At 70.3% G+C, this 54885-nt stretch carries 55 protein-coding genes and 4 tRNA genes (2 of these 59 cut by a window edge); 39 read left to right on the top strand and 20 right to left on the bottom strand.

All coding sequences use genetic code 11. The features are described 5' to 3' along the window. Window positions 1–1052, top strand: the 3' portion of a protein-coding gene (locus D9C15_RS02025) for an ROK family transcriptional regulator (protein WP_127995746.1). 178 nt of this gene lie to the left of the window's left edge; the window shows 1052 of its 1230 coding nt (coding positions 179–1230); its start codon lies off the left edge, out of view; its stop codon occupies window positions 1050–1052. Between the two features lie 19 nt (window positions 1053–1071). Here the strand turns inward: D9C15_RS02025 and D9C15_RS02020 are convergent, their stop codons facing one another. Continuing rightward, entirely contained in the window at window positions 1072–2250 is a 1179-nt protein-coding gene (locus tag D9C15_RS02020; protein WP_127995745.1) for an FAD-dependent monooxygenase, read from the bottom strand. Between the two features lie 171 nt (window positions 2251–2421). Between D9C15_RS02020 and D9C15_RS02015 the strand changes: the two genes are divergently transcribed. The 9 genes from D9C15_RS02015 to D9C15_RS01975 all read left to right on the top strand — a co-directional run bounded on the left by D9C15_RS02015 (window position 2422) and on the right by D9C15_RS01975 (window position 11880). Further along, window positions 2422–2982: an FxDxF family PEP-CTERM protein gene (locus D9C15_RS02015; RefSeq protein WP_127995744.1), complete on the top strand. Its 561-nt coding sequence runs from the start codon at window positions 2422–2424 to the stop codon at window positions 2980–2982. A 194-nt stretch (window positions 2983–3176) separates the two neighbouring features. Beyond that, window positions 3177–4064: an EpsD family peptidyl-prolyl cis-trans isomerase gene (locus tag D9C15_RS02010; protein ID WP_127995743.1), complete on the top strand. Its 888-nt coding sequence runs from the start codon at window positions 3177–3179 to the stop codon at window positions 4062–4064. Continuing rightward, window positions 4061–4963 carry an exosortase B gene (gene xrtB, locus D9C15_RS02005; RefSeq protein WP_240668252.1) on the top strand — a complete coding sequence of 301 codons (903 nt, stop codon included), beginning with the start codon at window positions 4061–4063 and terminating at the stop codon, window positions 4961–4963. The genes D9C15_RS02010 and xrtB overlap by 4 nt, the downstream gene beginning before the upstream one ends. Then, window positions 4960–5643 (top strand): exosortase C-terminal domain/associated protein EpsI, encoded by a 684-nt coding sequence (locus tag D9C15_RS02000; protein WP_127995742.1) that lies wholly within the window; start codon window positions 4960–4962, stop codon window positions 5641–5643. Before xrtB ends, D9C15_RS02000 begins: the two co-directional genes overlap by 4 nt. 113 nt (window positions 5644–5756) lie before the next feature. Further along, the gene (locus D9C15_RS01995; RefSeq protein WP_127995741.1) at window positions 5757–6803 is read left to right on the top strand and encodes an SPFH domain-containing protein; all 1047 of its coding nucleotides are present in this window, start codon (window positions 5757–5759) and stop codon (window positions 6801–6803) included. Window positions 6804–6816: 13 nt separating this feature from the next. Next, window positions 6817–8421 carry a DUF4178 domain-containing protein gene (locus tag D9C15_RS01990; RefSeq protein ID WP_127995740.1) on the top strand — a complete coding sequence of 535 codons (1605 nt, stop codon included), beginning with the start codon at window positions 6817–6819 and terminating at the stop codon, window positions 8419–8421. Between the two features lie 27 nt (window positions 8422–8448). Next, on the top strand, window positions 8449–8673 hold the full coding sequence (locus tag D9C15_RS01985) for a DUF350 domain-containing protein (RefSeq protein ID WP_127995739.1): 225 nt from the start codon (window positions 8449–8451) through the stop codon (window positions 8671–8673). Then, window positions 8666–10240 (top strand): polyamine aminopropyltransferase, encoded by a 1575-nt coding sequence (locus D9C15_RS01980; RefSeq protein ID WP_127995738.1) that lies wholly within the window; start codon window positions 8666–8668, stop codon window positions 10238–10240. The genes D9C15_RS01985 and D9C15_RS01980 overlap by 8 nt, the downstream gene beginning before the upstream one ends. Continuing rightward, the gene (locus tag D9C15_RS01975; RefSeq protein ID WP_310734454.1) at window positions 10237–11880 is read left to right on the top strand and encodes an FAD-dependent oxidoreductase; all 1644 of its coding nucleotides are present in this window, start codon (window positions 10237–10239) and stop codon (window positions 11878–11880) included. Before D9C15_RS01980 ends, D9C15_RS01975 begins: the two co-directional genes overlap by 4 nt. Here D9C15_RS01975 and D9C15_RS01970 read toward each other — a convergent pair. The 4 genes from D9C15_RS01970 to speD all read right to left on the bottom strand — a co-directional run bounded on the left by D9C15_RS01970 (window position 11858) and on the right by speD (window position 14493). Continuing rightward, complete coding sequence (locus D9C15_RS01970; RefSeq protein WP_127995737.1) at window positions 11858–12619, bottom strand: hypothetical protein; 762 nt, start codon at window positions 12617–12619, stop codon at window positions 11858–11860. The two genes, D9C15_RS01975 and D9C15_RS01970, sit on opposite strands and share 23 nt — an antisense overlap. A gap of 90 nt (window positions 12620–12709) precedes the next feature. Further along, the gene (gene murU / locus D9C15_RS01965; RefSeq protein WP_127995736.1) at window positions 12710–13417 is read right to left on the bottom strand and encodes an N-acetylmuramate alpha-1-phosphate uridylyltransferase MurU; all 708 of its coding nucleotides are present in this window, start codon (window positions 13415–13417) and stop codon (window positions 12710–12712) included. Window positions 13418–13439: 22 nt separating this feature from the next. Next, window positions 13440–14027 carry a hemerythrin domain-containing protein gene (locus tag D9C15_RS01960; protein ID WP_127995735.1) on the bottom strand — a complete coding sequence of 196 codons (588 nt, stop codon included), beginning with the start codon at window positions 14025–14027 and terminating at the stop codon, window positions 13440–13442. 76 nt (window positions 14028–14103) lie between these two features. Next, the gene (gene speD / locus D9C15_RS01955; protein ID WP_127995734.1) at window positions 14104–14493 is read right to left on the bottom strand and encodes an adenosylmethionine decarboxylase; all 390 of its coding nucleotides are present in this window, start codon (window positions 14491–14493) and stop codon (window positions 14104–14106) included. 99 nt (window positions 14494–14592) lie between these two features. Between speD and tkt the strand changes: the two genes are divergently transcribed. The 4 genes from tkt to D9C15_RS01935 all read left to right on the top strand — a co-directional run bounded on the left by tkt (window position 14593) and on the right by D9C15_RS01935 (window position 19874). Then, entirely contained in the window at window positions 14593–16653 is a 2061-nt protein-coding gene (tkt, locus tag D9C15_RS01950) for a transketolase (RefSeq protein ID WP_164886618.1), read from the top strand. Window positions 16654–16752: 99 nt separating this feature from the next. After that, the gene (gap, locus tag D9C15_RS01945; protein ID WP_127995732.1) at window positions 16753–17751 is read left to right on the top strand and encodes a type I glyceraldehyde-3-phosphate dehydrogenase; all 999 of its coding nucleotides are present in this window, start codon (window positions 16753–16755) and stop codon (window positions 17749–17751) included. Window positions 17752–17851: 100 nt separating this feature from the next. After that, a complete protein-coding gene (locus D9C15_RS01940; RefSeq protein ID WP_127995731.1) occupies window positions 17852–18187 on the top strand; it encodes a hypothetical protein in 336 nt (111 codons plus the stop codon). A 25-nt stretch (window positions 18188–18212) separates the two neighbouring features. After that, window positions 18213–19874: a S8 family peptidase gene (locus D9C15_RS01935; protein WP_164886617.1), complete on the top strand. Its 1662-nt coding sequence runs from the start codon at window positions 18213–18215 to the stop codon at window positions 19872–19874. A gap of 9 nt (window positions 19875–19883) precedes the next feature. Here the strand turns inward: D9C15_RS01935 and D9C15_RS01930 are convergent, their stop codons facing one another. Genes D9C15_RS01930 through D9C15_RS01920 form a run of 3 tightly spaced genes read right to left on the bottom strand, consistent with a single transcriptional unit; the run spans window position 19884 to window position 21994 of the window. Then, on the bottom strand, window positions 19884–20585 hold the full coding sequence (locus tag D9C15_RS01930) for a hypothetical protein (protein ID WP_127995729.1): 702 nt from the start codon (window positions 20583–20585) through the stop codon (window positions 19884–19886). 7 nt (window positions 20586–20592) lie between these two features. Beyond that, window positions 20593–21492 (bottom strand): biotin--[acetyl-CoA-carboxylase] ligase, encoded by a 900-nt coding sequence (locus tag D9C15_RS01925; protein ID WP_127995728.1) that lies wholly within the window; start codon window positions 21490–21492, stop codon window positions 20593–20595. A 10-nt stretch (window positions 21493–21502) separates the two neighbouring features. Beyond that, a complete protein-coding gene (locus D9C15_RS01920; protein ID WP_127995727.1) occupies window positions 21503–21994 on the bottom strand; it encodes an SET domain-containing protein in 492 nt (163 codons plus the stop codon). Between the two features lie 116 nt (window positions 21995–22110). Here D9C15_RS01920 and D9C15_RS01915 point away from each other — a divergent pair, with 116 nt between their 5' ends. Genes D9C15_RS01915 through D9C15_RS01905 form a run of 3 tightly spaced genes read left to right on the top strand, consistent with a single transcriptional unit; the run spans window position 22111 to window position 25849 of the window. Next, window positions 22111–24669 (top strand): DNA topoisomerase III, encoded by a 2559-nt coding sequence (locus D9C15_RS01915; RefSeq protein WP_127995726.1) that lies wholly within the window; start codon window positions 22111–22113, stop codon window positions 24667–24669. 13 nt (window positions 24670–24682) lie between these two features. Next, window positions 24683–25015 carry a DUF167 domain-containing protein gene (locus D9C15_RS01910; protein ID WP_127995725.1) on the top strand — a complete coding sequence of 111 codons (333 nt, stop codon included), beginning with the start codon at window positions 24683–24685 and terminating at the stop codon, window positions 25013–25015. Between the two features lie 42 nt (window positions 25016–25057). After that, complete coding sequence (locus D9C15_RS01905; RefSeq protein ID WP_240668251.1) at window positions 25058–25849, top strand: phosphate/phosphite/phosphonate ABC transporter substrate-binding protein; 792 nt, start codon at window positions 25058–25060, stop codon at window positions 25847–25849. 15 nt (window positions 25850–25864) lie between these two features. On the opposite strand, the gene D9C15_RS01900 is transcribed toward D9C15_RS01905, so the two are convergent. Beyond that, the gene (locus D9C15_RS01900) at window positions 25865–26290 is read right to left on the bottom strand and encodes a BLUF domain-containing protein (protein WP_127995724.1); all 426 of its coding nucleotides are present in this window, start codon (window positions 26288–26290) and stop codon (window positions 25865–25867) included. A gap of 2 nt (window positions 26291–26292) precedes the next feature. Continuing rightward, window positions 26293–26982 carry a GTP cyclohydrolase I gene (folE, locus tag D9C15_RS01895; RefSeq protein ID WP_240668278.1) on the bottom strand — a complete coding sequence of 230 codons (690 nt, stop codon included), beginning with the start codon at window positions 26980–26982 and terminating at the stop codon, window positions 26293–26295. A gap of 135 nt (window positions 26983–27117) precedes the next feature. On the opposite strand from folE, the gene rsmB reads away from it, so the two are divergent. From rsmB to D9C15_RS01860, 7 genes are all read left to right on the top strand, one after another. Then, window positions 27118–28455: a 16S rRNA (cytosine(967)-C(5))-methyltransferase RsmB gene (gene rsmB / locus D9C15_RS01890; protein ID WP_240668250.1), complete on the top strand. Its 1338-nt coding sequence runs from the start codon at window positions 27118–27120 to the stop codon at window positions 28453–28455. 13 nt (window positions 28456–28468) lie between these two features. Continuing rightward, window positions 28469–29077, top strand: coding sequence for a DUF4390 domain-containing protein (locus D9C15_RS01885; protein WP_127995722.1), 609 nt, complete (start codon window positions 28469–28471; stop codon window positions 29075–29077). 34 nt (window positions 29078–29111) lie between these two features. Continuing rightward, a complete protein-coding gene (locus D9C15_RS01880; protein ID WP_127995721.1) occupies window positions 29112–31424 on the top strand; it encodes a sensor histidine kinase in 2313 nt (770 codons plus the stop codon). 6 nt (window positions 31425–31430) lie between these two features. Next, complete coding sequence (locus D9C15_RS01875; RefSeq protein WP_127995720.1) at window positions 31431–32123, top strand: response regulator; 693 nt, start codon at window positions 31431–31433, stop codon at window positions 32121–32123. A 27-nt stretch (window positions 32124–32150) separates the two neighbouring features. Beyond that, window positions 32151–32226, top strand: a tRNA-Phe gene (locus tag D9C15_RS01870). Between the two features lie 181 nt (window positions 32227–32407). Continuing rightward, on the top strand, window positions 32408–33694 hold the full coding sequence (locus tag D9C15_RS01865; protein ID WP_127995719.1) for a tyrosine-type recombinase/integrase: 1287 nt from the start codon (window positions 32408–32410) through the stop codon (window positions 33692–33694). A gap of 79 nt (window positions 33695–33773) precedes the next feature. Further along, window positions 33774–33989: a helix-turn-helix transcriptional regulator gene (locus D9C15_RS01860; protein WP_127995718.1), complete on the top strand. Its 216-nt coding sequence runs from the start codon at window positions 33774–33776 to the stop codon at window positions 33987–33989. Here D9C15_RS01860 and D9C15_RS01855 read toward each other — a convergent pair. The 3 genes from D9C15_RS01855 to D9C15_RS01845 are packed head-to-tail and all read right to left on the bottom strand — an operon-like array spanning window position 33986 to window position 36235. Continuing rightward, window positions 33986–35308 carry a HipA domain-containing protein gene (locus tag D9C15_RS01855; protein WP_375138737.1) on the bottom strand — a complete coding sequence of 441 codons (1323 nt, stop codon included), beginning with the start codon at window positions 35306–35308 and terminating at the stop codon, window positions 33986–33988. The genes D9C15_RS01860 and D9C15_RS01855 overlap by 4 nt on opposite strands. Next, complete coding sequence (locus D9C15_RS01850) at window positions 35302–35673, bottom strand: helix-turn-helix domain-containing protein (RefSeq protein WP_127995717.1); 372 nt, start codon at window positions 35671–35673, stop codon at window positions 35302–35304. The genes D9C15_RS01855 and D9C15_RS01850 overlap by 7 nt, the downstream gene beginning before the upstream one ends. Further along, the gene (locus tag D9C15_RS01845) at window positions 35642–36235 is read right to left on the bottom strand and encodes a hypothetical protein (RefSeq protein ID WP_127995716.1); all 594 of its coding nucleotides are present in this window, start codon (window positions 36233–36235) and stop codon (window positions 35642–35644) included. Before D9C15_RS01845 ends, D9C15_RS01850 begins: the two co-directional genes overlap by 32 nt. 23 nt (window positions 36236–36258) lie before the next feature. Between D9C15_RS01845 and D9C15_RS01840 the strand changes: the two genes are divergently transcribed. Further along, complete coding sequence (locus D9C15_RS01840) at window positions 36259–37254, top strand: methyltransferase domain-containing protein (RefSeq protein ID WP_127995715.1); 996 nt, start codon at window positions 36259–36261, stop codon at window positions 37252–37254. Here the strand turns inward: D9C15_RS01840 and D9C15_RS01835 are convergent. After that, window positions 37228–37842 (bottom strand): GGDEF domain-containing protein, encoded by a 615-nt coding sequence (locus D9C15_RS01835; RefSeq protein ID WP_164886616.1) that lies wholly within the window; start codon window positions 37840–37842, stop codon window positions 37228–37230. The two genes, D9C15_RS01840 and D9C15_RS01835, sit on opposite strands and share 27 nt — an antisense overlap. 298 nt (window positions 37843–38140) lie before the next feature. On the opposite strand from D9C15_RS01835, the gene D9C15_RS01830 reads away from it, so the two are divergent. Beyond that, the gene (locus D9C15_RS01830) at window positions 38141–38419 is read left to right on the top strand and encodes a helix-turn-helix domain-containing protein (RefSeq protein WP_127995713.1); all 279 of its coding nucleotides are present in this window, start codon (window positions 38141–38143) and stop codon (window positions 38417–38419) included. 9 nt (window positions 38420–38428) lie between these two features. Beyond that, a complete protein-coding gene (locus D9C15_RS01825; protein ID WP_259372590.1) occupies window positions 38429–39784 on the top strand; it encodes a type II toxin-antitoxin system HipA family toxin in 1356 nt (451 codons plus the stop codon). Between the two features lie 434 nt (window positions 39785–40218). Here the strand turns inward: D9C15_RS01825 and D9C15_RS01820 are convergent, their stop codons facing one another. Beyond that, window positions 40219–40908, bottom strand: a complete 690-nt coding sequence (locus D9C15_RS01820; protein WP_127995712.1) for a hypothetical protein — start codon at window positions 40906–40908, stop codon at window positions 40219–40221. Window positions 40909–41022: 114 nt separating this feature from the next. Further along, a complete protein-coding gene (locus D9C15_RS33295; RefSeq protein WP_164886615.1) occupies window positions 41023–41184 on the bottom strand; it encodes a hypothetical protein in 162 nt (53 codons plus the stop codon). Between the two features lie 73 nt (window positions 41185–41257). On the opposite strand from D9C15_RS33295, the gene D9C15_RS01815 reads away from it, so the two are divergent. The 5 genes from D9C15_RS01815 (at window position 41258) to D9C15_RS01800 (ending at window position 45181) form a co-directional block, all read left to right on the top strand. Next, a complete protein-coding gene (locus tag D9C15_RS01815; RefSeq protein WP_240668249.1) occupies window positions 41258–42310 on the top strand; it encodes a HipA domain-containing protein in 1053 nt (350 codons plus the stop codon). A gap of 152 nt (window positions 42311–42462) precedes the next feature. Then, complete coding sequence (locus D9C15_RS01810; RefSeq protein ID WP_127995710.1) at window positions 42463–43119, top strand: class I SAM-dependent methyltransferase; 657 nt, start codon at window positions 42463–42465, stop codon at window positions 43117–43119. A gap of 129 nt (window positions 43120–43248) precedes the next feature. Beyond that, window positions 43249–44499 (top strand): MFS transporter, encoded by a 1251-nt coding sequence (locus D9C15_RS01805; protein ID WP_127995709.1) that lies wholly within the window; start codon window positions 43249–43251, stop codon window positions 44497–44499. Further along, window positions 44496–44627 (top strand): hypothetical protein, encoded by a 132-nt coding sequence (locus D9C15_RS34305; protein WP_259372589.1) that lies wholly within the window; start codon window positions 44496–44498, stop codon window positions 44625–44627. The genes D9C15_RS01805 and D9C15_RS34305 overlap by 4 nt, the downstream gene beginning before the upstream one ends. A 53-nt stretch (window positions 44628–44680) precedes the next feature. Further along, window positions 44681–45181 (top strand): cupin domain-containing protein, encoded by a 501-nt coding sequence (locus tag D9C15_RS01800; RefSeq protein WP_127995708.1) that lies wholly within the window; start codon window positions 44681–44683, stop codon window positions 45179–45181. On the opposite strand, the gene D9C15_RS01795 is transcribed toward D9C15_RS01800, so the two are convergent. After that, entirely contained in the window at window positions 45172–45573 is a 402-nt protein-coding gene (locus D9C15_RS01795) for a hypothetical protein (protein WP_205854699.1), read from the bottom strand. The genes D9C15_RS01800 and D9C15_RS01795 overlap by 10 nt on opposite strands. 846 nt (window positions 45574–46419) lie before the next feature. Here D9C15_RS01795 and D9C15_RS01790 point away from each other — a divergent pair. The 7 genes from D9C15_RS01790 to D9C15_RS01760 all read left to right on the top strand — a co-directional run bounded on the left by D9C15_RS01790 (window position 46420) and on the right by D9C15_RS01760 (window position 50881). Then, window positions 46420–46495: transfer RNA gene (locus D9C15_RS01790), tRNA-Asp, on the top strand. A gap of 132 nt (window positions 46496–46627) precedes the next feature. Next, window positions 46628–46703 (top strand) — tRNA-Arg (locus D9C15_RS01785). Window positions 46704–46744: 41 nt separating this feature from the next. After that, window positions 46745–46930, top strand: coding sequence for a hypothetical protein (locus D9C15_RS01780; RefSeq protein WP_127995707.1), 186 nt, complete (start codon window positions 46745–46747; stop codon window positions 46928–46930). A 143-nt stretch (window positions 46931–47073) separates the two neighbouring features. Then, window positions 47074–47144: transfer RNA gene (locus D9C15_RS01775), tRNA-OTHER, on the top strand. A 265-nt stretch (window positions 47145–47409) separates the two neighbouring features. After that, window positions 47410–48546, top strand: coding sequence for a slipin family protein (locus tag D9C15_RS01770; RefSeq protein ID WP_127995706.1), 1137 nt, complete (start codon window positions 47410–47412; stop codon window positions 48544–48546). Window positions 48547–48603: 57 nt separating this feature from the next. Then, the gene (locus D9C15_RS01765) at window positions 48604–49632 is read left to right on the top strand and encodes a hypothetical protein (protein WP_127995705.1); all 1029 of its coding nucleotides are present in this window, start codon (window positions 48604–48606) and stop codon (window positions 49630–49632) included. A gap of 31 nt (window positions 49633–49663) precedes the next feature. Then, window positions 49664–50881, top strand: a complete 1218-nt coding sequence (locus D9C15_RS01760; RefSeq protein ID WP_127995704.1) for an RtcB family protein — start codon at window positions 49664–49666, stop codon at window positions 50879–50881. Window positions 50882–51008: 127 nt separating this feature from the next. On the opposite strand, the gene D9C15_RS01755 is transcribed toward D9C15_RS01760, so the two are convergent. The 3 genes from D9C15_RS01755 to D9C15_RS01745 all read right to left on the bottom strand — a co-directional run. Further along, window positions 51009–51410 carry a TM2 domain-containing protein gene (locus D9C15_RS01755; RefSeq protein WP_127995703.1) on the bottom strand — a complete coding sequence of 134 codons (402 nt, stop codon included), beginning with the start codon at window positions 51408–51410 and terminating at the stop codon, window positions 51009–51011. A gap of 216 nt (window positions 51411–51626) precedes the next feature. Continuing rightward, entirely contained in the window at window positions 51627–52712 is a 1086-nt protein-coding gene (locus tag D9C15_RS01750) for a hypothetical protein (protein WP_127995702.1), read from the bottom strand. A gap of 413 nt (window positions 52713–53125) precedes the next feature. Further along, window positions 53126–54885, bottom strand: the 3' portion of a protein-coding gene (locus tag D9C15_RS01745) for a beta-glucosidase (RefSeq protein WP_127995701.1). 718 nt of this gene lie beyond the right edge of the window; 1760 of the gene's 2478 nt are visible here — the last part of the coding sequence; its start codon lies beyond the right edge, outside the window; it ends in the stop codon at window positions 53126–53128.

The following is a 54885-nucleotide window of genomic DNA, read 5'->3' as shown; positions in this document are numbered from 1 at the left end:
TCATCGCGCGGCTCGAGGCCGACGACCTGGTGCGCAAGCTGGCCCCGGTGCGCGGCAAGGTCGGCCAGCCGTCCGTGCCGATGGCGCTGAACCCCGACGGCGCGTTCTCGATCGGCATCAAGATCGGCCGGCGCAGCATGGACATGCTGCTGGTGGACTTCGTCGGCCAGGTGCGCGAACGGCTCGCGCTCGCCTACGACTTCCCCGACCCGGACACGCTGTTCGACGAGATCGACGCCCGGCTCGACAAGCTCGCCACCGCGTTGCCCGCCCGGCTGCGCGAGCGGCTGCACGGCGTGGGCATCGCCGCGCCGCTGTCGCTGGGTGGCTGGCACGAGGTGCTGGGCATCGCGCCGGAGAAGGCGGCCAAATGGCGCGACGTGGACATCCGCGAGCGTGTCGCGGCGATGACCGAGCTGCCGGTGGGTCTCGTCAAGGACACCGCGGCGGCCTGCGTCGCCGAGCTGGTGGCCGGGCGCGGGCGCAGCATCCGCAGCTTCCTGTACGTGTTCGTCGACACCTTCATCGGCGGCGGCCTGGTGCTGGACAGCCACCTGCGCTCGGGCCTGCACGGCAATGCCGGGGCGATCGGCTCGATGCCGCTGGGCCGCGTGACCCAGGGCATGGCGCCGGCACGCGAGCAGCTGCTCGGCGTGGCCTCGCTCTTCAACCTCGAGGCGCTGTACCGCGAGCAGGGGCTGGATGCCGGTGCGGTCGCCGACGGTCGCGCCCTGCAGGCGCCCTGGCTCGAGTTCACCGAGCGCTGGCTGGCCGAGGCCGCCTCGGCGGTGGCGCTGACCGTGAACGCCGCCGCCTGCCTGCTCGACCTGGAGGGCGTGATCGTGGACGGTTCGTTCAGCGCCGCGTTGCGCGACCGGCTGCTCGCCGCACTGGTGCCGGCGCTGGACCGGCACAGCTGGGAAGGCGTGGAGCGCCCGGCGGTGCTGGCCGGCACGATCGGTTCGGACGCCCGCGCGATCGGCGGTGCGCTGCTGCCGCTGTACGACAACTTCGCGCCCGACCGCGACCTGTTCCTGAAGCTCGACGCCTGAGCCGGGGCGGCGGCGGCGCTCAGCGCCCGCCGAACATCATCTGCCGTGCCAGCGCCGAGCGCGCGGGCGCGAACGCCTGCAGTGCCGCGAGGCCCAGCCCGCGTGCCACCCCCGCGCCCGGGATCGACCAGGTGAAGCTGCGCGCGAGGAAGTCGGTGGCCGCGATCATCGACCAGCGGTCCGGCGCGCGCTGCCACTCGAGCCGGCGCAGCGCCGCATCGACGCTCGGCCCGCGCCGCAGCGCCTCCACCAGCGACCAGGCGTCGCGCAGGCCCAGGTTGAGCCCCTGTCCGGCCACCGGGTGCAGCGTCTGCGCCGCATTGCCGATGCGCACGGTGCGGCCCTGGGTCAGGGTGCGCTCGGCATTCAGGCCGAGTGCGAAGCGCTTGAGCGGCGAGAGCGTGGCCGGCGTGCCCAGGTCGGCGGGCAGCAGGTGGCGCAGCACGGCCAGGCGCTGGGCCTCGTCCAGCGCCGGCAGGGGGTCGTCGTCGGCGTCCACGCACCACACCAGCGCCGAGCGGCGGTCGGGCAGCGGCAACAGGGCGAGCGGGCCGTGCCGGGTGAAACGCTCCACGGCCACGCCGGCGGGCGCGCCGTCGGCCCAGCCCAGCGTGCCGACCCAGGCCGCCTGGTGGTAGTCGTGCGCGACCGCCTTGCGCGCCTGCTCCGCGAACACCCCGCCTTCGGCGACGACGGCCAGGTCGAAACGCTCGGCCAGCCCGGCGTCCACCTCGACCGCGCCGTCGAGCGGCTTGAGCCCGGTGACCGGCTGCCCGAAGCGGGCCTGCAGCCGCGCCGGTTCGCCAGCCACCCGCTCCATCCAGCGCGCCTGCAGGCGGCTCACCAGCGCGCCGTACGAGAGCACCGCGCCGAGCATCGGCACGCCCTCCTCGCGCGCCAGGATGCGCAGCTCGGGCGGGTGCCGGCCCGGCCAGGGCGCGGCGGCCTGCTGCTGCGACACCCGCACCTCGAGGATGGATTGCGCCGCCGGCGCGGGCCAGGCGTCCAGGCGCCGCAGCAGCTGCACGCTGCCCAGCGCCAGCGCGAGCGTGCGCGAGTCGCCGCTGAGGTCCTTGTCGGCGGCGCGGCCGTCGAACAGCGCGATGACGGCCTGCGGCAGCAGCTCGGCTGCACGCAGCGCCAACGCCAGGCCGACCGGGCCTGCGCCGATCACGGCAATCGAATCAACACGGGTCATGAGGGACACGTCGACATTGTCACGAACGCGCCCCGGAGAGGGTTGTTCCCCACCCTGCACCGGGGGGGCCTGGGGCACCCGGTGGGCCGCACCTGATTGCAGAATAAGCCATCGAACGCGGGCTGCCGGAAGACCGGCCGGATCGCGCCAACTCAAGGCTTGGAAACCACGATGAAGACGAAACTGCTGGGTGCGCTGTGTGCCTTGTCGCTCGCCGGCCCGACCATGGCGGCCACCTGCACCAGCACCTCGAACTGGGGTCCGCTGGGGCCCCCGGGCCTGGAAGTGTTCGGCCATGCCTTCGGGTCCACCGGAAGCTACCTCGACTGCTACACCTTCACGCTGAGCGGGCCGGCCGTGTCGTTCGGCGGCGTCATCGAGCGGGATCCCAGCCTCTGGGGCTTCGACCTGAACCAGCTGGCGATCGACGTGACTTCCGTGAGCCTGTTCAACGGGGGCATCACGCTCGGCAAGACCGGATCGCTGTTCGATTCCGACAGCTCGCCCTGGGACTTCACCTTCAACGGACTGACCGCCGGCACCTACACGCTCGCGGTGGCCTCGAGCATCACGCAGGAGTGGGGCATCGTGCCGGGCCTGGTGGGTTACAAGGGCAGCATCGCCACGGCAGCACCGGTTGCCTCGCCGGCCCCGGAGCCCGAGGCGCTGGCCATGATGCTGGCCGGCCTGGCGGGTGTGGGTGCCGCAGTCAGGCGCCGGCGTCGCGCCTGAAGGCGGTGCAGGTTCGGTCAGTGCGACGGGCCTGCGGGCCCGTCATTTCTTTGCAGTCGTCCCGGCAGCGCACCCGAGGGCGACAAGTCTGCGGCGCGCATCACGCTCCCGGCCCCGGGGGTTCCCCCCGGGGTGTATACGGGGCCAGCGCCCCGGGGTAGTGTCTCCGTCCCACTCGCCAGCTCCACGCCACCATGCAACCGTCCACCTCTTTGCTGCGCGCCGCGCGCCCTGTGCTCGCCATCGCGGCCGGCCTGCTGGTCGCCGCCTGCGGGGGCTCCGGCGGCGACACCCAGATCGCCGTCAAGGTCAACAAGGGCGAGATTTCGGTGCACCAGGTGCAGGCCGTGCTGCAGCGCCAGCCGCGCCAGGTGGCCAACGACCCGGCCGAGCGCGCCACCGGGCGGGTGCTCGAGCTGCTGGTCGACCAGGAGCTCGCCGCGCAGGCCGGCGCCGACGCCGGCCTCGACAAGGATCCGCGCGTCGTGCAGCTGCTCGAGGCCGCGCGGCGCGAGCTGCTCGCGCGCAGCTACCAGGAACGCGTGGCGGACAAGGTCGTCGGCCCCAGCAGTGACGAGATCGACCGCTACTACACCGCGCGTCCCGAGCTGTTTGCCCAGCGGCGCCTGTACGTCCTGCGCGAGACGGCGGTCGAGCCGATGGCCGATGCCGCGACGGTGCAGGCCGTGGTGGCCCGTGCCGGCTCGGTGGACGACATCGAGCGTGGCCTGCGCGAGGCGCACATCCGATTCGAGGGCCGGCTGCTGGCCCAGGCCGCCGAGGATCTGCCGCAGGCGGTGCTGCGCCAGGTGGCGGGGCTCGAGCCGGGCCAGTCGGTCTTCATGGCGGTGCCTGGGGCCTCGCGTGTGTTCACGGTGGTGCAGTCGGTCAAGGCGCCGATCGACCGGCACACCGCCAGCAAGGCCATCGAGGTCTTCCTGATCAACGAACGCAAGGCGGCCGCCGTTGCCGAGGCGATGAAGAAGCTGCGCGACGAGGCGCGCATCGAGTACGTGGGCAACTTCGCCAAGGCGGCGCAGGAAGCCGCCTCGGCGGCGGCCCGTCCGGGGGCGCCGCAGTGAACCCGGCGGGCATCGCCGGCGGCCGCGCGGCGGCCGGCCCGGTGCTGCCGGTGCGCGGCGGCCTCGACCGGGTCGCCTTGGCGCTGGTGGTCGCGGGCCTGCTGGCGCTGTACGTGCCGCTGTTGTGGGACTGGTCTGCCGGCGCCTGGTCGATCGAGACCCAGGGCCATGAACTGCTCGTGATGGCCATTGCTGCCTGGCTGGTGTGGCGCCGCCGCGAGGAACTGCTGGCGCTGCCGGACCGTCCCGCGCTGCTGGCCACCACCTTGGTGTTCGCGGCCGCCCTCGGGTGCTACCTGCTCGGGCGGCTGCTCGGCGTGTTCCGCCTCGAGCTGCTGTCGATCATCCTGCTGCCGGCCGCGCTGGTGCTGTGCTTCAAGGGCTGGGCCGGGCTGCGCACGATCTGGTTCGCGCTGTTCTTCCTGCTGTTCACCGTGCCGCTGCCGTTCTCGCTCGTGCTGACGATCACCGGGCCGATGAAGACCGCTGTCTCGGCGGTGGGCGTGCAGCTGCTGCAATGGGTCGGCTACCCGGTCGGCCGCACCGGCGTGATCATCACGATCGGCCAGTACCAGCTGCTCGTCAACGAGGCCTGCGCCGGGTTGCAGACGATGTTCGTGCTGGAGGCCATGGGCCTGCTCTACACGAACCTGATGAACCACCAGTCGCTGCTGCGCAACGCGCTGCTGGCCGTGCTGGTGGTGCCGGTGGCCTTTCTCGCCAACGTGGTGCGCGTCGTGAGCCTGACGCTGATCACCTACCACTTCGGCGATGCGGCCGGGCAAGGCTTCCTGCACGGCTTCGCCGGCATGGTGCTGTTCATGGTCGCGCTGGTGCTGGTGATCGCGGTGGACGGCCTGCTCGGCCGGGTGCTGCCGACGCCGCGGGAGGCACGATGAACCCGCTGCGCCGGCGTGCGCTGGTGCTCGCGCTGGGCATGGGCTCCACCGCGGCGCTCGCGGCCTGGATGAAGCCCCGGCCGGCCGACCCCGCGGACCGGCTCGACCTCGACGCCCTGCTGCCGGAGCGTTTCGGCGACTGGCGCATCGATCCGGAAAGCGTGGCCTTCGTGCGCGCCGCCGACCGGCGCGGGGCGCAGGTGCAGATGTACGACCAGGTGCTCGAGCGCACCTTCCTGAACGACCGGGGCCAGCGCGTCATGCTGTCGATCGCCTATGGCGCCGACCAGTCGGCCGACATGCAGCTGCACCGACCGGAGGTCTGTTACCGCGCCGGTGGCTTCGAGGTCAGCACGCCGAACGCGGCTGCGCTGCCCGTGGGGGCACGCGGACTGCCGGTGACGCGGCTCGTCGCCCGCTTGCCCGGTCGCCCGGAGCCCATCACCTACTGGGCCGTGGTCGGCGGGCGGCTCGACCAGGGTCGACGCCCGTCGCTGCGCGAACGGCTCGTGCACCTCGGCCAGCGACGCCGCAGCGACGGCCTGCTGGTGCGCCTGTCCTCGATCGACCCGCACGCCGAGGGCGCCTGGCAGCTGCACTCGCAGTTCGCGGCGGACATGCTTCAGGCGCTGCAGCCTTCGTCGCGAGCGCGCCTGCTCGGCGAGGCGGCACACCCCTGAAGGGGTGAGGCGCAGCGTGCGATTTCTGTCACGCCGCGCGACGACGGCGCCACTATGATCCGCGCACCCGGCCACCCTGGCCGGGCATCGCAATCACAGGTCGGGGGTGGTCCATGGCGCTGATGGATTTCATCAAGAAACAGTTCATCGACATCATCGAGTGGGTGGAGCCGGCCGACGGCACGCTCGCCTGGCGCTTCCCGATGGCCGACCGCGAGATCCAGAACGGCGGCTCGCTGACGGTGCGCGAATCGCAGATGGCCCTGTTCGTCAACGAGGGCAAGGTGGCCGACGCATTCGGCCCTGGCCGCTACACGCTGACCACGGCGACGCTGCCCATCCTCACCTACCTGCAGAACTGGGACAAGCTCTTCAAGAGCCCGTTCAAGAGCGACGTCTACTTCTTCAGCACGCGCCAGCAGGTCGACCAGCGCTGGGGCACCACCCAGCCGGTCACGATCCGCGACAAGGATTTCGGCGCCGTGCGCCTGCGCGCCTTCGGCAACTACAGCTACCGCGTCGCCGACCCGAAGCTGTTCCACACCGAGATCTCCGGCACGCGCGACACCTACACCGTGGCCGAGCTCGACGGCCAGCTGCGCGCGCTGATGCTGCAGCACATCTCCGACGCCGTGGCGAGCAGCGGCATCGCCTTCCTCGACCTCGCTGCCAACCAGATCGAGTTCGCCAAGGCGCTGCAGGAGGCCACCGCGCCCGCGTTCGAGAAGATCGGCCTGAAGCTCGAGGGCGTGACGGTGCAGAACGTCTCGCTGCCCGAGGAACTGCAGAAGATCCTCGACCAGAAGATCGGCATGGGCATGGTCGGCGGCGACATGGGCAAGTTCATGCAGTACCAGACCGCGCAGGCGATCCCGAAATTCGCCGAAGGCGCGGCCGGTGCCGGCAGCGGCGGCGGCGTGGTCGGCGATGCGATGGGCCTGGGGGCCGGCGTCGCGCTCGGTCAGGTGATGGCGCAGCAGCTCTCGCAGGGCCTGCAGGGTGCCGGGCCGCAAGCGGCTGCCGCGGCAGCCCCGGCAGGCGTCAAGCCCGACGAGGTGATGGCCACCCTCGAGAAGCTGGCCGACCTGAAGGCCAAGGGCATCCTGACGCAGGACGAGTTCGACGCCAAGAAGGCCGAGCTGCTGAAGAAGCTGGTCTAGGCCGCCCTGCGTCTTGGCCACCGAGCCGAGCCCCCAGCGCGGCTACCGGGCCGCGTGCCCGAACTGCGGTGCGCCGGTCGAGTTCCGCTCGGCCGCGTCCGCCTTTGCGGTCTGCAGCTTCTGCCGCAGCACGATCGTGCGCGACGGCGCGGCGCTGCGCCGCATCGGCCAGTCGGCCGAGCTGTTCGACGACCATTCGCCGCTGCAGCTCGGCGTGGCCGGGCGCTTCCAGGGCGAACCCTTCACGCTGGTCGGCCGGCTGCAATACGGCTACGGCGAAGGCACCTGGAACGAGTGGCACGCCCTGTTCGACAACGGCCGCTCGGGCTGGCTGAGCGAGGACAACGGTGCCTATGTCTTCGCCTTCGATGCGCGCCTGGACGCCGCGGTGCCGCCGGCCGAGCAGCTGCGCGCGGGCCAGTCGGTGGTGGTGGCCGGCCAGCCCTGGTCGGTGGCCTCGGTCACCACGGCGAGGCTGATCGCGGCCCAGGGCGAGCTGCCCGCGGCGCCGAAGCCGGACCAGGCCTTCGTCGTGGCCGACCTGCGCAGCACGCGCGGCGAGGTCGGCACGCTGGACTACGGCGACCCGGCCGCGCCGGCCTGGTCGGTCGGTCGCTCCGTGGCGCTCTCGGAGCTCGCGCTCACCGGCCTGGCCGAGGCGAGCGAGAAGACGCTCAAGGCGCGCGGCGTCGAGTGCCCGAGCTGCGGCACCGCGCTGACGATCAAGCTCTCGACCACGCAGTCGATCGTCTGCCCCCAGTGCCACGCGGTGGTCGACGTGTCGCAGGGCGTGGGCGGCGACCTGCGGCACTACGCGCAGGAGAACGGCAGCGAGCCGCAGATCCCGCTCGGCAGCACCGGCACGCTGGCCATCCTCGGCAAAGGCCCGCTGCCCTGGCAGGTGGTGGGTTATGCCGAACGCTGCGAGGTGGCACAGGGCGGCGACGACGAGCAGACCTTCTGGCGCGAGTACCTGCTCTACCACCGGCAGGCCGGCTTCGCCTTTCTCGTGGATGCCGAAGACGGCTGGAGCTGGACCGCCCCCATCACCGGCGTGCCCGAGCGTGCCGGCGAGTCGGTCAAGTACCAGGGCGTGCTGTACCGCAAGCTGTACGACTACACCGGCAAGGCCACCTACGTGCTCGGCGAGTTCTACTGGCGGCTCGAGCGTGACGCGCTGACCTACAACACCGACTACCAGGGCACCGGCGGCGCCTCGGCGAAGCGCCTGAACCGCGAGCGCACCGGGGGAACGGGCGAATCGGGCAGCACGCAGGAGATCACCTGGTCGGCCGGCGAGACGCTCGCGGCCGAGGCGGTGCTGAAGGCCTTCCGCCTCGAGACCGACAAGCTCGCGGCGATGAAGCGCGACACGCTGCCGACCTCCGGCAACGCCGCCTCGCTGCTGGCCAAGCTGTTCTTCTGGGGCTTCGTGCTGGCCGTCATGCTGATCATGTTCAAGTGCGACGGCGACGAGTGCGACGACCTCCGGGCCACCTACGGCGAGGCGAGCGCGGAGTACCAGAACTGCGCACGCAATCGCAGCAGCGGCAGCAGCGGCTGGCGCAGCGGCGGCGGCTCGTTCGGCGGCTATTCCAGTGGCGGCAGCCACAAGTGATCATCCGGATTCACGAGGAGAGTTCCCATGCTCGGCATCGAATGGCTGAAACCCGCGGTCTTCTTCGGCTCGATCCTGTACGCGATGATCGGCGTCGCGGTGTTCTGGATCTGCTTCGTCGTCGTCGACAAGCTGACGCCCTACAAGCTGTGGGAGGAGATCGTCGAGCACAAGAACGTGGCGCTGGCGATCGTGGTCGGCGCGGTGGCGATCGCGATCGGCCAGATCGTCGCGGCCGCGATCCATGGCTGAATCGCGCGCCGGCGCCGCCGACGGCGGCGCCGCGCCCGAGGCGCACATCAGCGCCGCCGAGCTGGCGCTGCTGGCCTCGGTGTTCGTCATCGCCGCCTGCGGGCTGCTGTACGAGCTCGCTGCCGGTGCGCTCGCCAGCTACCTGCTGGGCGACTCGGTGCTGCAGTTCTCGACCGTCATCGGCACCTACCTGTTCGCGATGGGGGTGGGCTCGTACCTGTCGCGTTTCATCGACCGCCAGCTGGTCGCGCAGTTCCTGCGCATCGAGCTGCTGGTCGGGCTGATCGGCGGGCTGCTCCCGGCGGCGCTGTTCGCGCTGCACAGCGTCGCGGCCGGGTCGTTCCGCTTCGCGCTGTATGCGCTGGTGCTGGTGGTCGGCACGCTGGTCGGCCTCGAGATCCCGCTGGTAATGCGCATCCTCAAGCGCCACTTCCGCGACCGCTGGGCGCTCAAGGACCTGGTGTCGCAGGTGCTGACCTTCGACTACCTCGGCGCGCTCGCGGTGGCGCTGGCCTTCCCGCTCGTGCTGGTGCCCCAGCTCGGGTTGATCCGCACCGGGCTGTTCTTCGGCCTGCTGAATGCGGCGGTGGCGGTGTGGGCGCTGTGGCTGTTCCGCGGCGAGCTGCGCGGGCTCAAGTGGCACGCGCTGGCGTGCGCCGGCACGCTCGCGGTGCTGACCGCGGCCTTCGCCGGCGCCGACCAGGTGACACGCTGGGCCGAGGACCGCTTCTACGGCGACCACATCGTCTACAGCGAATCGAGCCCCTACCAGCGCGTGGTGGTCACCTCGAGCCAGGCCGGCGTGCGGCTCTACCTGAACGGCAACCTGCAGTTCCACTCGCGCGACGAGTACCGCTACCACGAGGCCCTGGTGCACCCGGCGATGGCCGCGATGGGCGCGCCCAAGCGCGTGCTGGTGCTCGGCGGCGGCGATGGCCTGGCGGTGCGCGAGGTGCTCAAGCACCCGGGGGTCGAGTCGATCACGCTGGTCGAGCTCGACCCGCACATGACCACGCTGTTCTCCAGCGCGCCGCTGCTGCGCGGCCTGAACCAGGATGCGCTGCATTCGCCCAAGCTCACGATCGTCAACGCCGACGCCTTCGGCTGGCTCGAGCAGGACAGCGGTCGCTACGACGTGATCGTGGTCGACTTTCCCGACCCGACCAACTTCTCGATCGGCAAGCTCTACACGACGAGCTTCTACCAGCTGGTCGACGAGCACCTGGCCGCCGGCGGCTACGCGGTGGTGCAGACCACCTCGCCGCTGATCGCGCGGCGCAGCTACTGGACCGTGGTGGCCACCATCGAGGCCACCGGTCTCACCGCCACGCCCTACCACGCGCATGTGCCGAGCTTCGGCGAATGGGGCTTCGTCATCGCGAGCCGGCGGCCCTGGCGGCAGCCGGCCGCGCTGCCCGCCGGCCTGCGCTTCCTGTCGCTGGACGGGTTGCCGGCGCTGTTCGCCTTCCCGCCCGACATGGCGCGGGTGGCCGCCGAGCCCAACCGCCTGTCCAACCAGGTGCTGGTGCATCTGTTCGAGGACGAGTGGGGCAAGGTCCACCAGTGAACCTGCACCGGCGCCGCTGGCTCGCCGGCAGCGCCGCGCTGATCGGCCTGCCCGCACTGCCGGGCTGCGGCCGCCGTGGCGCGGCCCTGCCCGAGGCACGCTGGATCGGGGCGTCGCACGAGCGCGGCCACCGGCTGCGCGACGCGCCCGCCGGTGGCGCGCCGGCGCAGGTGCACGAAGCCGACGCACTGGTGCTGGGCGCCGGCATCGCCGGCCTGGCGGCGGCGCGCGCGCTGCTGCGCGGCGGGGTCGACGACCTGCGTGTGCTGGAGCTGGAAGACATGCCCGGCGGCAACAGCCGCGGCCACCGCATGGACGGCATCGCCTGCCCGCTCGGCGCGCATTACCTGCCGGTGCCCGGCGAGCCGGCGGTCGAGGTGGCGCAGTGGCTGGAGGAGATCGGCCTGCGCCGCAGCGAGGCCGGCCGCGTGGTCTACGACGAACGCCATCTCTGCCACAGCCCGCAGGAGCGGCTGTTCCTCGACGGCCGCTGGCACGACGGCCTGCTGCCGCCGGTCGAGGCCCTGCCCGAGGCGCAGCAGGCCGCGACGCGGGCGCAGTACCGCCGCTTTGCGCAGCGGATCGGCGAGCTCGGCGCGGGCGGTGCCTTCCGCCTGCCCACCGCGCGCGCGCCGTGGGGCGCGGCGCTGGCGGCGCTGGACGCGACCAGCTTCGACGCCTGGCTCGACCGCGAGGTCTTCGACGCCCCTGCGCTGCGCTGGTACCTCGACTACTGCTGCCGCGACGACTACGGCGCCGCGAGCGCGCAGGTCTCGGCCTGGGCCGGGGTGCACTACTTCGCCAGCCGGCACGGCTTCCACGCCCCCGGCGAGGAGGACGCCGAGCGCGAGGGCGTGCTGACCTGGCCCGAGGGCAACGCCTGGCTGGCGCAGCGCCTGGCCGCGCCGCTGGGCGATCGGCTGCGCGGCGGGCTGCTGGTCACGCGCGTGGCCGAACAGCGCCAGCAGGTCGAGGTCGACACCTGGTCGGCCGCCACGCAGCGGCGCGAGCGCTGGGTCGCGCCGCAGGTGGTGCTGGCCCTGCCGCTGTTCGTCGCGGCCCGGGTGCTGGAGTCGCCGCCCGAGGCCCTGCGCGAGGCGCTGGCGCTGCAGCGCCATGCGCCCTGGCTGGTGGCCAACCTGCGCCTGGACGGCCCGCTGGCCGACCGCCCGGGTGCCGCGCCGTCGTGGGACAACGTGCTGTACGGCAGCCGCACGCTGGGGTATGTCGACGCATCGCACCAGCGCCTCGACCCGCGCCCCGGGCCGACCGTGCTGACCGTCTACCACGCGCTCGGCGGCCGCACGGCGCAGGAGACGCTGGCGGCGCGACGCAGCCTGCTCGAGCGGCCCGCCGCGGCCTGGGCCGCCGAACTGCTCACCGAGCTGGCGCCGGCCCATCCGGACCTGCCGCAGCGCGTGAAGGCCATCGACCTGATGCGCTACGGACATGCGATGAGCATCCCGGTGCCGGGCCTGCGCGGTGCGCCGGCCCTGCAGGCGCTGGCCGAGGGGGGCCGGCGCCTGCAGTACGCGCACGCCGACCTGTCGGGCTACTCGGTGTTCGAGGAGGCCTTCTTCCACGGCCACCGCGCGGGCACGCGCGCGGCCGCCGCCCTCAGGACTCGTTCTTCAGCTTGACGGCCTTGGGCGCGTCGGGCGCCAGCGCCTGCGCGCGCAGCTTGCGCAGCGCGCGGCGCAGCTCGGCATCGCCTGCGGGCGCGGCCTCGGCGGCTTCGCGCGCGGCCTCGCTGCCGCGCTGCTGCGAGCGCTTGATCGACTCGCGGTCCTCCAGGTGGCGCAGCCGCTGGCGCAGCTGGTTGGCCACCTCCTCGACGTCGGCCAGCCCGGTGTGCGCATCGGTCTTGGGCAGCGCGACGACACGCTTGTCCTTCATGCGCACCTGCAGCCGGCAGATGCGGTTGTTCAGGCCGCGCCGCAGCGTGAAGCCGCGCTCGTCGCGCTCCTCGATGGCCACGTCGCGGATGTTCTCGAAGGCGACCTGGTGCACCTTCTGCCCCCAGCCGCGCTGGAACCACAGGTTGTTCGCGCTGACCGCCACGCGCTGCCAGCTCAGCAGGTCGAAGGCCACGGCGCCTGCCCAGCCCAGCAGCGCCAGCAGCACCATCCACCACGACTGCAGCAGCCCCGCGATCCAGAACAGCGCTCCGGCACCGGCGGCGGCGGCCACCACGCGCATCGCGCCGGGTTCGGCGGTGCGCCAGACATCGCGTTCGTACACGTAGGCCTGCGGCTCGCCCACGGCCAGCGGCGAGACCGACCAGGCCACCGCCTTGATCGCACGCGAGGCCAGGACGTGCACGGCCATCGCGCCGGCCAGGGCCATCGGCAGGGTGAGCGTCGCCCGGATCAGATCCATGTGCGCACATTAGCGATTCCGGCGCGCGAATCAAAGCCTTGCGTGCGGCCGTCGTGCGAAATGCACGTCCGGCGCGGCGGGAACGGCTGGTTACGTCGCGCCGGCGTCGAGTGCGCGCAGCCGTTCGGGCGTGCCGACGTCGGCCCAGGTGCCGCGCCAGAGCTGCCCGCCGAGGCGGCCCTGCGCGATGGCCGTGTCGAGGTAGGGGCGCAGGCGGGCCCGGGTGCCGACCGGCAGCGCCGCCATCAGCTCGTGCACGAAGCCGGCGCGGAACACGCCGATGCCGCTCCAGGTGAAGCGATCAGCGTCGGTGCCGGCGCCCACCCGGCCCCCGGCGAGGCCGAAGTCGCCGCGCGGATGCTGCGGCGGGTTGGGCACCAGCCACAGGTGCGCCAGCTCGCCGGGCTGCAGGGCCGCGGCCGTGGCGGCGTCGAAGCGGAAGTCGGGCGCGAACACGTCGGCGGCCACGTACCAGAAGGGCTCGTCACCATCGAGCCGCAGCAGCGGCAGCGCCTTCTTCAGCCCGCCGGCCGTCTCGAGCGCGCCGCCGTGGTCGCGCCCCTCGAGCGACCAGCGGATCGTGAGGCCGAAGCGCGCGCCGTCGCCGAGCGCGGCGACGAGCTGTTCCTCCAGCCAGGCGGTGTTGATCACCACCTCGCGCACGCCACCGCGTGCGAGCGCCTCCAGGTGCCACTCGATCAGCGGCTTGCCGCGCAGCGGCAGCAGCGGCTTGGGGCAGGTGTCGGTCAGCGGCCGCATGCGTTCGCCGCGGCCGGCCGCGAGGATGATCGCTTTCATCCCCGCGGAGTCTAGCGACCGGTCAGTTCAGCGCCGGCCCCAGCCCGATCGGTGCGGGCGCCTGCATCACGATCTTGCTGAACAGCGGCCGGTACAGGTCCGGCGGCTCGTGGCCGGTCAGCGGGTCGCGGTTGGCGAGGAAGGCCTCGTCGAGCTCCTTCCAGTCCTCCTCGGTCAGGTGCTTGAGCGCCAGCGGCAGGATCTGCTCCTCCTCGATCGCCATGTGCGAGAGGTAGAAGTCGATGTAGCGGTCGACCGCGTTCTCGAACGCGGTGCGGCGCGCCTCGCCGAGCACCTCGAAGGCGAGCAGGTCGTGCTCCAGGTCGCGGATCGCCTTCTCGCCGCGCGCGTGGTCGCGGTCCAGCTTGTCGAGCACGGCGGCCACCTCGGGACAGCGGGCGCGGATCTTCGGGAACAGCAGCTCGGTTTCCTTCGTGTGGTGCAGCTTCTCCGGGAATTCGTCGACGTAGAACAGCATCGCGCGCAGCACGCTGAAGTCGGGGAGCGAACCGTGCCGGCGGTGTTCGGCCAGCAGCATGGACAGCGAGCGCAGCATGGCCGAGAGCGCGCCGTGCTCGTCGCGGATGATGGTCAGGCAGGGGTGGCTCATGGCGGCTCCGTGGCAGATCGATTCGATGCCGCCAAGCGTGGCACCGCTGCCGCCTGCGCGGCTTGAGGCGCATCAATCAGGCGCCGGCGCCGGGCGAGCCTCGCACCAGTTCGTGCCGTTCGACGCGCGTCGGCGCGAAGGCCTCGGCCAGCGCCGCCAGCAGTGCCCGCGCGCGGGCCGAGTTGTCTGCGCCGAAGTTGCAGACGTAGACGTCCAGCGTCACCGACCGCTGCTCGGGCCAGGTGTGCACCGCCAAGTGCGATTCGGCCAGCAGCACGACGCCGGTGACGCCCGCCGGCAGCCCGGGCGCCGCGGGGGCGAAGCGGTGGAACAGCTCGCCCACCGGGCTCAGGCCGGCGGCGGCGACACTGCTCAGGCACAGGCGCCGCAGCGCCTCGGGCTCGGTCAGCGCCGGCCGGTCGGCGGCGCAGCCGTACAGATCGGCGGTGAGGTGCAGGCCCTGCATCGCGGCGATTATCGAAGCGGTCCGGCCGGCTGGGTCAAGGTCGCGCCGAGGGTCGCTCGTAGAATTCCCGCTTCCCCCTGCTTTCCGCCGCCGCACGCCATGGATGCCCTCGACACCCGCCCCGCGACCTCCACGACGGCCCTGATGGCCAATGCGATCCGTGCCCTGGCGATGGATTCCGTGCAGCAGGCCAACTCCGGCCACCCGGGTGCGCCGATGGGCATGGCCGAGATCGCCGTGGCGCTGTGGGGGCCGTTGCGCGGGCACCTGCGCCACAACCCGGCGCACCCGCACTGGTTCGACCGCGACCGTTTCGTGCTCTCCAACGGCCACGGCTCGATGCTGATCTACGCGCTGCTGCACCTGACCGGCTACGAGCTGCCGATGAGCGAGCTGCGCAACTTCCGCCAGCTGCACAGCAAGACGCCGGGCCACCCCGAGGTCGGCGTCACGCCGGGGGTCGAGACCACCACCGGCCCGCTCGGCCAGGGCATCACCAACGCGGTGGGCATGGCGCTGGCGGAGAAGCTGCTGGCCGCCGAGTTCAACCGCGACGGCCATTCGATCGTCGACCACCACACCTACGTCTTCCTCGGCGACGGCTGCCTGATGGAAGGCATCAGCCACGAGGCCTGCGCGCTGGCCGGTGCGTGGAAGCTGAACAAGCTGATCGCCTTCTACGACGACAACGGCATCTCGATCGACGGCGCCGTGAAGCCCTGGTTCGTGGACGACACGCCGAAGCGTTTCGGGGCCTACGGCTGGAACGTGATCGCCGGCGTCGACGGCCACGACGCCGACGCGGTGGATGCCGCGATCACGCGCGCCAAGGCCTCGGAGCGGCCCACGCTGATCTGCTGCAAGACGGTGATCGGCAAGGGCGCGCCGAACCGCGGCGGCACCGCCAAGGCGCACGGCGAGGCGCTCGGCGCCGAGGAGATCAAGCTCACCCGCGAGGCGCTCGGCTGGGCGCACGAACCCTTCGTCGTGCCCGAGGAGGCCTACGCGGCCTGGGACGGCAAGGCGCGCGGCGCCGAGCTCGAGGCGGCCTGGGACGCGCGCTTCGCGGCCTACAAGGCGGCGCACCCCGAGCTGGCGGCCGAGTTCGCGCGCCGCATGCGCGGCGAGCTGCCCGCCAGCTGGGCGCAGACCGCCGCCGAGGCGCTGCAGGCGACCCACGCCAAGGCCGAGACCGTGGCCAGCCGCAAGGCCAGCCAGCTCGCGCTCGAGGTGTTCACCAAGGCACTGCCCGAACTGCTGGGCGGCAGCGCGGACCTGACCGGCTCGAACCTGACCAACACCACGTCGACGCCGGCGCTGCGCTTCGACGCCGAGGGCCGGCCCAACGGCGGGCGCCACATCAACTACGGCGTGCGCGAGTTCGGCATGGCCGCGATCCTCAACGGCGTCGCGCTGCACGGCGGCTTCATCCCCTACGGCGGCACCTTCCTGACGTTCAGCGACTACAGCCGCAACGCCATCCGCATGGCCGCGCTGATGCACCAGCGCGTCATCCACGTCTTCACGCACGACTCGATCGGCCTGGGCGAGGACGGCCCGACGCACCAGAGCGTCGAGCATGCCGCCGCGCTGCGCCTGATCCCGGGCCTGGACGTCTGGCGCCCGGCCGACACCGCCGAGACGGTGGTCGCCTGGAGCGCCGCCATCGCCAGCCGCAGCCGCCCGAGTGCGCTGCTGCTGTCGCGCCAGAATCTTCCCTACCTGCCGAAACCCACGCAAGGCACGCTCGACGACATCGCCAAAGGCGCCTATGTGCTGGCCGAGCCAGCCGAGGTCGGGCTCAGGAAGAAGGCACAGGCCGTCATCGTCGCCACCGGCTCCGAGGTGCAGCTCGCGCTGAATGCGCAGCAGCTGCTGGCGGCCGACGGCATCGCGGTGCGCGTCGTGTCCATGCCTTCGACCAGCGTGTTCGACCGCCAGGGCAGCGCGTACAAGACGTCCGTGCTGCCCGAGGGCCTGCCGCGGATTGCGGTCGAGGCCGGCGTGAGCGACTACTGGTGGAAGTACGGCTGCGCCGCCGTCGTGGGCATCGACCGCTACGGCGAGTCGGCCCCGGCCGGCGCGCTGTTCAAGCTCTTCGGCTTCACGGCGCAGAACGTGGCCGACACCGTGCGCGCCGTGCTGGCGCGCCGGCGTTGACGGCCCGCGCGAAAGTTCTCGCCATGTAACCGTCGGCGCGTCACACTTTTCGCCCGCCGCGCCGGCGCATCGCTTCCGACATCCAACCTGGAGGATTCCATGAGCATCAAGATCGGCATCAACGGCTTCGGCCGCATCGGACGCATGGTGTTCCGCGCCGCGGTCCAGAACTTCAAGGACATCGAGGTGGTCGGCATCAACGACCTGCTCGAGCCCGACTACCTCGCCTACATGCTGACGTACGACAGCGTGCATGGCCGCTTCAAGGGCGAGGTCGCGGTCGACGGCAACACGCTGGTCGTCAACGGCAAGAAGATCCGCCTGACCGCGGTGAAGGACCCGGCCGAGCTGAAGTGGGGCGAGATCGGCGCCGACATCGTGGTCGAGTCCACCGGCCTGTTCCTGACCAAGGAGACCTGCCAGAAGCACCTGGCCGCCGGCGCGAAGAAGGTGATCCAGAGCGCGCCCTCCAAGGACGACACGCCGATGTTCGTCTTCGGCGTCAACGACAAGAGCTACAAGGGCGAGGCGATCATCTCCAACGCCTCCTGCACGACCAACTGCCTGGCGCCCGTGGCCAAGGTGCTGAACGACAAGTGGGGCATCAAGCGCGGCCTGATGACCACCGTGCACGCCGCCACCGCGACGCAGAAGACCGTCGACGGCCCGAGCAACAAGGACTGGCGCGGCGGCCGCGGCATCCTCGAGAACATCATCCCGTCGAGCACCGGCGCGGCCAAGGCGGTGGGCGTGGTCATCCCCGAGCTGAACAAGAAGCTCACCGGCATGGCCTTCCGCGTGCCGACCTCGGACGTCTCGGTGGTCGACCTGACCGTCGAGCTGAACAAGGAAGCCACCTACGACGAGATCTGCGCCGAGATGAAGGCGCAGAGCCAGGGCGCGCTGAAGGGCGTGCTCGGCTACACCGAGGACAAGGTCGTCGCGACCGACTTCCGCGGCGAGCCCTGCACCTCGGTCTTCGACGCCGATGCCGGCATCGCGCTGGACAAGACCTTCGTGAAGGTCGTGGCCTGGTACGACAACGAGTGGGGCTACTCCAACAAGGTGCTGGAGATGGTGCGCGTCGTCGCGGCCTGAGCTCCGAGGGCGTGCGGCGCCACACGCCGCAACAAAGCCTTACGCGACAGCGCCTTGCCGGCCCGGCGGCGGCCGGCGGCGCACCCGTAGACTGCGCGGCATGCTGCCGCGCGTCGCGATTCCTGCCCTGCTGGCTGCGCTGGCCCTCGTGGCCTGCGCCGCCGAACCGGTGGCCGGGCCCGGCCCGCTGCGCGTCATGGTGCGCCTGGCGCAGCCGCTGCCCGACGCACCATCCATCGCGCAGGCGGCCACGTCATCCGCCGGCTGCCCGGTGCGTTACCTGTCTGCCAGCGGCACCGACTGGCACGCGCTGGTGATCGAATGCCCGGACGCGGCCGACGGCCCGGCCGCCTTCGAGCGACTGCGTGCCGACCGTTCCCGCTTCAGCGCCGCGCAGATCGATGCGCGCAAGCGCATCGTCTCCCCCACCTACTGAAGGCCCGACCCGAGAGGATTGTTCGATGAAGCCGGTCCGCCGTCTCTGCGCGCTGCTCGCGCTGCTGTCCTGCCTGCCGCTGGCGGCGCACGCGGCGGATGCCCGCGTGATCGTGAAGTACAAGCAGGGCTCGGACCTGCTGCGCAAGCAGGCCCAGTCGGCCGACCAGCTGCCCGCGCTGCGGGCTCAGGCGCTCGGGCAGCGCACCGGCCTGGCGCTGCGCAGCGGGCTGGCCGTCAGCGAGCGCGCGCAGGTGGTGTTCGCCAGCGGGCTGAGCTCCGAGGCGCTGGCGGCGCGCCTGGCCGCCGAAGGCGACGTCGAGTACGCCGTGCCGGACCGGCGCAAGCGCGCCGCGGCGGTGCCGAACGATCCGCTGTACGTGCCCAGCCCGGTGCCGGTGAACGGCCCGGCCGCCGGGCAGTGGTACCTGAAGGCGCCCACCGGCACGCTGCGCTCGGCCATCAACGCCGAGGCGGCCTGGGACCTGACCACGCCGGCGCGGCGCGCCAACGTGGTCGTGGCGGTGCTCGACACGGGCATCCGCAGCGACCACCCCGACCTGGTCGGGAACCTGCTGCCGGGCTACGACATGGTCGCCGACCTCGACATCGCCAACGACGGCAACCGGCGCGACAGCGACCCGCGTGACCCGGGCGACTGGATCACGCTGCAGGAGACGACCACCCCGGGGGGACCGTTCGAGGACTGTTCGTTCGACGAGAACGGCAACCCGGCCGCCTCCGACAGCTCCTGGCACGGCACCGAGGTCGCCGGGCTGATCTCGGCGCTGACCGACAACAACCGCGGCATGGCCAGCGTCGCGCGCAACGCGAAGGTGCTGCCGGTGCGCGTGCTCGGCAAGTGCGGCGGGTTCGACTCGGACATCATCGACGGCATGCGCTGGGCTGCCGGCCTGGCCGTGCCGGGTCTGCCGACGAACCCGAATCCGGCCTGGGTGCTCAACCTGAGCCTGGGCGGCGGCGCCGGTTGCAGCCCGGCGTATGTGGACGTGGTCGACGAACTGCGCAGCGCCGGTGTGGTGATCGTCGCCTCGGCCGGCAACGGCAGCGGCGGCGCCGTGTCCGAGCCGGCCGCCTGCGACGGCGTGATCGCGGTGTCCGGCCTGCGCCACCTCGGCACCAAGGTCGGCTTCTCCGACCTCGGGCCGGAGGTGACGGTGAGCGCGCCCGGCGGCAACTGCGTCAACACCGGCCTGACCGACCCCTGCCTGTACCCGATCCTCACGACCACCAACACCGGCACGCAGGCGCCGGTGACCGACGCCAACGGCGGCTCCACCTACAGCGACGGCCTGCTGCGTCCGACGCTGGGCACCAGCTTCTCCGCCCCGCTGGTGGCCGGCACCGTGGCCCTGATGCTCGCGGTCGAGCCCGACCTGACGCCGGCGCAGGTGCGCTCGATCCTGCGCTCGACGGCGCGCCCGTTCCCCACCAGCGGCGCCGAGCCCGGCACGCCGCAGTGCCACGCGCCCGACGGCACGGTGCAGGAGGAGTGCTACTGCACCACGTCCACCTGCGGTGCCGGCATGCTCGACGCTCGGGCCGCGGTCGCCGGGGCCGCCGCGCCGCCCGCCACGGGCGGCGGTGGTGGTGGCGGGGCGCTCGGTTTCGGCTGGCTGCTGCTGCTCGGCCTGGCGACGCTGGCGCTGCGGCGCGCGCCGCAGTAACGCGCGGAATCAGGAGCCGCAGGGCACGAAGCCGCGGCCGAGCGCATCGGAGCGGATCGCGCCGAGCTGGGCCGCCAGCGCCTTGTCGACCTTGGCCGCACGCAGCACGTGGATGGTGCTGGCCGCATGCAGCTCGGCCACCTTGGCCGGGCGGATGCCGCGCTGGCTGAGCTGTGCCAGCGCCTTGTCGGCCGCGTCGCGGTCGTCGAAGCGGCCCAGCGACAGGCTGCCGGCCAGCTCTTCCGGGGTGTTGAGCACCTCGTAGGCGATGCGTGCGCGCTTGAGCTCCTCGTCGCGGCGCGTCAGCGCCTCGCGGCTGGCGGGGCGCGGCAGCACCACGAGCCAGGCACCGGGACGATCGATCGTCACTTCCACCCAGCTGCCCGGCGGCAGCGGCGGCTGCACGGCGCGCAGCGCGGCCATGGCGGAGATCGACGCGCCGGTGGCGAACGGGCCGGCCTCGAGGCACACCGGCTTGTCGTCCCCTGCGGCCGCAGCGGCCACGCTGGCGGGCGCGGCGGCCGGCCGGGCCGAGGCCGCCGGGGCCGGCGGCAGCACGACGATGGTCTGCGGCCGCACCTGGCGCGCCAGGCGTTCGGGCTCGCGCTGCGCGTCGGGCCGCACGCCGAGCAGGTCGCCCAGCCAGCCCTTGCTCCAGGCGAAGAACAGCAGGTTGGCCGCCAGCAGCAGGAACACCAGGCGCCGCAGCATGGGCTTGTCAGCCCTGCTTGTCGCCGGCGTCCAGCCGTACGCTGACCTCGCCGCTGCCCACCGGCACCTGCTGCCCCGCGCCGGTTTCGACCAGCAGCGCCCCGCGTGGGTCGATGCCGCGTGCGATGCCTTCGGGCACCTCGGCCAGCGTGGTGCGCACCGGGCGGCCGAGCAGCAGGTCGCGCCGCGCATAACCGGCCGCGAAGGCAGCGAAGCCTTCGCGCTCGAAGCGACGCAGCGCGCGCACCAGCGGCAGCGCGACGCGGGCCAGCACGCCGGGCGGGTCGGCCGACGCGTCGAGTTCCTGCACGCAGGCGAAGCCGCTGCTGGTGTCGGTGGTCGGCATCGGCTTGACGTTCAGGCCGACGCCGATCACCGCCAGGCGGCGCGACGCGGCCGAGACCGTCTCGATCAGGATGCCGCCGAGCTTGCGGCCGCCGCCGCCGGCATCACACAGCCAGAGGTCGTTGGGCCACTTCAGGCCGATGCGCGGCGCCGCGCCCGCCTGCGGCGGGTCGAGCGCGTCGGCCAGCGCCAGGCCGACCACCAGCGACAGCCCGGACCAGTCCTGCGCCGCCAGCGGCAGTGCGAGCGAGAAGGTGAGCGAGGCGCCTGGCGCGGACTGCCAGTGGCGCCCCTGGCGACCGCGGCCGCCGGTCTGGTGCTCGGCCACCAGCAGGCAGGGCTGCACGTCGGCCGCGCGGCGCCCGAAGGCGGCGCTCTCGACGCTGTGGTGCACCAGCACCGCATCGCTGTCCGCGCCCGGCCGGCCGACGACGCGGGCGCGCTCCAGCAGCGCGGTGTTGGTCGACGAGCTGCGCTCGACCACCTCGACGCTCAGCCCGGGCAGCTCCGGCAGCAACTGCTGCCACAACTGCTCCGCGCCCCAGTGCATCGGCTCGGTCATGATGGTGTGTTCAGCGTTTGGGCGCCAGCATGGTGCCGCGGCAGGCCTTCGCGCCGCAGCGGCATTCGAACTGCTTCTTCAGCTTCGGCGTGTAGCGCTCGTCGATCACCAGGCCGTAGTCGTAGAACAGCTCCTCGCCGGGCCGGATGGCGCGCAGGGCCTTGATGAAGACGCGGCCGTCCACCTCGTCGGCCTCGCAGTTGGGCTGGCAGGCGTGGTTGATCCAGCGCGCCGCATTGCCGCCGACCTTGGCATCGATGACATGCTTGTCGTCGATGTGGAAGTAGAAGGTGTGGTTCGGGTCGCTCGGGTCGTGCGGATGGCGGCGCAGTGCCTCGGGCCAGGAGATGACCTCGCCCTTGTACTCGATGACGACGTCGCCGCGCGCGATGGGCTGCAGCGCGAACACGCCCTTGCCGTGCACGCCGGAGCGGCGCACCTGGATGCGCCGGCCGCCGGCCTCGGCCGCGGGATGCTGCTTGCCGTTGCTTGCTTGCGCCATCGTTCGGTTTGGGTACATTGAAATCATGGGCGCGCGCGCGTATGCGTGCGCGCGAGAGCCCGGATTGTATTGATGACGCGGAACACGCCCCGGCGGGTGCCGCGCAACCCCTGTCCATGAGCAAGTCACTGATCATCGCCGAGAAGCCTTCCGTCGCGCAGGACATCGTGCGCGCACTCACGCCGTCGGTGGGCAAGTTCGAGAAGCACGACGAGTACTTCGAGAACGAGCGCTACATCGTCACCTCGGCCGTCGGCCACCTCCTGGAGATCAAGGCGCCGGAGGAGTACGACGTCAAGCGCGGCAAGTGGAGCTTCGCGCACCTGCCGGTGATCCCGCCGCACTTCGAGCTGAACCCGATCGACAAGACCAAGAGCCGGCTCAACGCGATCGTCAAGCTCGTCAAGCGCAAGGACGTCGGCGACCTGATCAACGCCTGCGACGCCGGCCGCGAGGGCGAGCTGATCTTCCGGCTGATCCAGCAGCACGCCAAGAGCAAGCACCCGGTCCGGCGGCTGTGGCTGCAGAGCATGACGCCGGCGGCCATCCGCGAGGGCTTCGAGAACCTGCGCAGCGATGCCGATCTGCACGGCCTGGCCGAGGCCGCGCGCAGCCGCTCCGAGGCCGACTGGCTGGTGGGCATCAACGGCACGCGCGCGATGACGGCCTTCAACTCGCGCGACGGCGGCTTCTTCCTCACCACGGTCGGCCGGGTGCAGACGCCGACGCTGTCGATCGTGGTCGAACGCGAGGAGAAGATCCGCAAGCACGTGGCGCGCGACTACTGGGAGGTGCGCGCCACCTTCGCCGCGCAGGCCGGCGAGTACGAGGGCAAGTGGTTCGACCCGAAGTGGAAGAAGAACCCGGACGATGCCGAGCAGCGCGCCGACCGGCTCTGGAACGAGGCCGACGCGCAGGCCATCGCCCAGGCCTGCCGCGGCGAGCCGGCCAGCGTCACCGAGGAGGCCAAGCCCAGCACCCAGGCCAGCCCGCTGCTGTACGACCTGACGACGCTGCAGCGCGAGGCGAACTCGCGCTTCGGCTTCTCCGCCAAGACGACGCTCTCGCTCGCGCAGGCGCTGTACGAGAAGCACAAGGTGCTGACCTACCCGCGGACCGACTCGCGCGCGCTGCCGGAGGACTACCTCGGCACCGTGAAGAGCACGGTCGAGATGCTCGCCAAGGAGGACCTGCCCGGTCCGCTGAAGGCCGCGCTCTCGCCGCATGCCAAGCTCGCGCTGAAGGAGGGCTACGTCAAGCCGACCAAGCGCGTGTTCGACAACGCCAAGGTGTCGGACCACTTCGCGATCATCCCGACGCTGCAGCCCCCGAAGAGCCTGAGCGAGATCGAGGCCAAGCTGTACGACATGGTGGTCAAGCGCTTCCTGGCGGTGTTCTTCCCGTCGGCCGAGTTCCTGGTCACGACGCGCATCAGCACGGTGAAGAACGGCGGCCGCGAGTTCAGCTTCCAGACCAACGGCAAGGTGCTGGTGAAGCCGGGCTGGCTGGCCGTCTACGGGCGCGAGGAGCAGGGCGAGGACGCCAACCTCGTGGCGGTGGCGCCGGGCGAGCTGGTGCGCACGGAAGGCGTGGACGTGCAGGCGCTCAAGACCAAGCCGCCGCCGCGCTACACCGAGGCCACGCTGCTCTCGGCGATGGAAGGCGCGGGCAAGCTGATCGACGACGACGAGCTGCGCGAGGCGATGCAGGAGAAGGGCCTGGGCACGCCGGCCACGCGCGCGGCGATCATCGAGGGCCTGATCCTCGAGAAGTACATGCACCGCGAGGGCCGCGAGCTGGTGCCCTCGGCCAAGGCCTTCCAGCTGATGACGCTGCTGCGCGGCCTGGGCGTGGAGGACCTGACCAAGCCCGAGCTCACCGGCAACTGGGAGTACCAGCTCGCCGAGATGGAGAAGGGCCGGCTGCAGCGCGAGGCCTTCATGGCCGAGATCGCCGCGATGGCCGAGCGCATCGTCAAGAAGGCCAAGGAGTACGACCGCGACACGATTCCCGGCGACTACGCGACGCTCGCGGTGCCCTGCCCGAACTGCGGCGGCGTGGTGAAGGAGAACTACCGCCGCTTCGCCTGCGAGAAGTGCGAGTTCTCGATCAGCAAGATCCCCGGCGGGCGCAGCTTCGAGCTCGACGAGGTGGAGCAGTTCATCGCCAACAAGAAGATCGGCCCGCTGGAGGGCTTCCGCTCCAAGGCGGGCTGGCCGTTCACGGCCGAACTCAAGCTCGCCTACGACGAGGAGATCTCGAACTGGAAGCTCGAGTTCGACTTCGGCGACGACGCGCGCAAGGCCGAGGGCGACGGCGAGCCGGTGGACTTCTCCGGGCAGGAGTCGCTCGGCCATTGCCCCAAGTGCCAGGGCAAGGTGTTCGAGCATGGCACGAGCTACGTCTGCGAGCACGCGGTCGGCGCGCACGTCACCTGCGACTTCAAGAGCGGCAAGATCATCCTGCAGCAGCCGGTGGCGCGCGAGCAGATGGGCAAGCTGCTGGCCAGCGGCAAGACCGACCTGCTGGAGAACTTCGTCTCCAACAAGACGCGGCGCAAGTTCAAGGCCTTCCTCGCCTACGACAAGAAGGAGGGCAAGGTGGTGTTCGAGTTCGAACCGCGCGCGGCCAAGGCACCGGCCAAGAAGGCCGCGGCGAAGAAGGCCAAGGCCTGAGCCCGGTTTGTCGATGGACTGGCCCTGCGTCTCGGCGCACGGCGAGCGCACGCGCCTCGCGCTGAGCGTGGTGCCCAACGCCAGACGCACCGCCATCGACGGCCTGCACGACGGGGCGCTGCGCGTGCGGCTGGCCGCGCCGCCGGTCGACGGCAAGGCCAACGAGGCGCTGCTGCGCTGGCTGGCCGGGCAACTCGGCGTGCCGCGCCGCGGCCTCGAGCTGGTGCGCGGCACGAGCGCGCGGCGCAAGGCGGTGGAGGTCGACGCGCCGCTGCAACATCTGGTTGCATGGCTGGATCGGGCTATGCCCACTCCGTCACGCGAGGGTGGTTCCGATCCGTCCTAGTCTTCGACTGTGGAGAACATCCTGACACGAGCGTTTCGAGCATTGGCCGCAGCCGCGCTGCTGGCCGCGGGGAGTGCCGCGCAGGCCCTGGTGTTCGCCGTCAACGAGGGCGTCACCTACCGCGTGCCGCTCGAGGAGGTGCGCGGCCGCTATTCGGCGATCGCGGCCGACCTGTCCAAGCTGCTCAAGCAGCCGGTCACCATCGAGCCGGTGGGCGACTACAAGCAGCTGCGCGCCGGCCTGGCCGCGAAGCAGTACGACCTGGCGATGATCCACCCCGCGCATGTGTCGATCGGGGCGATCAAGAACAACGGCTACCGGCTGCTGGTCGTCACCAAGGGCTTCCAGCAGTACCGCGCCAGCTTCCTCGTCAAGGCGGATTCGACCCTGAGCTCGCTGGCCGACCTGAAGGGCCGCAAGCTCGGCGCCCCCGACGAGGACTCGATCACCGCCTGGATGGTGCGCGCCACGCTGCGCGACGCGGGCGTGGCGCCGGCGGACGTGGCGATCACCTACACGCGCTACCAGGACGCGGTGCCGTTCTTCGTCGAGAACAACCTCACCACCTCGGGCGCCACCGCGGCCGGCGGCGTGGTCAAGGCCTGGCTGGGCAAGGGCGGCAAGGTGCTGGCGCAGTCCAGGCCGGTGCCGATCAAGCACATCCTGGCCAGCCCGACGCTCGGCGAGGAACAGTCCGCCCGGGTGCGCGAGTACCTGGTCGGCCTGGACGGGTCGGACGAGGGCCGCAAGAAGCTCGAGCCGATCAAGTACAGCGGCTTCGAGCGCTACGACGAGCAGGAGCTGCTCAAGCTCGGCACCTGGCTGGGCCTGTAGGCCACTCGCCCGTCATCACGGCGAGCAGGTCACCGACGCGGTGGCGATCAGCTCCTCGAACAGTGCCATCGAGACCTTGCCCGAGAGCGTGTAGGGGTCGAGCACCGCCTTCTCGGAGTACTTCAGCAGCAGGGCCGGGTTCAGGCGCGACAGGTCGATCACGCCCATCGACCAGCCGGCGAAACGCCGCTCGGCGATCTCGTCGTAGGTCAGCAGCACCACGTCGCGGTGCCGCGGGTCCTGGGCGATGCGGTTGTACAGCGCGCTGACCTGCGAGCGCCCGCCCTCGAGCACCTGCAGGAAGATGCCGCCGGACAGGCACAGCAGCCCGGTGACCCCGGTGCCCGGGTTGTGCTGGCGCGACTTGCGCAGGATCGCGGCCAGTTCCTCCTGGCCCACGCCCTCGGCCGCGCGGCTGGCGTACAGCAGTCTCACGAGCATCGTCAGCCCCCGTTCTTCTTCGACAGCAGCGACAGGAACTCGCGCCGCAGGTTGGCGTCCTTCAGGAACGCGCCACGCATCACGCTGTTGGTCATCATCGATTCGTCGTCCTTCACGCCGCGCCAGTGCATGCAGAAGTGGTCGGCCTCCATCACGATGGCCAGGCCGTCGGGCTTGACGCGCTCCTGCAATTCGTCGGCCAGCATGATCACCGCCTCCTCCTGGATCTGCGGTCGGCTCATGACCCAGTCGCAGATGCGGGCGTACTTCGACAGCCCGATCAGGTTGGAGAACTCGTTGGGCAGCACGCCGATCCACACCTTGCCGAGGATCGGGCACAGGTGGTGCGAGCAGGCGCTGCGCACCTTCACCGGCCCGACGATCATCAGCTCGTTCAGGCGCGAGACGTTCGGGAACTCGGTGACAGAGGGCATCGCCTCGTAGCGGCCCTTGAACACCTCGCGCAGGAACATCTTGGCCACGCGCTTGGCGGTGTCGTTGGTGTTGTGGTCGCTCTCGGTGTCGATGACGAGCGAGCGCAGCACCTCCTTCATCTTCGACTCGACCTCGCCTTGCAGCTCCTCGAGCTCGCCGTCGGCGATGAAGTCGGCGATGTTGTCGTTGGCGTGGTAGCGGCACTGCGCACCCACCAGCCGGTAGCGGATGCGCTCGGAGGCCGGCAGGCGCGCCATCTCGTCCTCGGAGCGGAAGATCGGCGTGGCGGTTTCGGGGGGCATGGGCGCAATTCGGTGAAGCTGAGGCCGACAGGGTAGCGCAGCCCCGGGCGCACCGCCGCGGGGCGCCGGAGCGCCCGTAGACTGGGCACGGTGAACGACACCGCGCCCGCTTCCCCCCCTGCGCAGGCCCTGCCGCTCGAACGGCTGCTGCGCCACGCGGCCGACGCGGTGGCCGCGGTGCGTGCCGGGCGCAGCCTGAACGACGCGCTGGCGGCCTGCCCCGCCGCGGCGCGCGCCGGGACCCAGGCGCTGAGTTTCCACGCGCTGCGCTGGCTCGGCAGCGCGCAGGCGCTGCGCGAGCGCCTGGTGCCGCGTCCGCCGGCGGCGGCGCTGGACGCACTGCTGCTGACCGCGCTGGCCCTGCTCTGGCCGCGCGGCAACCCGCCCTATGCGCCGCACACGCTGGTGGACCAGGCGGTGGCCGCCGCGCGGCGGCGCCAGGCGTCCAGCGCCGGATTCGTCAACGCAGTGCTGCGCCGCTGGCTGCGCGAGCAGGCCGCGCTGGTGGAGGCGGTCGAGCGCGACCCGGTGGCGCGCCACAACCACCCGCGCTGGTGGATCGAGCGCCTGCAGCAGGACTGGCCGCAGCACTGGCAGGCCCTGCTCGAGGCCGACAACCAGCGTGCCCCGATGGTGCTGCGCGTGAACCGGCGCCATGGTGATGCGGCCGGCTACCTGGCGCGGCTGCGGGCGGCGGGGCTGGAGGCCACGCCGGCCGGCGACGCGGCCATCGTGCTGGCACAACCCTGCCCGGTGACGCGGCTGCCCGGCTTCGCCGCGGGCGACGTCTCGGTGCAGGACCTGGCTGCCCAGCGCGCCGCGCCGCTGCTGCTGGGCGCCGGCCTGCCGCCCGGCGCGCGTGTGCTGGACGCCTGCGCCGCCCCGGGCGGCAAGACCGCCCACCTGCTCGAACTCGCCGATCTCGAGCTGCTCGCGCTGGACAGCGACCCGGCGCGCCTGCAGCGCATCGACGAGACGCTGGCGCGCCTCGGGCTGCGGGCGCAGACCCGGGCGGCCGATGCGGCACGGCCGGCCGACTGGTGGGACGGCCGGCCGTTCGACGCCATCCTGCTCGATGCGCCCTGCAGCGCCTCGGGCATCGTGCGCCGGCATCCCGACGTGCGCTGGCTGCGCCGCGCCACCGACATCGACGCGCTGGCCGCCACCCAGGCGGCACTGCTCGAGGCGCTGTGGCCGCTGCTGCGACCCGGCGGACGGCTGCTGTACGCCACCTGCTCGGTGTTCCGCGCCGAGGGACAGGGACAGATCGACGCTTTTTTGCAACGCCATCCGGAGGCCAAGGTGCCTGCGGAGCCTGCCTCGCCCGGGCATCTGCTGCCGCTGCCCGACAATGGTCCGGATCGTCCGGAGCCCGCCACGGCGGCCGTTGCGGACGGGTTCTTCTACCAGCTGCTCGAGAAAACCTGAGCTCCCCGACCCGATGCGACGCGCGGCTCCCGTCACCGGTCAACAGAGCCCGCGCGACCGCCGCGACGGGGCTGCGCGGCGCCGCCTGCTCGCTGCGGCGCTGGGGCTGTCGCTCGCGCCGTGGCTGGGCGCGGCGCGGGCGCAGTCCGCCGGCGTCGAGCTGACCAGCCTGGAGGTGCAGCGCAACGACGACGGCCTCTTCCTCGACTACGGCTTGAGCTTCGAGCTGCCGCGCGGCGCCGAGGAGGCGCTGGGCAAGTCGGTGCCGCTGTACTTCGTGGCCGACGCCGAGCTGCTGCGCTCGCGCTGGTACTGGCGCGACAAGCGCGTCGCGCGGGCCACGCGGCAGTGGCGCATCGTCTACCAGCCGCTGACCTCCAACTACCGCGTCACCTTCGCCGGCATCAGCCAGACCTACACCACCCGCGCAGAGGCCCTGGCGGCGATCCGCCGCGGCGTGCAGTGGAAAATCGCGGACGCCGGCCAGCTGGAGGGCGGCGGCCATTACCTCGAGTTCAGCTTCCGGCTCGACACCTCGCTGCTGCCGCGCCCGATGCAGATCGGCATCGGCAACCCGACCGACTGGACGCTGGTGGTCGAGAAGACGCTGCAAGTCGACTGACACGCTCTGAACTGCCGGCCACGCGCCCGCGATCATGAAGAAGGCCACCCGATGGGCATGGATCGTCGCCCTGGTCGCCGTCACCGGCGCCGGCCTGGTGCTGGCCTTCCTGTTGTCCGTCGCGACCAACCGGCCGGCGCTGTACGAGCGCCACTACGTGTGGCTGTTCTGGGTCAACGTCACGGTGGCCTCGCTGCTGGCGCTGGTGATCGGCATCGCCTCGGTGAGGCTGGTGCTGCGGGTGCGGCGGCGCAAGTTCGGCAGCCGGTTGCTGCTCAAGCTGGCGGCGATCTTCGCCCTGGTGGGCGTGCTGCCCGGGCTGCTGATCTACACGGTGAGCTACCAGTTCGTCTCGCGCAGCATCGAGAGCTGGTTCGACGTGAAGGTGGAGAGCGCGCTGGATGCCGGCCTGAACCTCGGCCGCGGCACGCTCGACGCGCTGGTCAGCGAGCTGGCCGGGCGCACCCGCCTGGCCGCCGAGAAGCTGGGCGACACGCCCGGCACCGCGCAGGCGCTGGCGCTCGAGCGGCTGCGCGAGCAACTCGCCGCGCAGGAGGTGGCGCTGCTGAACCCGGCCGGGCAGGTGCTGGTGGCCGCCAGCAGCAGCGCGGCCGGGCTGCTCCCGGACCGGCCCACGCCGGAGATGCTGCGCCAGGCACGCGTCGCGCGGGTCACCGGCGTGCTCGAAGGCCTGGACGAGGACGGCGGCAACGCCGCGCAGGCGCGCATCCGCGTGCTCGCGATGATTCCGAGCGCCAACCTCTCGCTCGACGACCAGCAGCGCTACCTGATGGTGCGCCAGCTGCTGCCGGCCACGCTGACAGCCAACGCGCTGTCGGTGCAGGCCGCGTACCGCGAGTACCAGCAGCGCGCGCTGGCGCGCGACGGCCTGCGTCGCATGTACATCGGCACGCTGACCCTGGCGCTGGTGCTGGCGGTGTTCGGCGCGGTGCTGCTGGCGGCGCTGCTGGGCAACCAGCTGGCGCGGCCGCTGCTGCTGCTGGCCGAGGGCGTGGACCAGGTCGCGCATGGTGACCTCTCGACCAAGCCGGTGTTCGCCTCGCGCGACGAACTCGGCGGCCTGACCCGCTCCTTCGCCGACATGACCGAGCAGCTCGCCGAGGCGCGCGAGCTGGTGCAGCGCAGCGTCACGCAGGTGGAGTCCGCGCGCGCCAACCTGCAGACCATCCTCGACAACCTGACCGCCGGCGTGATCGTGTTCGACCGCGAGGGCCGCATCGAGACGGTCAACCCGGGCGCGACGCGCATCGTGCGGCTGCCGCTGTCGGCCTACCGCGGCCGGCCGCTGGACGAGGTGCCCGGGCTGGTGGACTTCGCCAAGCGCGTCGGCCAGCGCTTCGAGCTGCACGCCGCCAGCCCGGAGGCCGGCGAGCGCGACCAGTGGCAGGACAGCTTCGAGCTGCAGACCCAGGACGCGCAGGGCCGCGACCGCGACACGCTGACGCTGCTGGTGCGCGGCGCGGCCATGCCGCAGGGCGCGCGGCTGATGGTCTTCGACGACATCACCGAGGTCGTCTCGGCGCAGCGCAGCGAGGCCTGGAGCGAGGTGGCACGGCGCCTGGCGCACGAGATCAAGAACCCGCTGACGCCGATCCAGCTCTCGGCCGAGCGGCTGCAGCACAAGCTCGAGGCCAAGCTCGAGGCGCCCGACCAGGCCATGCTGGCACGCTCGGTGGCCACCATCGTCGCGCAGGTGCAGGCGATGAAGACGCTGGTCAACGAGTTCCGCGACTATGCGCGGCTGCCGGCCGCCAACCTCAAGCCGCTGAACCTGAACGCGCTGGTGGGCGAGGTGCTCGCGCTGTACGGCGCGGCGCAGGAGGCCGGGCGGCTGCATGCCGAGCTGGCGCCCGACCTGCCGGCCATCGTCGGCGACGGTCCGCAGCTGCGCCAGGTGATCCACAACCTGGTGCAGAACGCCTTCGACGCCGTGGCCGACCAGAGCGACGGCCATGTGCGCCTGCGCACCGAGCTCGCGCGCGGCGAGCATGGCGAGGTGCGCTCGGTGCGCCTCGTGGTCAGCGACAACGGCCACGGTTTCCCCGACAAGGTGCTCAAGCGCGCCTTCGAGCCCTATGTAACGACCAAGGCCAAGGGCACCGGGCTGGGCTTGGCAGTGGTCAAGAAGATCGCCGACGAACATGGGGCGCGGGTGCGCATCGCCAACCTCGGGGTGGCGGACGCCGCCGCGAGCGGGCACACTCCCGGCTCCGCCGCCTCCCGCAGCGCCGCGAAAGGCGCCCAAGTTTCGCTATCATTTTCGAAGCTCGCTCCGGCCGACAGCCCCCCCGCTGTCGCGGCGGCCGCCGACAGCCGGACGCACTGACCATCCATGGCGACCATTCTTGTTGTTGACGACGAACTCGGCATCCGTGCCCTGCTGTCGGAGATCCTGAACGACGAGGGCCACACCGTCGAAGTCGCCGAGAACGCGGCCGATGCCCGTGCGGTGCGCGAGCGCCTGCGCCCCGACCTCGTGCTGCTCGACATCTGGATGCCCGATGTCGACGGCATCACGCTGCTGAAGGAATGGGGCGCCACCGGCCAGCTGAACATGCCGGTGATCATGATGAGCGGGCACGGCACGATCGACACCGCGGTGGAGGCCACCAAGTACGGTGCGATGGCCTTCCTCGAGAAGCCGATCACCCTGCAGAAGCTGCTGCGCGCCGTCGAGCAGGGGCTGGCCAAGCCGGTGCGCCCTGCCGCGCCGCTGCCCGGCGGCAACCACCACGGCATCGATGCCGCGCTCACCGTCGAGGCCGCGATGACCGGCGGTGCGATGCTGCCCACCACGCCGCTGATGTTGGGCCCGCAGTCCGAGCAGAGCTTCGACCTCGACCGCCCGCTGCGCGAGGCGCGTGATGCCTTCGAGAAGAGCTACTTCGAGTTCCACCTGGCGCAGGAGAACGGCAGCATGACGCGTGTGGCCGAGAAGACCGGCCTGGAGCGCACGCACCTGTACCGCAAGCTCAAGCAGCTCGGTGTCGACCTCTCGCGCAACAAGCGCGGCGGGCCGCTCTGAGAAGCCCGGCTATAATCGCCGGCTCGCGGCCAAGTAGCTCAGTTGGTAGAGCAGCGGATTGAAAATCCGCGTGTCGGTGGTTCGATTCCGCCCTTGGCCACCAGACGACGATTTCGGGACGTTCCAAGTCGTCCCACGAAGTCCAGAAAGCCCTAGAGAATCAACGCTCTAGGGCTTTTTTGTTGTCTCACACGGTTGCAAGCCGACCCTGACGTTCTCGGGGATCGAGGAGTACGTTCTGGAGTAGCGGCCTGGAGTAGGGCCGAAAACAGGGCGTTTACTCCATGGCTCGTTATCTCATCCCCTCGGACACCTTCCTCAAGGCCATCAAGCCGGGCGATCCGCGCAAGCGAATCAGCGATGGCGACGGGCTCGTCCTGTTGCTCTTCGTGAAGCCTGGCGAGCACGGGTGGCGGTTCGACTATCGCTTCGCCGGCCGGCGCAACATGCTGTCTTTCGGCAACTACCCGGACACGACGCTGGCCATCGCGCGCCGCAAGGCCGATGCGGCGCGGCGGCTTCTGGCGGAGGGCTTCGACCCCAGCCAGCAGCGCAAGGCCGAGCGGCAGGCGCAGGTCGAGGCCTACGAAGACAAGAAGCGTGTCGCCGACGGGCTGCCGCCGCGCGGCTCGTTCGAGGAAGTCGCCCGTGAGTGGTATGCCGTGCGCAAGGACGGCTGGGCGAGAAGCTACGGCGACAAGATCATCGCCCGCTTCGAGAACGACGTCTTCCCGTGGATCGGCAAGGTGCCGGTGGCCGAGCTGACGGCGCCCCCGCTGCTCGAGGTGATCCGTCGCATCGAGGCGCGCGGCGTGGTCGAGACGGCGCACCGCGCGCTGCAGGACTGCAGCCAGGCGCTGCGCTACGCGGTGGCCACGGGCAAGGCGTCGAGCAACCCGGCCCGCGATCTGAAGGGCGCCCTGCGGCGGCCGATGACGAAGCACTTCCCCGCGATCACCGAGCCGGCCCGCTTTGGCGAGCTGCTGCGCGCGATCGACCACTATGCGGCGACGCCAGTCGTCCGCGCCGCGCTGCGGCTCGCGCCGATGCTGCTGTTGCGCCCCGGCGAACTGCGTTTCGCCGAGTGGACCGAGATCGATCTCGACGACGCGCTGTGGACCGTGCCGTCCATGCGGATGAAGCGGGAGCTGCGTCAGAAGCTGCACGGCGCGCCGCACCTGGTGCCGCTCTCGCGCCAGGCGGTCGCGGTGCTGCGCGACCTGCAGCCGCTGACCGGCAACGGGCCTATGGTGTTCCGCGGCGAGCGCCATCACGACCGCCCGATGAGCGACAACACCGTCAACGCCGCGCTGCGCGCGATGGGCTTCCCGACCGACGAGGTGACGGGCCACGGCTTCCGCGCGACGGCGCGGACGATGCTGCACGAGCGACTCGGTTTCGATCCCCACGTGATCGAGGCGCAGCTCGCACACTCGGTGCAGGACGCACTCGGCCGCGCGTACAACCGCACCGAGTTCCTCGAACAGCGGCGGAAGATGATGCAGGCTTGGGCAGACTATCTGGACAAGCTTCGCAAGGCGCCGACCGACAGCGCAGGCGCGAAGCGCTGAATCTGCGTCGAAATCTTGCGGCTCATGACGTGCCGCGAGCGCCTAGAGTTTCCCGAGGCACATCACCGAGGGAAGCCGCATGCAGCACCTGCGATTCGCGACGGAAGCCACTCCACCGGCGATCCTCCGCCTGCCGGAAGTCATGCGCCTGACCGGGCTCGGTCGATCGACGATCTACCGGCTGCTGGCGGCCGGGCAGTTTCCGTCGCCGGTCCAGCTGTCGGTGCGTGCCGTGGGCTGGCGGCGAAGCGACGTTGACCACTGGACTGCAGAACGACCGCAGGTGTCGCACTAGAGCAGTCCAGCTTCCCTCAGGAACCGCGTTGCTTCGCTCCTCATGCCGGTCGAGATGCTCTCCCAGGTGTGGGCCGGGAAGTCCTTGGGCAGCCGTTGCTCCAATCGCGCGAGCGCGACCTCGACGCTGCTGACGAGCTCGATCATCGCGGCCCACACTGTGTCCCCTCCGTGTTTGGCCGCCAGTTGCTGCCAGTGGCGCGCCTGGATCGTGTGGAACAGGTAATGCGCGTTCTTCGAGCGCACGGCCATCGCCAGGCCCGCCTTGCGCGGCCTGAACTGGTTGGCGCCGTCACCGTAGTAGGGCCACATCGACAGGACGTCGTAGAGCGGCGTCATCCGATAGGCATCGCCGCGATCGAGATAGATCGAGAAGTTCTTGGCATGGCCGTCGGTGGCCGCCATCAGCAGGAACGCCAGCTGCGTGAGCAGGAAGAGGGTCGTGTCCTCACGGTCTGCACTGCCCTGCAGTAATTGCAGGCACTTCTGCATGCCGGGGCCGCCGCCTTGCTCGTACTTCCGATCCGGTCCAACGCCGAGCGCCTGGCAGAAGTCTTCCTGGGGTAGGCGTGCGATCCACTTCCCCTTGTCCATCCACTCCCGGTCGAACCGCTCGACGACCAGCACGGTCTGTTCGCCGAAGGTCTCCATCGAAGTGGAGGCGACCGGCAGCCCGAGCTCCGCGACGATCTGCGCGCACAGCCATTCGTTCTGGACCGAGTCCGACGCATCTACCCGCTTCGAGCCACCGATGAGACCCAGCGGCAGCTTGATGATGTGGGTGGTGGGCGTGGCGCCATGCGGCCGGCACCACTTGCCCTTCCACCGGGTGAGTGCGGTTTTCTCCTGCGCGCCGGCGATGGAGATGCGGAACAGGTCGTCGTCGTGGATCGACCCGGGGTCGGTGTCCGACGGCACCGCCTGCAGCAGGTCGACGATTTGCGCCTCGGTCAGCGGATCGCACTCGATCCGATCCCAACCCTCCGGGGTGATGCCCTCGGGCAGGAGCTGCACAGCGCCCACGCAGTCCCGGCCGATGGCCTCCAGCAGGTCGAAGATCTCGCCCGAGCGCAGGCCGAAGCGCCGGCGCAGGCGCGAGCGGATCCGTTCGTTGTCCGGCAGCAGGTTGTCGAAGTAGTTGCGGACCTGCTGACCCTGGATCTCCAGCGATCCGCTGATGAGTAGGGAGAGCGAAAGCGACCGCCGGCGTGGCGACTCCAGCCAGGATGGCTCGTAGCGGAAGGCGTGCGAGTTCCGGTCGACGATCCAGGTGCCGACCCGCTCACCGTTCATCCAGGCGTTGAGCGACTGGGTCACCACGAGCCCTTCTTGGGGCGGGCCACGAGGGTACGACGGGATTCGGCCTCAGCCTCAGGCGGTCTGCTTGATGGCTTGGGCTGTGGCTTGGGGGCTTTCGGCTTCGAGGCCTTGACCGCAGGGGCGCGGGCGGCGACCGGCGCGACCGCTTCCTCCTGCAGGGTCAGCGAGACCCCCAGCACGGACAGCAGCTTCATCAACTGCTCGAAGTTGACGAGGCCCGGGTTCGCTTCGATCTCCGCGATTCGCGCCTGGCTGACACCGATGAGTGCGCCGAGTTGGGCCTGAGTCAGGCCATGCCGTTTTCTCAGCGCCCGCAGATGCTGGCGGAGTTGATCAGGGAAGCGGACAGGGAAGGCAGCGACCATGGCACATCGTATAAGCCGTGGCCTGTGAACGCAATAAACAAGCTACAGCAAGTTCCGTCAACTTATCGGCCAGGGCCAATACCTTCGCGCCATAGGCTGAAGGCTGTGGGGTGACGGCAAAGCCGAGAGCCTCGAAGTTGAAACGATGCGTGACCGAATCGCTGAGCCGCGGCACGTCCTCTCTCGGCACTGCAAGGAAGGACAGATCTTCCTCATCCTGGAAGAGCTCGGCGATGGCTGGCGCGTCGTTTGCGTAGAGGGATTCGCTCGTTTCCACGAGCCGGCCATGGTGGTCCACGAAAACGGCCTCGTTCTCGAAAACGGACATCCAACTCGGTCGCGGCACTGGCTTGCCGAAGGCGGGCCGCAGTACCTTCTCCGCGCGCTTGTAGATGGCGAGCGCCTCTTTCTCTCGCTCGGCGCGGTCGGCAATTGTGTTGAGACTCGTCAGCGCATTGACCACCTTCGCGATGGGTAGGTCGCGAGGAATGTCCAGCCAGTCCTGGAAGAAGGCCTGGAAGTCCTTGAATTGACCTTCGAGAGGTGGGTAGGCTCGCCGCAATAAGACATCAATGCGGCTAGGGGATGAGCGACAGCGTCGAGTACTACCGACAGTTCGCTGCCGAGTTCTTTCGCACCACAGTTGCCGTCGACATGGCGGCGATTCGGCAGCGGTTTCTCGCCTACATCCCAGCCGGTGCCCGAATCCTCGACGCAGGCTGCGGCTCGGGACGAGACGCCAAGGCGTTCGCCGCATTGGGCTTCTCGGTCACCGCGTTCGACGCCACGCCCGAACTTGCCTCCTTGGCCACCGAGCATTGCGGCTTTGAAGTCGGCGTTCGCCGATTCGAGGATGTCGATGAGACCGCCGCCTATGACGGGATCTGGTGCTGCGCCAGCCTACTCCATGTCCCGCTCTCCGAGATGCAAGACGCGCTGTCGCGGCTTTGGGCCGCGCTGGCGCCGGGCGGCACGCTCTACTTGAGCCTCAAGCACGGCCGTGGCGAGCGACTCCACAACGGCCGGCGCTTCACCGACGCCGACGAGGAGACGATTCGGACCTGGTTCAGGCCGTTCGCCGAGGTGCTCGGCATAGAAGTCTGGCTGACGCGAGACCAGCGCCCCGAGCGAGACGAGGCATGGACGAACGCGCTCGTCATGAAGGCGCCGCCAAGCGGCCGGCGACTCGTCACCGGCGAAGCCGACCACTTCCTGCCACACCTCTCGGCGGCGATCGCAAGCGCTACGGAAGTCGACCTGGCCGTCGCCTTCATAAAGACCACGGGGCTGCGGCTACTGCTGCCTGATCTGCAGGCGGTCCTCGCACCGGAGGCGAAGCGCCGTGTCCGTGTCCTGACCAGCGACTATCTGGACATCACCGACCCTGAAGCACTGCGTCTGCTCTTGCTGCTGCGCGAGCAGGGCGCCGACGTGCGTGTCTTCGTGACGCAGGGCAGCAGCTTTCACCTCAAGGCCTACATCTTCGCTGTCCATCGGGCCCGCCGCAGGTCGTGTCGAGGATCTGGTCCAGCGCGTGACGGTTACGCAGGCCTGTCAGCGCATCGAGCTCGACACGCTTGAGCAGTTGCTGGTTGCGCTCCTGAAGGGTGTGGCCACCGCGGCCGCCAGCGAGCGGCGCGCTCCGACGATGCCTGCGGTGTCGTCGTCAAAGACTTGGATGCGGTCGCGCCCCGCCTCCTTGGCCGCATACAGGGCCTGGTCGGCCGCGGACAGCGTCTTCTCGATGCTCGCTTGTGCAGCAAGCGACGCGACACCCACGGTGATCGTGACCCGCAGCTCCTGCCCGTCTGCCAGTGCGATCGGCACACGTGCTGCTTCGACGCATCGGTCCGCCAGCTCGGCGCCTCGCTCGAGAGGCATCGGCACGAAGGCGACGAACTCGTCGCCTCCAAGCCGCGCTACCAAGCTGCTGGATGGCAGTGGCGTCCTGATTCGGTTTGCGAGTGCGCGCAGGACTTCGTCACCGACCGCGTGTCCATGCCTGTCGTTGATCAGCTTGAACAGGTCGATGTCGATGATCATCAGCGTTCCGGACGTGCCTGCAGTCCGGACTCGCTGGAGTTCCTCCATGAAGGCCAGGCGGTTGATGAGGCCGGTCGGCAAGTCTCGGCGGCTCATCAGATCCAGTCGCTCGGCCTCCGTGGCCACGTCCTGCCTTCGCTCCGCTCGGCGGAGCAGAAGCCTCAGGAGGCGGCGCTCTAGCGTTCGCAACATGCGTTGTGTTCCGGGCAATGGCGGGTTGGGCGAATTCTCGTTTGGCGCGCCGGCGTGAGCCTGCCTGTGCGGTGAACTGCGGCGCCAGCGCAAACTTGTTCACGGATCGTCGCGTGGTCGCCTCGGTGGCTGGGCCTGAGCGCAGCGGTATGCCCTTAAGGGCATGAATCGCGATAATGCTTTCAGAGGCATTTATTGCACAAATGCTTCCTAAGGCATAAAGTGTTCCGGTATGGAATACCTCATCCAAACCCCTGGCCAGCTCTCCAGCCAGCTTCGTGCACTGCGCAAGGCACGAGGCCTGAGCCAGATGCAGCTCGGCGCCATGTTGGGCGTCGGGCAGACGCGGATCGCACGCATCGAGCGCGATCCGACAGCGATCAGCTTGGAGCAGTTCCTCAGCATCCTGAGCGCGTTGGGTGTGCAGATGGCGCTGCGCCCCACGGGCGCCGAGGCCGCCGTCTCCGGCGCCGCGGCCGGGAAGCGTCGCCCGACGGAAGAGCCCTGGTAGGGGCGAGCCGTGGCCGAACTCCACATCTGGATGAACGGGATGCCCGTGGGCGTGTGGACCACACTGCGCACCGGCACGCCTGTGCTGCGCTACCACGAGGCCTGGGCGCATTCGGACGAAGGGCGCGCGCTGTCGCTGTCATTGCCCTTCACCGCCGACCTCGAACACCGCGGAGACACGGTCACACACTACTTCGAGAACCTCCTGCCCGATAGCGCCGACATTCGCCGCCGATTGCGGCGGCGCTTCCATGCCCGCTCGGACGAGGCGTTCGATCTGCTCACAGCCATCGGACGCGATTGTGTTGGCGCAGTGCAGCTGCTGCCACCGGGAGCTGAGCCCGGAGGCTGGAACCGCGTCGACGCCCAACCGCTGAAGGACCGCGACGTCGAGAACCTCCTTCGGGTGGTCACGTCGGAGAGCCCGCTCGGCCAGGGTGACGACCACGACTTCCGCATCTCCATTGCCGGCGCGCAGGAGAAGACCGCACTGTTGCGGATGGGGGGCAAGTGGTATCGCCCTCACGGCGCGACGCCCACGACCCACATCCTCAAGCTCCCCCTGGGCTTGGTCGGCAACATGAGGGTCGACATGACCGACTCGGTCGAGAACGAGTGGCTGTGCGCCCGGATCATGTCTGGACTCGGGTTCGAGATGGCGACGACGGAGATGGCGAGCTTCGGTGATGCGAAGGCCCTCGTCGTCACGCGATTCGACCGGCGATGGCAGGGCGTTGCCGCTGGCGCCGAGACGAAGGCGCGCTTCAAGCCTCCGGAAGGAGCCTGGATTGCGCGTCTACCTCAGGAGGACTTCTGCCAAGCACTCGGGATCGCGCCGGATCGCAAGTACCAATCCGACGGCGGTCCCTCGGCGCAAGATTGCCTGCGTGTTCTCGCTGCAAGTGAGCACGCGGAGGAGGACCGGGCCACGTTCGCGCTGGCGCAGTTCGCGTTCTGGTTGATGGCCGCCACTGATGGGCACGCCAAGAACTTCTCTCTCCGGCACCGACGAGGGGGCCACTTCAGCCTGACGCCGCTGTATGACGTACTGTCCGCTTGGCCGATCATTGGGGACGGGCCGAATCAGATTGCGTATCCGCGGGCCAAGCTGGCCATAGCCGTCCGCGGCGAGAACCCGCACTACAGGATCAAGGACATCCAGCCGCGTCATTGGAATCGCTTGGCTGACGGATGCGGAGACAAGGTCTGGCAGCGCATGATGGCCATGGCTGACGGTGCCGAGGACGTATTGAGCAAGGTCGAGGGCCAGTTGCCCCAGGGCTTCCCGCACCGCGTCTGGACCTCCATCTCAACGGGAGTGAAGCGGCACGCGCAGTTGTTCCTGCGTGGCGCAGAGTCCCTGTAGGAAAGACGTCGCATCGCAGAGATGCACAGCCTACGGGCGTCTCATTCGACCAAGACGACTGCAGAGTTGGCTTCCAGTGCCTGCAACAGTTGAATGAGTCGACGAGGCGGCGGCATCAGGAGTGAAAGCAGCTGCCTCGCGGGCTGTTCAAGTGGCTGCGACTCTCCTACAGAGACGATAGCGCCCAAGTCAAAGGTCGCGGAAGCTGCCGTTAGCCTGATCGACGCCCTAGGCAGCCCATAGGTGCTGCCCCCGTCGCTGCAGCGCAGGGTGACGCTCAGATGGCCAAGGTTTCCGGGCGGGGGGGGCGCCGATGCTATCGGATGCGCGTGCGTCAACTCTGCGACGGGGCATGGTTATCGGTTCGGGGCCACCAAGGCAAGCGTGGCCCCGCGACAGCTGCCGCGGGGCCACGTGAGGGACGCTTCGAAGGGCTACGCGCCTACACCTTCATCCAGTGCGACCAGCGCGCAATCGTAGACGCAGGTCAGAGTCCGTTCAACGTGATGGCCACCGTCCTCTACGGCGGAGCTCCGCAACTGGTCATTCAGTTCTCGCACCAGTCCGAAGGGGTTCGTTTCGGCGTGCAGAAGGTGTCCGCCCAAGTGATACAGCATGCCCATGCCGATGTCGGTGCAAGCGAACACAGCGCGGACGGCGTCTTCGTCCAGCGAACCATCAGGGCCAGCCAGGAAGTCGACCAACTGCTCGAACCTGTCCAGGTAGTAGCGCGACCAGCGGCGCAGCGCTCTCAGCGGGCGGTCGGAGTCTGGGCCTTCAGTCTGCTGCGGTGGCTTGCGTTGCCCCGGTCCGGCTCGCATGAGTTCGCCGGCTCTGTCGAACGCGTGACTGAACGCGTCTTGCAGGGCTAGATTGGCCCGTCCATGAATGGATGCGTCGCTGCGGAGATTGTCGGCCACTACCCGAATTCGCTCGATGAGTTCGGGCAGGGTCGTCGGCGCTCGACCGAAGTCGGCGACGACCAGTTCAGCGTAGGCCAGGGCTTGTCGGAGGCCCTGCGTGTCTTCCGTGTCGAGCGTATCGACGCAGTCGCGGCCTCCGTGCTCATCACCGAGCAGGTGGAGCTCGGTGCTGACGATGAAGTAGTAGACGAACGCGTACATCACGGCTGCAACTTCGACAGGACGCGCGTGTTGGATATGTGTGTCAGACATTTGCATTGCGGGTCATTGGTGGTGTGGGCGGATCGGCGCGAGCGCGCCGATCCGCCCTGGCAATCAGTGCTTCAGCGTGTGTTGAGCCAACGCCGCGGCGCGGTGCTTCAGGTGGTCCATGCCCAGCACGACGTTCACGTGACTTGCTGCGTCTCTCGCGACGCTGGCTTGTTCGGAGTGGCCCGTTGCGCCAAGCAGCACGTCCAGCGACAGCGCACGTTCCACGAACGTTGCGAGGTCACGCTCGACCGAGGCTTTCGACCTGCTCGCAGCCATCGGGCGAGACTGCGTGGGGGCGGTGCAACTGCTGCCGCCCGGCGATCGCCCCGACGGCTGGAACCGCGTCGAGGCGGAGCCGCTCGACGAGGGGCAGGTCGGGCGCACGCTCGCCGCGGTCACGTCCGACGCCCCGCTCGGCCTGGGCGCGGAGGACGAGCTGCGGCTGTCGATCGCCGGCGCGCAGGAGAAGACGGCGCTGCTGCGCATCGGGCGCCGCTGGCATCGCCCGCACGGCGCGACACCGACCACCCACATCCTGAAGCTGCCGCTGGGCCTGGTCGGCAACATGCGGGCCGATATGAGCACCTCGGTGGAGAACGAGTGGCTCTGCAGCCGCATCCTGCGCGCCTTCGGGCTACCGGTCGCGGAGACGGAGATGGCCCGCTTCGGCGAGACCAAGGTGCTCGTCGTCACCCGCTTCGATCGCCGCTGGGTCGGCATCGACAGCGGCGCGGAAACGAAGGCACGCTTCAAGCCGTCCGAGGGTGCCTGGATCGCGCGGCTGCCCCAGGAGGACTTCTGCCAGGCGCTCGGCATCGGACCGGAGCGCAAGTACCAGAGCGACGGGGGACCGTCGATGCAGGACTGCCTGGCGGTGCTGGCCAGCAGCGAGAGCGCCGACGAAGACCGTGCCATCTTCGTCCTGGCGCAGTTCGTGTTCTGGTTGCTCGCGGCGACCGACGGGCACGCCAAGAACTTCTCGATCCAGCACCGCCGGGGCGGCCGGTTTCAACTGACCCCGCTCCACGACGTGCTGTCGGCCTGGCCCATCATCGGCGACGGACCGAATCTCGTGCCCTACCCGCGCGCCAGGCTGGCGATGGGCGTGAAGGCCGGCAACATGCACCATCGGCTGCGCGACATCCAGCCGCAGCACTGGCGTCGGCTGGCAAACTCGGCGGGGGATGAGATCTGGGCACGCATGTCCGGAATGATCGAGGCCACGGAGCGCGTGCTCGAGACGGTCGAGAGCGAATTGCCTGACAGTTTCCCAGCCAAGCTGTGGGCAGCGGTCTCCGGCGGGATCAAGCGGCACGCCACGGCATTCCGCCAAGGCCTGGCCCAGGAATGAGCGCTCCGATCAACCTGGACGGGGCCGACCTGGCTGCAGCACTGGTTTGCCGGGTCGCCGTCTTGCGTACTGCGCGCCGGCGCACTTCGCTGCGCGGCACCGCGAGGGCGCTCGGTTATCCTGCGATCCATGGCCAAAGTCGGTAACCACCGGTGAGCGGGACGAAGCGCGGTGCCTCCGAGCCGCCGGCATTCGACGCCCACGCCTATTGGCAGGCGCGGCACCGGAAGTTCGGTGCCGATTTCCGGGGCGTCGGCAATGTCTCGCTGACGGGCGAAGCCAACGAGAGGCAGATCCACCAGAAGGCGCTCCTGCTCGCTTACCTGCTCGGCCGCCTCGGCGTGTCGCGCGGGGCGCGTGTGCTCGATGCCGGATGCGGGCGCGGCTACCTGACCATGCTGCTGGCGCAGACCGGTTTCGACTGCGTCGGCTGCGACGTGTCGCAGGACGCGATCGAGAACGCCTACGGGCGCGACCGGGTCGCCTACGTGCAGTCGCCGCTGGCGACGCTGGACCTCGGCGAGGCGTTCGCTGCCGTCCTGTGCATCGATGTGCTGTACCACGTGGTCGACGACGAGGAGTGGCAGCGCTCGCTCGCGGCGCTGCTGGCGCACACGCAGCCGGGCGGCCATCTGTACATCGTCGAGAACCTGACCTCCGAGCCGAGCCACTCGCCCCATTGCCGCTGGCGGACGATCGCGGACTACGAGGCCTTCTGCCGCCAGGGCCGAGCGCGCATCGTCGGCGTGGAGACGTACACGCCCCTGGAAATCCAGCGCGAGAAGAGCGTCCTGCTCATCCAGGCCTAGGCCGGGCCGATTGCGCCACGCCGGCTGACCGATGCGCCCGGACGCAGGCGCCGTTCGCATGCGCGCAGCGCATGTCAGCGGCTCGATTCGTCGTTTGAACGACGCGCCGCCCGCCCGCAGACTGCGGGCATGACGATTCGAACCGACACCTCCACGCGGTCGGCGCTGTTGTGGGCCGTCGCCTGCGGCGGCCTGGTGATGGGCGCCTCGGTGGGCTTCCGTCACGTGCAGGGCCTGTTCCTGCTGCCGATGACCCTGGAGCGCGGCTGGTCGCGCGAGACCTTCGCCTTCGCGCTGGCCGTGCAGAACCTGTGCTGGGGCCTGGCCCAGCCCTTCACCGGTGCGATCGCCGACCGCTTCGGCTCGCGCCGCGTGCTGCTGGCCGGCCTGCTGCTCTACGCCGCCGGCGTGCTGCTGATGGGGCGCGCCGGCACGCCGCTGCAGTTTCACCTCGCGGCCGGGCTGTTGATCGGGCTGGCCCAGTCGTGCACCGCGTTCGGCATGGTGTACGGCGCGCTCAGCCGCATCGCGCCGGCGCCGGAGCGCGGCTGGGTGCTCGGGCTGACCGGCGCAGTGGCCGGCACCTTCCAGTTCGTCGGCGTGCCGCTCACGCAGGCACTGCTGGCCACCATCGGCTGGCAGCAGGCGCTGATGGTGCTGGCCGGCCTGCTGCTGCTCGCGCTGCCGGCCGTGCGCGGCCTCGACGACCGCGCCGCCCTGCAGCCCGCCGCGGTGCCCGGCGCCGCGGTCGAGCCGGCGGCCAGCCTGCGCGAGGTGGTGGCCATCGCCCTGCGGCATCGCGGCTTCCTGCTGCTGAACCTGGGCTTCCTGAGCTGCGGCTTCCACCTCGCCTTCATCGCCACCCACCTGCCGGCCTACCTGCTCGACCAGGGCGTGGCGCCGCGGGTGGCCGTCACCGGCCTGGCGGTGATCGCGCTGGCCAACATCGCCGGCACCTACTGCTGCGGCCACCTCGGCGCCCTGGTCCGGCGCCGGTACCTGCTCAGTGGCTTGTACCTCGTGCGCACCGCGGCGATCGGCCTGTTCGTCGCCACGCCGCCCACGCCCGCCACGGTCTATGCCTTCTGCGCGGTGATGGGTTTCCTGTGGCTGGGTACCGTGCCGCTCACCAACGGGCTGGTGTCGCAGATCTTCGGCGTGCGTCACCTCTCCACGCTGTTCGGCCTGGTGTTCCTCGGCCACCAGCTCGGTTCGTTCCTGGGCGTGTGGATCGGCGGCTGGGTGTTCGACCACCATCGCTCCTACGAACTCGTGTGGTGGATCGCGCTGGCGCTCGGCCTGCTGTCGGCCGCGCTGCACTGGCCGATCGACGACCGGCCGGTCGCGCTGCGCGCGCGGCTGGCGGCGGGGCAGGTGTGAACCCGCGCGGCGCACTGGGCCTGTTCCTGCTGGCCGCGGCGCTGGTGGCCGCGGCGGCGACACTGGGCGCCTACACGCAGCCTGCGCGGCTGCTGGAGTGGCTGGCGGTGGTCAGCCTGTGCGGATGAGGGTCGGGTGCGGCGATGATGGCGGCCTCGTGACGAGCAGGAGGGAAGTCGACATGGCAGAGGACGATCGCACCGGCGCATCACCCCGTCCGGTGGCCCTGGTGGCGGCCGAGGTGGCGCCGCGGGCCCGTCAGTCGGCGTACCCGCCGGAGTTCGCGCGCCGAATGCATGGCCGCGAGAAGCGGGCGCTGGGCGACGCCTTCGGGCTGCGCAACTTCGGCGTCAACCTGACGCGCCTGGCGCCGGGCGCCTGCTCGGCGCTGCGCCATGCCCATGCGGTGCAGGACGAGTTCGTCTACGTGCTCGAAGGTGAGATCGACCTGGTCACCGATCGCGGCAGCACGCGGCTGCGCGCGGGCATGTGCGCAGGCTTCCGCGCCGGCACGGGTGATGCGCATCACCTGATCAACCGCAGCGCCGCGCCGGCGGTCTACCTCGAGGTCGGCGACCGCCTGCCGGGCGACAGCGCGTCGTACCCTGACGACGACCTCGTCGCGCTGTCGCGCGACGGCGCCTGGGTCTTCACGCGCAAGGACGGCACGCCCTACGACTGAAGGTCCGAGACGGCCGGCCCACGGTGTTCTGACGCCGCGATCGTCTTCAGCTGCTCGCGCAGCGCCTTGCGCCCCGCGCTGTTGGTGGCGCGCCAGGCGGCCAGCGCGAGCTCGAGGAACGCCGTCTCGGCGGCCGACGGCAGCGCGGGCTTGCGCACCGCGTCGAGCCAACCCGCCGGCCGGCCGCAGGCGGCTTCGATCTGTCGTGCCAGCTTGTCGCCGATCGGGCGCGACGCCTTGATCTGGCTCCACATGCTCGGCGAAATCTGCAGCGTCGCGGCGAAGGCCTGCTCGAGTCCCTTGGGCGCCGCACCTGCGGCGAGCGCCTTCTCGGCGAACTCCTGGAACAGGGCGAGGGCGTTCTGTCGGCGGGTGAGGGTGATGTTGGACACGGATCGTGGGCGGCATGCAACGCGTTCGGACCCCATTGTCGCAGGGGGTTGACGATGGGGTAAAGACTCTTTACAGTCCGCCCCCATCGTGAACCCGGCTCCTCCGAGCCACCCGTCGAACCCCAAGGAACTCGTCGTGAACGCGCGCCACATGTACCGAACCCACCGGCCCTTGCAGGGACGGGTCGCGTTCGTCGCGTCGTTTGCGGCGCCGGCGGGCAGGGCCGTGCCAGCGTGTGCTCGTCTCGATCGGCAGGAATGGCCGTTGATTCCAGGGGAAGGAAGCGCCTAGGCGCACGCCTTCCACGCTCTGTTCGCAGAGGCCCGGAATCCGACAGGTTCCGGGCCTTTTTCGTTGTCACTTCAACCGGCCGGCGCGTTGGCACCGGCCCGGCGGTCCGAGGGATCGCCACCACCGGCATCGGTGGATGCTCTTTAACAACCTGCCGCAAGACGACCTCGGTACTGGCCGGGGAAACGTCTTGCACCGTCTGCCAGGCACCGGTTCGTCCACTGCGACGCACTGGCGTCTGCGCAGACCCACTTCGGGTGTGTCCATGCACTCCGAGGCCACGCGACATGGTGTTGGTGGCCCGGGATGTGCGCGGTCCCTGGCCAGACCACGTGCAGCGAGACACCACATCCGACGGGATGCTCGCGTTTGGGCACAGCCGAAGTGGACTCTTGCGTTTCGTCGTGTTCGTCCAGGGCCGAAGGCCGGGCTCAGCCCGAGCCGTCCCGCACGCGACACCAGTTCAGGAAGCCCCTGTCGAGCTCACGCTTCAGGGGTGGAAATCGGCCGCAACGATTGGGCGGCGCCGGAACCCGTCACCGGATGGAATGAATGCCTCGTTGACTCAGTGGCCAGAGTGCCGGCCTGTCGCGCCGGAAGCCGCGGGTTCGACTCCCGCACGAGGCGCCAGATCGGGCGGGCGGAAGAGCCGATGACGGTTCGACACCTGCCACCGGGACCAACGGCCGGCATGTGCCTGGGTGTGGCCGCAGCTCGATGGAAGCGCTGCGGGATGTGGCCTCACCGGGGCCGGCCCTGCATACGTCCGTAGCTCAGCGGCCAGAGCGCGACCCTCCGAAGGTCGAGGCCGGTGGTTCGAATCCATCCGGACGTGCCAGATCCCATCCCCAACGTCACGGCCCGGAAGGGAGGCCGACCATGCACCACCAACACCACCACAGCCACGTGCTGCAACTCGACATCCAGGGCACGCCGCAGGCGTGGATCTCGCTCGAGCAGGCAGCGGTTCACGTGGCCACGGGCGCGGTGGCGTGGGCCGAAGGCCGCGGTCCGCTGGCCACGCTGCGCGGCTGCCGAAGTCGTCGCGCATCGGATCGCGCCTGAACTGACGACGTTCGGGCGCCCAAGAATCCATCGCCAAAGGCAAAGGCTCACAGGCCCGGGGTTCGTGAACCCCGCCGGTGTGCGGCACCCGGATCCGTCCGTCGGTGCCGCCCATGCCGCCTGCCGGAAGCGACGGATGCCACCGTTGGTTAGCTCAGTGGTAGAGCAGCGCCCGATCGGGCGCCTGTCGCGGGTTCGACTCCCGCTCCAACACCTGGACTGCCAATCCAGAAACAAGCGGTCGAAAGACCACCGCCGGACGTGCACCAAGGGCCCTCCGAACGATCGCCCGGGCGTGCATCAGCGGCAGCTGCCCGTGCGCCGGGCACGCGGGGCTCCGCATCCACGCCCAGCCGAGCTCGCCTTCAGGGAGGAGGCGAGCGACGCGCAGCGTGGACCCGGGCCCGGGCACCCGGCGTCCGCGGCCGTCGCTGTAACGGCACCCATTCAATGCACGCACGAGAACAAGGAGAAGTCACATGAAGTTCAAGCGCGTCACCGTGAAGAAGAACGAGCGCGGCCTGCTGCTGCGCAATGGCGATTTCGAGCGCGTGCTGCAGCCCGGCACGCACTGGCTGTTCGACGGCCTCGACACCCTGCGCGTGGAACTCTTCGCGCTGGAGCAGGCGGTGTTCACGCACGCCCTGGCGGACTACCTCATGGCCAAGGAGCCCGAGGTGGTGGCCGCCGAGTTCGTGCGCGTCGAGCTCGCGGAACACCAGGTCGGCCTGCGCAGCGAGAACGGCACGCTGGTCGAGCTGCTCGCGCCGGGCACCCGGCGCCTGTACTGGAAGGGCCTGGTCGACGTGCAGGTGGACGTGGTGGACATCGCCGACAGCGCCGAGCTGGCGCCCGCGCTCGCGGCGCGGCTGGTGCAGTCTCCGATGCGCCTGCGCGGCATGACCGGCCTGAACTACGTGCTGCAGGTGCAGGTGAGCGAACACGCCGCCGGCATCCTGTGGATCGACGGCAAGGTCGAGCGTCTGCTCGGCCCCGGTTCCTACGCGTTCTGGAAGTTCAACCGCAACGTGGCGGTGGAGCTGGTCGACCTGCGGCTGCAGACCGTCGAAGTGGCGGGCCAGGAAATCCTGACCCGCGACAAGGTGGCCCTGCGGCTGAACCTCTCGGCCACCTGGCGCTACACCGATGTGCTGAAGGCGCACAAGGAACTCGCCAAGCCCGCGGACCACCTGTACCGCGAGCTGCAGTTCGGCCTGCGCGCCGCCGTGGGCACGCGCTCGCTCGACGAGCTGCTCGAGAACAAGACGGTGATCGACGAGGTCGTCACTGCCCAGGTCAAGGCGAAGCTGGCGGACTACGGTCTGCAGCTCGACGGCGTGGGCGTGAAGGACATCGTGCTGCCGGGCGAGATGAAGACCATCCTCGCCCGGGTGGTCGAGGCCGGCAAGTCGGCCGAGGCCAACGTGATCCGCCGGCGCGAGGAGACGGCAGCCACCCGCTCGCTGCTGAACACCGCCAAGGTGATGGAGGACAACCCCGTCGCCCTGCGGCTCAAGGAGCTCGAGACGCTGGAACGCGTGGCCGAGCGCATCGACAAGATCTCCGTGTTCGGAGGTCTGGACCAGGTGCTCAACGGTCTCGTGAAGCTCCGGTGAGCGCCCGCCCCGCCCGCACGAGTTGCGGGCGGGGTGTCACTCACCAAGGACAAGATCATGAAGAACGAACAACTCCCGGCCATCGAGGTCAAGGTCAAGCAGCCGCCGGTGCTCTTCACGCGCACGCAGGCGCTGATCCGCGCGCTCTCGGCGCGCCTGGGCGGCCCGCTGGTGGCCTACTGGAACGGGCCGCGCGGCGCGGTGTGCCACTCCGACGTGATCGCGCTGTACCACGTGCTCGAGCGGCTCGGCCGGCACGACACGATCCACCTGTTCCTGAAGAGCGATGGCGGCAGCGGCCAGGTGTCGCTGCGCCTGGTGAACCTGCTGCGGCAGCACTGCCGCCGCCTGGTGGCGCTGGTGCCGCTGGAGTGCGCCTCGGCCGCGACCATGGTCGCGCTGGGCGCCGACGGCATCGAGATGGGCCCCACGGCCTACCTCACCGCGGTGGACACCTCGCTGAACCACGCCCTCTCGCCGGTGGACCGCGACAACGACCGCGTCAGCGTCAGCCTCGACGAGCTGCAGCGCGTCATCAAGCTCTGGCGCGACCAGCAGGGCCAGGGCAGCGCCGTGCCGGAGAACGCCTACAAGTCGCTGTTCCAGTACGTGCACCCGCTGGTGATCGGCGCGGTGGACCGGGCCGAATCGCTCTCGTTGATGCTGTGCCGCGAACTGCTGGCCTACCACATCGACGATGCGGCCCAGGCCGAGGCCATCGCCTCCGCGCTGAACGGCAAGTACCCTTCGCACAACTACCCGATCCTGCTCGACGAGGCGGTGAAGATCGGCCTGCATGCCCAGCGCATGCCGGCCGACGTCAACGCCCTGCTGCTGCAGCTCAACGCCTGCTACAGCGAGATGGGACAGAAGGCGACGACCGACTTCGACGAGCTGCGGGCGCACAGCAACGAGATCGTCAACATCTGGGAATCCACCGAAGCCCAGGTCTACTACCAACAGGACAAGGACTGGTTCTACCGCGCCGAGGAGCGGCGCTGGATCGCCTTGAACGACAACAGCGGCTGGCGGCGCATCGAGCGGGTGGGCCAGCGCATCAAGCGCGGGTTGCTGCACGTGGCCTGAGCCCGGCGGCCGCACGAAAGGAGAACGAATCATGGAAAGCAGCGCCATCCACGAAGACGTGCCCGGTGGCGTGCCGCTGAAGATGTGGACACGCGGCGTGCCCGTCGAGGACGAGGCCAAGCGCCAGCTGACCAACGCCGCGCGCCTGCCGGTGGTCTTCAGGCACATCGCGGCCATGCCCGACGTGCACTTCGGCATCGGCGCGACGGTGGGCTCGGTGATCCCGACGCTGCGCGCCATCATCCCGGCCGCGGTGGGCGTGGACATCGGCTGCGGCATGATGGCCTGCAAGACCACGCTGACCGCCGAAGACCTGCCCGACAACCTGGGCCCGCTGCGTGCGGCCATCGAGCGCGCGGTGCCGCACGGCCGCCAGCCCGGCAGCCGCGACCCCGGTGCGTGGCAGAAGCCGCCGGGCGCGGTGACCAGCGCCTGGGCGCAGCTCGAGCCCGGGTTCAGCGAGCTGTGCCGCGACTACCCGAAGCTGGAGAAGACCAACCACCTTGCGCACCTGGGCACGCTGGGCACGGGCAACCACTTCATCGAGGTGTGCCTGGACGAGGCGGGCCACGTGTGGTTCATGCTGCACTCGGGCTCGCGCGGGGTGGGCAACTTCATCGGCACGATGTTCATCGAGCTGGCCAAGCAGGACGCGATCCGGAACCAGGCCAACCTGCCGGACCGTGACCTCGCCTACTTCGAGGAAGGCAGCCGTTACTTCGGCGACTACGTGCGCGCCGTGGGCTGGGCGCAGAAGTTCGCCGCCATCAACCGCGAGGTGATGATGCGCCGCGTGATCGAGGCCGCGAAGACGGTGATCCGCAAGAACTTCCAGAGCCACGTGGAGGCGGTGAACTGCCACCACAACTACGTGAGCAAGGAGCACCACTTCGGCGAAGACGTGTACGTCACCCGCAAGGGCGCGGTGAGCGCAAAGGCCGGGCAGCTGGGCATCATTCCCGGCAGCATGGGTGCGCGCAGCTACATCGTGCGCGGCAAGGGCAACCCGGAGTCGTTCCAGAGCTGCTCGCACGGCGCCGGCCGCGCGATGAGCCGCGGCGAGGCCAAGCGCCGCTTCACGCTGGCCGACCACCGCGCCGCAACCGTTGGCGTCGAATGCCGCAAGGACAAGGACGTGATCGACGAAACGCCCGCGGCCTACAAGGACATCGACGCCGTGATGGAAGCGCAGCGCGACCTGGTGGAGGTGGTGCACACGCTGAAGCAGGTGGTGTGCGTGAAGGGGTGAGCGGCCGGGCCCGGCTTGGCCAGTGCGGGGCGTTCGACGGGAGTCGGGCGCTCCGTTTTCCTTTCGGGGCGGTCACCCGCGGGTCAGCAAGGCCGATGACCGCTGCACCCGACTGCACGGGAGCGCGTCAGCTCGCCCTGCCGTTGACCTCGTCCACCTGCCCGTTCAGCGTCCAGTAGTCGTACAGCACGCCCACCAGCAGCAGCCCACCGGTGAGCAGCCACAGCAGCCCGGTGAGCCATTTGCCGAGGTAGAAGCGGTGGATGCCGAAGATGCCCAGGAAGGTCAGCAGCACCCAGCTGACGTTGTAGCTCTTGGGGCCAGCCACGTAGCGGAGGTCGGCGTCGCGGTCCATGCCGGGGATCAGGAACAGGTCGATGATCCAGCCGACGAACAGCAGGCCCAGGGTGAAGAACCACAGCGTGCCGGTGAGCTGACGCCCGTAGTAGAAGCGGTGCGCGCCCATGAAGCCGAATATCCAGAGCAGGTAGCCGATGGTCTTGCTGTGGGTGTCGGGATTGGCGGTCATGGTGGGTCCTGTCGTCGTCGAGGGGGGGACGGGCTCGAGTGTCATCCGAACCGACCCGCCACGACCAGCGCGACCCGGCCGCAGGGCGGGCGACCACCTCGCCGACGGCGACCATCTCGATCCGCCGGGTAGCCGCCGCTGTCGACAGGCGGCTGTGCAGTCAGCTGTCGGGTGGGCCCCGGCCGCCGCGACCTCGGGCGCCTCAACGCCGTCAACTCACACCGAGCCGGGTGGCGGCTCGCGCAGGATCGCCACGGTGTCAAAGCTGTCCGCCGTGCGGAGGGCCATCTCGCGCCTTTGCTGGGCCTCGTGGCCTTGCACGCGCCACGAGCCGGCGTAGGGGCTTTCGTCGGGCGCCATGTGGATCTCGGCCTGGCCGAAGTCGGAGAGCCAGTCGTCCTGGAAGACCATGTTCGGCAGGAACTCGTCTTCGGGCGCGTTGCGGTAGTCGACGAAGTTCCAGCCGCGGAAGTCGCTCAGGCGCCCGGCGGTGAACTCGCAGAGCACGTCGCTGCGTGCCGACGGAAACACCAGGCCCTGCGCACCTGAGCGGCGCAGCAGGTTGCCCAGGCCCTTGTCGAGGTCGCTGCCGCCGCGGTCGGGCACCATCAGGTCGGGCAGCATGGCGACGAAGGTGTCCAGCCTGCGCGCGTTGGGCATCGTGAACAGCTCGTTGCCTTGCGGCAGGAACGCGGCCAGCCATTGCTGGGCCTCGCGCTGGCGCAGGTCGAACACGCGCTCCACCTCGATCGGCTCGATGTCCAGCGGCAGATAGAGCATGAAGCCGTAGCCCGGCTCCAGCGGCGGAATCAGGCCCGAGGCCATGCACTCGGCAAGGATGGGGTTGGGCGCACCGGTGGTGCCTGGCGGCAGCTTGAGCCGCAGACCAGCCGGTGCCTGACAGTGCTCGTGCAGCAGCTCGGCATGTTCGGGCATGACCAGGTCCTCGATCAGCACATGGTCGGCGTCGCCTGCGTCGAAGTAGGCCCCGAGCTCGCGAGCCAGCGTGCCGCGGTCGTTGCCGTGCTCGTCGTTGCACACCGCGTAGTACGAGCCGCGCGGCAGCGAGGTGCCGCCCGACCAGCGCCTGCGCACCGTGTCGAGCACGAAGGCCTGCTGCACGCTGCCGCTGGCGCGCGCCGCGGCCAGCGTGGCACGCGTGTGCTCGGAGACCTCGCGACCCTGGGCCATGAACATCGGAAACGCGCGCTTCATCAGGGCCGTGCCGAGCGGGTTGAGGAACGACGGCCGCATGAACTTGACCGTCGCGCGGAAGGTCGTGAGCGGCAGGTTCGATGGCATGGCGGCGTTGTCGTGGCTTGCCGCGCGGGCTGCGCGAGCGATGAACGCAGCATAACCCGCGGCCCCGCATGCGGCCATCGGCGGTTGACTTGCAGACGCCGGGCGGATGGCGTTGCGGTGGGGCGCGGTGAGGCGCAACCCGGTGTACTCGTCGGCCGTGGCGCCGAACCTCGAGTCCAGCAGCCGAGCGGTGTTGCCAGCGCATTCGACGAAGGTGTGGAAGGGGCACGATGGGTTCGCAATTCGTCGAGCTCGCAGGGTCCGAAACTGACCGCCCGCCTTGGCGCGACAAGATCAGCAAAGCGGGTGTCACGTCGGGTTCGTTTCCGACAGTTCGCGCCCGTTGAGAGCGGTCCTTCGGACGTGCTCGACCAGATGCCCGGGTCACCCCCAAATCGGCACCTTCCCCCGCGTCACATCTCCACCGCCTCCACCCACTCCCCCTCCAGCACCACCCCCACCCGCAGCCGGATGTCCGCCGCCGACGCCCCCACCCGCAACTCGAAGCGCCCCGCCTCCGCCACCCAGGCCGCACGCCGGTCGTCGTAGAACGCGAAGCTGCGCATCGACAGGGTCAGCCGCAGCTCGCGGGATTCGCCCGGCGCGAGAAAGACCTTCGCGAAGGCCTTCAGCTCCTGCGGCGGCCGGGGCAGGGAACTCTGCTCGTCGTGCACGTACAGCTGCACCACCTCGCTGCCGGCCCGTGGGCCGACGTTGCGCACGGTGAGGGCGACGCCGAGCGTCTCGCCCGGCCGCAGGGTGGGGCGATCGCAGCGCAGGCCGCTGTGCTCGAAACGCGTGTAGCTCAGGCCATGGCCGAAGGCGAAGCGCGGTGCGATGCCGCGTGCCTCGTGGTGCCGGTAGCCGATCAGCAGGCCCTCGGTGTAGGCCACGTGGCCGTCCACGCCGGGGTAGGCGGCCGGGTCGCCATGCGCCACGGTGTCTTCGATGCGCGCCGGCCAGCTCTGCGGCAGGCGGCCGCCGGGCTCGGCCGCGCCGAGCAGCACGTCGGCGATCGCGTGGCCGCATTCCTGGCCGGGATACCAGGCCTGCAGCATGGCGCGCACGTCGGCCACCCAGGGCAGCAGCAGCGGCGAGCCGCTCTGCAGCACGACCACGGTGCGCGGGTTGGCGGCGGCAACCTTCGCGATCAGCTCGTCCTGGCGGTGCGGCAGCGTGATGCCGGGGCGGTCCAGCCCCTCGTTGTCCCACTCGGCGTTCAGGCCGGCGAACACGATCGCCAGGTCCGCGCCGCGCGCCGCCGCGACGGCGGCCTCGATGTCGCGTTCGTCGAGCAGCCGGCTCGCGCCGACGCGCAGCGCGTGCACGCCGGCCTGCTGGCCCGGCACGTCGGGCAGCGCGCTGCTGAACTCCACCTGCAGCGCCAGCCGTTCGCCCGCGCGCAGCCGGCGCCGGTGCACGACCTCGTCGCAGCCGAAGGTGAAGTAGGTGCTGCCGCGCCGCCAGTCGCGCCAGGCATCGAGCGCCGGAACGCCGTCGATCGCCAGCCGCGAGCGGCCGGCCGAGACGAGCGAGAAGGCATGCTCGCCGTCGCTCTCGGCGACGTACTCCAGCCGCGCGCGGCAGGAGAACGGCGTGCCCTCGGCGATGCCCGGCGGCCGGCTGCCGATCCACTGCACCTCGCTGTCGGGCACGGTCTGGGTCGCCACCATCGGGCCGGAGAAATCGGCGCTGGCGTAGATCTCCAGCGTCATCGGCCGCGGCTGGCGCGGCACGAGGCGGTGGATGTCGGCGCCCGGATGGTGCGTGAAGCCCACCTCGGGGCAGGCCTCGCGCAGCGCGTCGGCCGGCGCGCTGCGGTAATGTGCGTTCACGTTGGCGCTGCCTCCGCCCATGATCTGCGGCACGGTGGCCGCGCGGCCGATCAGCGCCACGCGCTGGCCCGGCGCGGGTGCGAGCGGCAGCAGCCCGCCCTCGTTCTTCAGCAGCACGCAGCCGGCCGCGCCGAGGCGGCGGATCAGCGCGCGGTGCTCGGGCAGGTCGTCGGCGCGCTCGGGCGGGAGGGTCGGGTCCGCGAAGCTGCCCACGCGTTCGGCCAGGCGCAGCACCCGCCGCGCGCAGGCTCGCACCGCGCTCGCGGGCAGGCGGCCGGCCTGCACGGCCTCGACGAGCTTCGCGCCGCGCTCGCGCGCCGGGCCGGGCATCTCGAGGT

This window comes from Piscinibacter defluvii, from assembly GCF_004011805.1.
GTDB classification, from domain to species: domain Bacteria; phylum Pseudomonadota; class Gammaproteobacteria; order Burkholderiales; family Burkholderiaceae_C; genus Piscinibacter; species Piscinibacter defluvii.
Note: the sequence above shows the minus strand (reverse complement) of the source record. Positions and strands in the feature narration are given on the sequence as shown.

Bases quoted from the DNA above. Each gene is read 5' to 3' on its own strand.
- D9C15_RS01750 (WP_127995702.1), bottom strand. From the start codon at position 52,712: ATGCCATCGAACCTGCCGCTCACGACCTTCCGCGCGACGGTCAAGTTC.
- D9C15_RS01800 (WP_127995708.1), top strand. From the start codon at position 44,681: ATGGCAGAGGACGATCGCACCGGCGCATCACCCCGTCCGGTGGCCCTG.
- D9C15_RS01840 (WP_127995715.1), top strand. From the start codon at position 36,259: ATGAGCGACAGCGTCGAGTACTACCGACAGTTCGCTGCCGAGTTCTTT.
- D9C15_RS01805 (WP_127995709.1), top strand. From the start codon at position 43,249: ATGACGATTCGAACCGACACCTCCACGCGGTCGGCGCTGTTGTGGGCC.
- gap (WP_127995732.1), top strand. From the start codon at position 16,753: ATGAGCATCAAGATCGGCATCAACGGCTTCGGCCGCATCGGACGCATG.
- D9C15_RS01880 (WP_127995721.1), top strand. From the start codon at position 29,112: ATGAAGAAGGCCACCCGATGGGCATGGATCGTCGCCCTGGTCGCCGTC.
- tkt (WP_164886618.1), top strand. From the start codon at position 14,593: ATGGATGCCCTCGACACCCGCCCCGCGACCTCCACGACGGCCCTGATG.
- D9C15_RS01920 (WP_127995727.1), bottom strand. From the start codon at position 21,994: ATGGCGCAAGCAAGCAACGGCAAGCAGCATCCCGCGGCCGAGGCCGGC.
- D9C15_RS01960 (WP_127995735.1), bottom strand. From the start codon at position 14,027: ATGAGCCACCCCTGCCTGACCATCATCCGCGACGAGCACGGCGCGCTC.
- folE (WP_240668278.1), bottom strand. From the start codon at position 26,982: ATGGCGCGCCTGCCGGCCTCCGAGCGCATCCGCTACCGGCTGGTGGGT.
- D9C15_RS01970 (WP_127995737.1), bottom strand. From the start codon at position 12,619: ATGGATCTGATCCGGGCGACGCTCACCCTGCCGATGGCCCTGGCCGGC.
- D9C15_RS01780 (WP_127995707.1), top strand. From the start codon at position 46,745: ATGCACCACCAACACCACCACAGCCACGTGCTGCAACTCGACATCCAG.
- D9C15_RS02015 (WP_127995744.1), top strand. From the start codon at position 2,422: ATGAAGACGAAACTGCTGGGTGCGCTGTGTGCCTTGTCGCTCGCCGGC.
- D9C15_RS01850 (WP_127995717.1), bottom strand. From the start codon at position 35,673: ATGGTCGCTGCCTTCCCTGTCCGCTTCCCTGATCAACTCCGCCAGCAT.
- D9C15_RS01915 (WP_127995726.1), top strand. From the start codon at position 22,111: ATGAGCAAGTCACTGATCATCGCCGAGAAGCCTTCCGTCGCGCAGGAC.
- D9C15_RS02000 (WP_127995742.1), top strand. From the start codon at position 4,960: ATGAACCCGCTGCGCCGGCGTGCGCTGGTGCTCGCGCTGGGCATGGGC.
- D9C15_RS01860 (WP_127995718.1), top strand. From the start codon at position 33,774: ATGCAGCACCTGCGATTCGCGACGGAAGCCACTCCACCGGCGATCCTC.
- D9C15_RS01930 (WP_127995729.1), bottom strand. From the start codon at position 20,585: ATGCTGCGGCGCCTGGTGTTCCTGCTGCTGGCGGCCAACCTGCTGTTC.
- D9C15_RS01865 (WP_127995719.1), top strand. From the start codon at position 32,408: ATGGCTCGTTATCTCATCCCCTCGGACACCTTCCTCAAGGCCATCAAG.
- D9C15_RS01885 (WP_127995722.1), top strand. From the start codon at position 28,469: ATGCGACGCGCGGCTCCCGTCACCGGTCAACAGAGCCCGCGCGACCGC.
- D9C15_RS01940 (WP_127995731.1), top strand. From the start codon at position 17,852: ATGCTGCCGCGCGTCGCGATTCCTGCCCTGCTGGCTGCGCTGGCCCTC.
- D9C15_RS01935 (WP_164886617.1), top strand. From the start codon at position 18,213: ATGAAGCCGGTCCGCCGTCTCTGCGCGCTGCTCGCGCTGCTGTCCTGC.
- murU (WP_127995736.1), bottom strand. From the start codon at position 13,417: ATGAAAGCGATCATCCTCGCGGCCGGCCGCGGCGAACGCATGCGGCCG.
- D9C15_RS01995 (WP_127995741.1), top strand. From the start codon at position 5,757: ATGGCGCTGATGGATTTCATCAAGAAACAGTTCATCGACATCATCGAG.
- D9C15_RS01910 (WP_127995725.1), top strand. From the start codon at position 24,683: ATGGACTGGCCCTGCGTCTCGGCGCACGGCGAGCGCACGCGCCTCGCG.
- D9C15_RS01830 (WP_127995713.1), top strand. From the start codon at position 38,141: ATGGAATACCTCATCCAAACCCCTGGCCAGCTCTCCAGCCAGCTTCGT.
- D9C15_RS01900 (WP_127995724.1), bottom strand. From the start codon at position 26,290: ATGCTCGTGAGACTGCTGTACGCCAGCCGCGCGGCCGAGGGCGTGGGC.
- D9C15_RS01925 (WP_127995728.1), bottom strand. From the start codon at position 21,492: ATGACCGAGCCGATGCACTGGGGCGCGGAGCAGTTGTGGCAGCAGTTG.
- D9C15_RS01820 (WP_127995712.1), bottom strand. From the start codon at position 40,908: ATGTACGCGTTCGTCTACTACTTCATCGTCAGCACCGAGCTCCACCTG.
- D9C15_RS01980 (WP_127995738.1), top strand. From the start codon at position 8,666: ATGGCTGAATCGCGCGCCGGCGCCGCCGACGGCGGCGCCGCGCCCGAG.
- D9C15_RS01760 (WP_127995704.1), top strand. From the start codon at position 49,664: ATGGAAAGCAGCGCCATCCACGAAGACGTGCCCGGTGGCGTGCCGCTG.
- D9C15_RS02010 (WP_127995743.1), top strand. From the start codon at position 3,177: ATGCAACCGTCCACCTCTTTGCTGCGCGCCGCGCGCCCTGTGCTCGCC.
- D9C15_RS01985 (WP_127995739.1), top strand. From the start codon at position 8,449: ATGCTCGGCATCGAATGGCTGAAACCCGCGGTCTTCTTCGGCTCGATC.
- D9C15_RS02020 (WP_127995745.1), bottom strand. From the start codon at position 2,250: ATGACCCGTGTTGATTCGATTGCCGTGATCGGCGCAGGCCCGGTCGGC.
- D9C15_RS01875 (WP_127995720.1), top strand. From the start codon at position 31,431: ATGGCGACCATTCTTGTTGTTGACGACGAACTCGGCATCCGTGCCCTG.
- D9C15_RS01755 (WP_127995703.1), bottom strand. From the start codon at position 51,410: ATGACCGCCAATCCCGACACCCACAGCAAGACCATCGGCTACCTGCTC.
- speD (WP_127995734.1), bottom strand. From the start codon at position 14,493: ATGCAGGGCCTGCACCTCACCGCCGATCTGTACGGCTGCGCCGCCGAC.
- D9C15_RS01765 (WP_127995705.1), top strand. From the start codon at position 48,604: ATGAAGAACGAACAACTCCCGGCCATCGAGGTCAAGGTCAAGCAGCCG.
- D9C15_RS01770 (WP_127995706.1), top strand. From the start codon at position 47,410: ATGAAGTTCAAGCGCGTCACCGTGAAGAAGAACGAGCGCGGCCTGCTG.